Source organism: Streptomyces sp. NBC_00249 (assembly GCF_026342355.1).
Lineage (GTDB): Bacteria > Actinomycetota > Actinomycetes > Streptomycetales > Streptomycetaceae > Streptomyces.
In genome coordinates, this window is the sequence record NZ_JAPEMV010000002.1 from 458,243 (window position 1) to 515,062 (window position 56,820).

Genomic DNA, 56,820 nt, shown 5'->3' on the forward strand with positions numbered 1-56,820 from the left:
GGACGCGGAACTGGCCCGGGTGCACGGCCCGATCGGCCTCGACCTCGGTGCCAAGACCCCGGCGGAGACGGCGCTGGCCATCTGCGCCGAGATCCTCGGGGTGCTGGGCGGCAAGGAGGGCAACGGCCTGCGGGACTCCGACGGCCCCTTGAGGTGACGGGGCGGCCGCCCGCGGGCAGGGATGCGGGCGGCCATGTCGTCGTGTGCCGGGCGGGTGGGGGACGGGGGCGCGGGGAGGGTGTGCGGCTGGCTGCCGGGGGCCGGGGCCGGGCCGCTGCGGCCGGCGCCGGGGCACGGGATGCGCGTATCAGGTGAAAGTGCGCGAAACTTGGTCGTATGAACGAGACCCTGACCTACATCGCGTTGGACAGGACACTGACCAACATCGCGTGGTTCCTGGTCGTCGGGCTGGCCGTGGTCGGCGTTCTGCTCGGCGGCTTCGCGCTGGGCCGGCGGGTCCGGGACCACGAGCCCCCGCCTCCCAGCGCCGAGAGCCAGCCCCACCTGCCGGACGGCGGTGCCGTGTACGAGGTGAGCGAGGAGCGGGAGTACGTCGAGTTCCCCGAGAGCGGCCTGCGCCCGCACGAGATGCAGGGCTACGGAAACTTCGGGTCCAGGACCCACAGCCACCAGGAGGAGGCCCGGGCCGAGCGGGAGTCCGGGTACGAGCACCCCAACCCGCGGCCCAAGGAGCCCCCGACCGTGCCCCCGCTGGGCGGGGTGAAGCCCGTCTGAGCACCTGGACCGGCTGGAAGGACGACCTCTGGCTCGCGCGTCCCGCGCGGGTCAGAGGTCCGTCCGCAGCCGTAGTACCTCCGGCGGCGGGTGCCGGGCGGAGCTGTGCCGGACCTCGGCGGCCAGCGGCGGGTCGAGGAGCCGGAACGGGACCTCGCCGAAGCCGATCGCCGTGACCGTGCCGGTGCCGGTGCCACCTCCGGTACCGGAGGCTCGTGTCACCGCCGCCGCCAGTTCCGTACGCAGTCCCGCCGACAGCGGGCTCGACACGAGCGGGGCCTCGTCCTCCGCCCCCGCCAGCACCAGGACGAGCGCCAGCGGGCGGCGCGGGGAGCCGGTGTAGCCGATCACCGCCGCGTCGCGGACGTCCGTGTGGCGGAGCTTGCGCCAGGCGCGCCGCCCGGCGGGGTAGGCCTGGTCCAGCCGTTTCACCACCAGGCCCTCGATGCCGCTGGCGGGCAGGGTCTCGTACCAGGTCTCGGCCAGCTCCGGATCGGTCGTCATCGGTACCGGCTGCAGCGGCGGGCCGAGCGGGAGCAGCAGGTCGACGAGGAGGGCCCGGCGGCGTTCGTAGGGGCGCCCGCGGACGTCCACCCCGGCCAGTTCCAGCACGTCGAAGGCCGCGTACGAGGCGGGCAGGCTCTGCGCGAGCACCGCCGCCCGCGCCGCCGTGGCCGCCGCCGCCCGCCGCTGGACCAGGGCGAAGTCGGTGCGGCCGGCGTGCCAGACGACCACCTCCCCGTCCAGCACGGTCCCGGCGGGCAGCCGCCGGGCCGCCGCCGCCAGGTCGGGGAAGGCGGCGGTCACGATGCGGCCGGAGCGGGCCTGGAGCACCACGTCGGAGGCCGTGCGCAGGACGACCAGGCGGTGCCCGTCGAACTTCGGCTCGTACGCCAGACCCACTCCGCGCGGCAGGCTCCGTACGGCCGCGGCGAGGGCCACCCGGACCGGACCGGCTCCCCCGGTCACGGCAGCCTCCCGGCCCGGCCGGGATCGGTGAGCGGGCCGAACAGATCGCCGTCGCGGGCCAGCCGGGGCGGGATGTCATCGGCGAGGAACACCAGGTCGGAGGCGGTACGACAGCCCGCGACCTCCTCCCAGGAGACGGGGGCGGAGACGGTCGGCAGCTCCCGGGCGCGCAGGGTGTAGGGGGCGGCGGTGGTCTTGGCGGCGGCGTTCTGGCTGTGGTCGACGAAGACCTTGCCGGGGCGCAGCGCCTTCGCCATCCGGTGCACGACCAGCTCGGGAAGGGCGCGCTCGGCCTCCTGGGCGAGCGCCTTCGCGTACGCCGACACCCGCTCGGACGGGGTCGGCTCCAGGGCGACGGCCAGGTGCAGGCCCTTGGAGCCGGAGGTCTTGGCGTAGGCCTCCAGGCCGTCGGCGGCGAGGCGCTCGCGCAGCCACAGCGCGGCGGCGCAGCACTCGACGGCGGTGGCGGGCGGGCCGGGGTCGAGGTCGAGGACGAGCCGGTCGGCGACGGCGGGGCTGTCGGCCCGCCACTGGGGGGTGTGGAACTCGACGACCAGGTTGGCGGCCCACATCAGGGCCGGCATGTCGGAGATGATCACCTGCTGCGCGCGGGCTTCCTCGGAGCGGGGGACGGGCGTGGTCCTCACCCAGGCGGGGGTACCGGGCGGCGGGTTCTTGGTGAAGAACAGCTGGCCGTCGGGGCCGTCCGGATAGCGCAGGAAGGAGACCGGGCGGTCGTGGACGTGCGCGAGGAGGGCGGCCGCGACGGTGGCGTAGTAGTGCAGCACCTCGCCCTTGGTGAAGCCTGTCCGGGGATAGAGGACCTTGTCCAGGTTGCTGAGCGCGATGCGACGCCCCTCCACCATGGTGATCGGCGTCATACGATGAGATTGCCACGAATCAGGAGGAACCGTGCGATCCATTTGGAACGGGGCGATCTCCTTCGGCTTGGTCAGCATCCCGATCAAGCTCGTGAACGCCACCGAGAGCCACTCGATCTCCTTCCGCCAGATCCACCTGCCCGACGGCGGGCGGGTCCGCTACCGCAAGGTGTGCGAGCTGGACGGCGAGGAGGTGCCGGGCGACGAGATCGGCAAGGGGTACGAGGAGGCGGACGGGTCGATCATCCCGATCACGGACGAGGACCTGGCCCAGCTGCCGATCGCCACCGCGAAGACGATCGAGATCGTGTCCTTCGTACCCGCCGACGAGATCGATCCGCTCCAGATGGACGCCGCGTACTACCTCGCGGCGAACGGGGCCACGGCGGCCAAGCCGTACACGCTGCTCCGGGAGGCGCTCAAGCGGAGCCGGAAGGTCGCCATCGCCAAGTACGCGCTGCGGGGGCGGGAGCGGCTGGGCATGCTGCGGGTCGTCGACGACGTCATCGCCATGCACGGGCTGCTGTGGCCGGACGAGATCCGGGCGCCGGAAGGGGTGGCGCCGGAGGTGACGGTGTCCGTACGGGAGGCCGAACTCGACCTGGCGGACGCGCTGATGGCGACCCTCGGGGAGGTGGAGATGGCCTCGCTGCACGACGACTACCGCGAAGCGGTCGAAGCGATGATCGCGGCGAAGGCGGGTGGGGCGTACGAGCCGGCGGAGGCGGTCGTGGAACCCGCCGGCGGGCAGGTGATCGACCTGATGGCGGCGCTGGAGAGCAGTGTGCGGGCGGCCAGGGCTTCGCGGGGCGGGGGGGCGGGGGGTGAGGCGGAGGTTACGCCGATCCGGAGGAAGGCGGGTGCGGGTGCGGCTGCCGCTGCGCCGAAGGCGGTGGGTGGGAAGAAGTCGACTGCGGCCGCGGGGGGCGCCAAGAAGCGGGCTACGAAGTCGACTTCGGCGTCGGGGGCGGGAACGCGAGCGGGAGCGGGGGGTGCGTCCGCGAAGGCTGCCGGCGGGAAGTCGGCTGCCGCCAAGTCCACTTCGGCCGCTGCGAAGAAGGGTGCCTCGGCGGCGAAGAAGGCTGCGCCGCGCAAGCGGAGTTCGGCCTGAGGGGTGGGGTGGGGGCGGGGTGCCTGCGGCGCTGGTCCCCGCCCCGCCCTTCCTCCGTTCCCGCCTCAGACGCCGGCGCGGCTGAAAGGACCTGGGGCTCCGCCCCGGACCCCGCGCCTCAAACGCCGGCGGGGCTGGATGTGGCTGTCGTCGGCGCGGCTGAAAGGACCTGGGGCTCCGCCCCGGACCCCGCGCCTCAAACGCCGGCGGGGCTGGATGTGGCCGGCGTCAGGTCCATGTGGGGAGGGTGCGGGCCTGGGTGAAGAGGGCTTCTATGTCCGGGGGTTTGAGGGTGGAGGGTGTGGTGCGGAGGGTGGTGGTCGTCGGGGGGTGGAGGACGAGTATGTCGCGGACCGTCGGGGCCACTTCCACCCGGGAGGCGTCGTCCAGTGCCAGGACCGGGGTGACGGGGGTGGACAGGACCCGGGCGGCGTAGGCGGCCGCGCGGCGGATCCAGCGGGGGTCCGGGCGGGGTTCGGCGCGGCCCACCGTGAGCAGCAGATCGCCGATGCGGGCGCGCTGGCGGCGGCCCGGGACGGTGCGTACGGCGAACACGCCCGGCGGGCCGATCAGCAGGTGGTCGAGGAGGCCGAGCCCCGGGATCGGGACGTCGTGCAGGGTCCGCCAGTCGGCCGCCTCCAGGGCGTCCAGCTCGGCGCCCACCCGCTGCCGCGCCTGGAGGTCCAGGCGCAGCCGGTGGCGGGCCCTGCTGCCCGGTGACCCGTACGCGAGCTCGCCGAGCAGCCCCTCGCCGGGGCGGTTCGGGGCCAGGTCCTGGTCGGGCGGCAGGACGAGGCGGCGCAGGTCGGCGGCGGTGGGGACGGGGGGCGGGCCGATGGTCCAGTCGCCGGTCAGGTACGGGCGCAGGACCCCCAGTACCGCTTCGCGCTGGTCGTCCGACAGGACGCTGATCCGGTTGGCCTGCCGGTCGTACCAGGCGACCGCCTGGCCGTCGGGCCGGTTGACGTACAGCCGGCCCCGGCCGGGCCGTCCGCTCGGAAGCACCTTGAGTCCGCGCATCGGCCTCACCCCCGCCGTCCATGGGAGCAGGCGGCGCCTGCGGGGGCAATCCCCCGGTTGTGTAACGACTTCGTCGGGTCGCTGCCGCCTTGCTGTTACAAGACCACCGCTGTACCGCAACGGCCGCCGCCTACCTTGGTGCCCGTCCGGATCCGCCGGACGCCGACCAGGTCGGTGTTTTTGCAAAGGAATCCCGTGGACACCGTCAGCCGCCGCACTCTCGTTCGCGCCACCGCCGTGACCGCCTGCGCCGCCGGTCTGCTGGCGCTGCCCGCCGCCTCCGCGCTCGCCGACGGGGTGCCGGCCGCCTCCGGGACGCAGCGGACGCTGGTCAAGAGCGTCTCCCTGGCCGACGGCCGGTCGACCGCGAAGGTGTACCGGCTCGCGAAGGACGCCTACCAGGCGGACATCCTGCGCTCCGGCGCCACGGTGGCCACGCTGACCAGCCGTGACGGTTTCACCGGCTTCGGCAGCACCGGCGAGCTGCACACCGCGCTGCTGCCGGACGGCCGGCTGTCCTCGTGGGTGGGCGACACCCTGCCCGGAGACGGTTCGGGTTCGCACGTGGTGGCCGGTGACGGTCACAAGACGGGCACCCGTGGCGGCGGGCAGGTCGTGCCCGCCGCGGACAAGGGTCCGGCGGGGACCGCCGAGACGCTGCGGCTGAGCACCCTGGCCGACGGGCCCGGTGACGGGATGCTGCTGCTCGCCGCGGGGGGCGGCATCGCGGCCGTCGGGGCCGCGGGGCTGGGCTTCGCGATGCTGCGGCGCGGGCGTACGGACGGCTGACCGCGGGAGCGGGGAGACGGGCGTACGGGCAAAAGGTGCGTACCTCTGCATAAGGTTGACTGGAAGTCGACCGTCGGGACGTGTGTGGAGGGGGCTGCGGCAGCGTGCGAGGGGCCTCCGGACGTGCGGGTGCGGGTGTGGGTGTGGGTGTGGTCGCCTTGCTGGCGTCCGTGCTGAGCGCGGGGTGCGGGAGCACCGGGTCGCTGGCTTCCGCCGGGCCCACGCCGACCGCGAGCGGGCCGCTGCACCTGTGGCCCGAGCGCCAGGGGGCGCAGGTGCCGCCCGCCGGTCCGGGGGGTGCGCCCCCGCAGTACGTACAGGGGCTGCCGCCGGTCTCCCACCAGGACGTGCACGGAGTGGACCCGGTGGCGCTGGTGCAGGCGGAGCTGCGGGCGCATCCCGACATCTCCGTCGGCGCGGACGGGATGCCGCCCGAGACGGCCGCCGCGATCAGGGCGTGCGGGACCCCGGGGCAGGCGCCGGAGAAGTGCCCGGTGCTGCGTCCGTACTACCGGGACCTCACCGGGAACGGCAAGGACGACCTCGTCGTCGGCATCGAGTTCCCCGACAGGATGATGTCCGTACGGGCGTACACGGCGGACGAGGCGGGACGGCTGAACCGGATCATGGCGACCACGCAGACCGTCGTCGCGGTGGAGGTGGCCGGGCAGGACGTCATCCTGCGGGTGCCGAGCGGCAACCCCGGCTACGAGCTGATCACCGCCTGGTCCTGGGACGAGAAGCAGAAGACGATGCTGCCGACGCGCGAGCAGATCGTACGGGTACCCGCGGCGGCACCGCCGACGCCGTCGGCACCGCCGGCACCGCCGCGGGCCAGTCCCGGAGCCAGTGGCGCGGGTGCGCCGTGAGGCGGGTGCTGCCCGCGTGGACGGCGTCGCTGACCTGGAAGTCGGTGTGCTTCATCGTGGTGATGTGCTGCTCGCTGGCGGCGGTCCTGGGCGTGCTCGTGCACGCGGAGGTGACCCGGCAGACGGTGGCGACGGCCCGGGACAAGGCGCTCGGCAAGCTGCACGACGCCTCGCGCGCGTACGAGGCCGGGGAGGCCCTGCCGCCGGACTCGGGCATCGACCCGCCGGGGCTGCCGGAGGGGCTGCGGGCGCTGGCGGTGAGCGGGCAGCGCGGGACGGTCGTCGCGGAGTACCGGGGGCAGCCGCTGATGTGGGCGGCGGCCCCGGCGGACGGGCGGGCGCTGGCGACGGCCGTGGACTACGGGCAGAGCGCGCGGACCATCCGGGGGCTGGACAACGCGATCATCGGGTCCTCGGTGCTGGCCATCGGCGGGACGCTGCTGGTGGGGGCGTTCGCGGTCAGGCGGGTCACGCGGCGGCTGCACCAGACGGCGACGGTGGCCCGGCGGATCACCCAGGGCGACCTGGACGCGCGGGTCGGCGACCCGCGCACGCGGGACGCTGCGCGACACCAGGACGAGGTGTCCACGGTCGCCGGTGCGCTGGACACGATGGCGGGGACGCTGCAGCGGAAGCTGCAGAGCGAGCAGAGGTTCACGGCGGACGTCGCGCACGAGCTGCGGACGCCGCTGACGGGGTTGCAGGCGGCGTCGGAGCTCCTGCCGGAGGGGCGGCCGACGGAGCTGGTGCGGGAGCGGGTCCGGACGATGCGGCAGCTGACGGAGGACCTGCTGGAGATCTCGCGGCTGGACGCGGGGAGTGGGGTCGTGGAGACGGATCTGCACCAGCTGGAGCGGCTGGTGCGGAGGGTGGTGCGGGGGGTGGGGACCGGGGCCGGGGCCGGCCCGCTGGACACGGAGGTCGTGGTGGTGCGGGACGTGCACGTGGAGACGGACCGGCGGCGGCTGGAGCGGGTGCTGGGGAATCTCGTCGCGAACGCGCACAAGCACGGGCGGGGGCCGGTGGTGGTGACGGTGGACGGGCCGGTGGTGACGGTACGGGACCACGGCGACGGGTACCCGGAGTACCTGCTGACGCAGGGGCCGCAGCGGTTCCGGAGCGGGGGGAAGGGGCACGGGCTGGGGCTGACGATCGCGGTGGGTCAGGCGGAGGCGATCGGGGCGCGGCTGGAGTTCCGCCGGGCGGAGGGGGGCGGGGCGTTGGCGGTGCTGACGCTTCCGTAGGGCGTGGCCGTAGCCCTGGCCGGGTGGGGGTCGGGGGTGGCGGTTGCCCTGGCCTGGCGGGGCGGGGGTCGGGCGGGGTCGGGGACGGGGTGGGGTGCCGTCCGGGATAGGCATGATTTATGGCGCCCCCTCCGCAGCTTCGTCAGTACTGCGGTACCGCGCGCCAACAAATCACGTTTTACATCCCGGACGACACCCCACCCCGTCCCCGACCCCTCACGTCTCCGATCCGGTCCAGGTTCCTTGATCCCGCGTGGGCCCCTGTCCCGGCTACGCCGGCCCAATCCAGCCCCGCCGCCACATCCAGCCTCGCCGGCGATTGAGGCGCGGGGTCCGGGGCGGAGCCCAGGTCTGTGAGCCGCACCGGCCCCCATCCCGATTCAGCCCCGCCGGCGATTGAGGCGGGAACGGTGGAAGGGTGGGGAGGGGCCTGCTCCGCGCAGCGGGGCGGACCGGTACCGCCCGGCCAGGGTTAGGGCTTGGGTTTGGTCCAGGGCCAGCGGGGGCGGGGTTTTTCGGCGGTCGGGGAGAAGGTGTACTTCCAGCCCTTCTGGAGGTGCAGCCGCTTCGAGTAGCCCGCCGGGACCCGTTCGTAGAGCAGGACGGTCGGGGGGCCGCCCTCCGGGGACGGGACCGGGATCTCGTACCACTTCGGCGGGTGGCCGGTCGGGCCGACGAGGATCGGGAGGACCCGGCCGTCCATCGGGCCGCCCTCGAAGGGCGTCGGTTCGCTTCTCACCCTTCCAGTGTCACAGCAGGTGCGCCGCCTCGGAGACCACGGGGATCACACGGCGGGCGAGGATCCCGACCGGGCCGTCGGCCGGTTCGAGGGCGAGCGCCGCCCGCGCGGCGGCGGCCGTCTCGGGGTCGGTGGCGGCGGTGGCGGTGAGGAGGGCGACGAACTGGTCGAGCAGCCAGTCGCGGAGGGAGTCGACCTCCGGCTGTTTGCCCTCGTCGATCCAGATCAGGGAGGCGGCCTCGACGGCGGTGATCCAGGTGCGGACCATCATGCGCAGTCGCGGTCCGGGGGCGGGGACCCCGAGGTGGAGGAGGATCGCTTCGGCGGCGGCGCGGCGGATGCCGTCGACGGTGGCGGTGGTGCGGGAGGTCTCGACGACGCTGCCGCCCTGGAGCAGGGCGGAGAAGCCGGTGTGGTGTTCGTCGACGAAGGCCAGGTAGCGGTCCAGGGCCCGGGAGAGGCGTCGGGTGAGGGGGCCCTGCTGGGGTTCGGCGAAGCAGAGTTCGAGGACGTCGGCCGCGGAGCGCAGGGCGGCTTCGTAGAGCTGCTGTTTGCCGCCCGGGAAGTAGCGGTAGACCAGCGGGCGCGAGACCCCGGCGGCCTCCGCGACGTCGTCGAGGGAGACCTCTTCGGGGGCCCGGTGCGCGAACAGCGACAGGGCGACGTCGAGGAGTTGGGCTCGCCGCTCCTCGACGCTCAGCCTGCGGTAGGCGCGTACGGTCATGGCCGCAGCGTAGACGACGCTCCTTATGCGAGGAGGCCCGAGGCCTTCCACAGGCGGCGGCCGACGCCGCGCATGACGCCGATGTCGTCGAGGAAGTCGGTGAGCCGTTTCGCGCCGGTCTGCATGACTTCGCGGCGGTGGCCGCTCGCCCTGACCTGGGCGACGGCCTCGCGCCGGTCGAGGCCGATGTTCTCGTAGACGGCCGGGTTGACGAAGGCCAGGGAGAAGACGCGGGCGGCCTCGCCGCAGCTGATCCGGGTGAGTTCGCGCTCCCAGCGCGGGGCGGTCAGCATCTGGCGGCGCAGTTCCTCGCGGGCGTAGCGGACGTGGCGGGCCTCCTCGATGACGTGGATGCGGGTGACTCCGCGTACGAGGGGCTGGATGCGCTCGTCGGGGAAGGTCAGGCGCTGCATCCAGTCGAGGATCTCCTCGCCGAGGAGGGTGCAGGCGAAGGAACCGGGGGTGGTGGAGACCGTCTTGAGGATCCGCCCGAGGTTGTGGTGGGCGCGGGAGACGGGGTATTCGGGGGCGCCGTGTTCGCGGATCATGCGGGCGAACATCATCGAGTGGCGGCATTCGTCGGCGATCTCGGTGAGCGCGTAGCGGACGTGGTTGCTGGTCAGGGACTTGTCGTAGATGTGGCGGACCAGCAGCTGCATGAGGATGATCTCGAACCAGACGCCGAGCGAGCCGAGCGCGGCCGCCTCGTGGCGGGAGAGTTCGATGCGCTGCTCCTCGCCCATCTTCTTCCACAGGGGGGTGTCGTAGAGGGAGAGCAGCTCGGGGGGCCAGTAGTACTTGCCCTCGATCGGCGGGGTGCCCCAGTCGAGTTCGGTGTCGGGGTCGAAGGAGTGTTTGGCGGAGGCTTCGAGCAGTCGCTCGGCGACCTGCTCGCGGTCCTTGAGCGGGCCGAGGGCGTCGCTCAGCGCGGCTCGTTCGGTCGCTGTGGTCATGGCGTCGGGCACCTCGTGGTCGGGTTACCTGCGGTCACCTCTTATGAGACTGCTTGTCAGCAAGGTCGTCAATCCCTCGCGCACGACTTGTTGACCGCGCGTCTACCAACGTGTGACGCTGCCAACTGTCCAGTCCTGCACGGCAGTACGTGAGGCAAGGAGGCGTCAGTGTCGACGCACGAGCTCTACACCAAGGACCCGGGCGAGGGCGTCTGGCAGATCCCCGCCTCCAGCTCGGCCCGCTTCAGCTGGGAGTACGACGGCGGCCGCGACCGGCTCCTCGCCCTCTACCAGAAGGGCAAGGACAAGCAGTGGGACGGCGCCAAGCGCATCGACTGGGACATCGAGGTGGACCCGCACGACCCCCTCGGCACCCCCGACGAGGTGCTGACGCTGTACGGGACGCGGCACTGGGCCAAGATGACGGAGAAGGACAAGGGCGAGCTGCGCCGGCACTACAGCGCCTGGAACTTCAGCCAGTTCCTGCACGGCGAACAGGGCGCCATGGTGTGCGCGGCGCGCATCGTGGAGTCGGTGCCGGACCTGGACGCGAAGTTCTACTCCGCCACCCAGACCATGGACGAGGCCCGGCACGCCGAGATCTTCGGGCGCTTCCTGCACGAGAAGGTCGGGATGCTCTACCCGATCAACGACAACCTCCAGGCCCTGCTCGGCGACACCCTGCGCGACTCCCGCTGGGACATGCCGTACCTGGGCATGCAGGTGCTCATCGAGGGGCTGGCGCTGGCCGCGTTCGGCATGATCCGCGACACGACGGACAAGCCGCTGCCGAAGCAGATCCTGGCGTACGTGATGCAGGACGAGGCCCGCCACGTGGCCTTCGGGCGCATGGCGCTGCGCGACTACTACAAGCAGCTGACGGACGCCGAACTGCGCGAGCGCGAGGAGTTCGTGATCGAGGGCTGCTACCTGATGCGGGACCGGCTGCGCGGGGTGGAGGTGCTGGAGAACTTCGGGATCCCGCGGCGGGAGGCGGAGGAGTTCAGCGAGCAGTCGGAGTTCCTGCAACTGTTCCGGAAGCTGCTGTTCAGCCGGATCGTGCCCTGCGTGAAGGACATCGGACTGTGGGGGCCGAGGCTGCAGAAGGCGTACCTGGAGATGGGCGTCTTCGAGATGGGCGACTCCAACCTGGACCTGCTCATGCGCCAGGACGAGGAGATCGCCGAGGCCCTGGACCGGCAGCGGTTCGCCGAGGAGGAGCGGGAGCGGGTCGCGGAGGTGGCGGCCGCCATCGAGGAGGGGGCGAGGAGGGGATGATGAGTAATTTTACGATTACTCTGAGTGAGAACAGCTGTGTGGGTGGATGCCGGCGGGGCACAACACCCGTATGGAAACGGAAGAGTTCGGATGGCTGCGGCGGCTGACCCGCCGCCTCGTACCAGGGGGCGGGGGCGGCGGCCTGCCGGTGTTCACCCCGCGCCGCGCCCCCGTCTTCACCGCCGACTTCACCTCGGCCTCGCAGTGGGTGGCCGGCCGCTCGTGGGCCTATCCCGACGGCGGCCCGGTCAACCCGGGCGACAACAAGCTCGACCACCTCGTCGAGGACCCCGCCTACAGTCGCGGCGGGGTCTTCAGGGCCACCCCGCGCCCCGACGGGAACTGGGACACCGGGCTGCTCACCACCGAGGGCAGCGACGAGGGCTTCATGGTGCGCACCGGGGACCTGCTGGAGGCCCGCGTCCGGCTCCCGGCCGAGCTCGGGGCCTGGCCCGCGATCTGGACCTGGCGGGACGGCGGCCAGGAGATCGACGTCTTCGAGTACCACCCCGACAACCCCGACCTGCTGGAGCTGTCCAACCACGTCCGGGAGGCGCACCGCTACCACCGCGACCCGACGGTCCGGCCCGGCGCCTGGGTCGACCTGAAGGTCGACTTCGGCAGGAGCTCGGTCGTCTGGTGGGTCAACGGCGCCCGCGTCTTCGCGGACCGGCGGGGCGTGGGGCGCGGCTGGCGCGCGTACCTCATCGTCAACCTGTCGGTGTCCGCCGGGCGTTACCACCCGGCGCCCGGACCGGACGTCAGGGAGATGTCCTACGAGGTCACGCAGCTTCGGGTGTACCGGAGCCAGGCGTCGGCCGGGGGAAGGGGGCGCGGAGGGTGAAGGCGTACGGGGTGGGGCCGTGTTCGCGCAGGTGACGCGGGCGATCCTCGGCCTCCGCGACCGTGGGGCGGTGCCCGGCCGGCCTCGCCCGGGGAACCGCCGTTTCATCGGGCGGACAGCGCGGCCTCCATCACCGCGCGCGCGATCGGCGCCGCCGCGCTGTTGCCGCTGATGTCCCGGCGGTCGGCCGCCGCGTCCTCGACGACCACCGCGACCGCCACCGCCGGCTGCGGCACGCCCTCGGCCCTGGCCCAGGAGATGAACCAGGCGTACGGGGTACCGGCGTTGCCCACGCCGTGCTGCGCTGTGCCGGTCTTCCCGCCGACGACCGCGCCCGGGATCGCCGCGTTGCGACCCGTGCCGTCCTGCACCACCTTGACCATCAGCTCCTGCATCCGCAGCGCGGTCGCCGGGCTCATCGCCCGGCCCAGGGTGCGCCGGTCGGCGCGCCGGACCTGGGAGCCGTCGTCCTGGGTCGTACGGTCCACCAGGTAGGGCGACTTGAGCTCACCGCCGTTGGCGACGGCCGCCGCCACCAGCGCCATCTGCAGCGGGGTCGCCTTCGTGTTGAACTGGCCGATCGAGGACAGCGCCAGCTGGTCCGGGCTCATGTCGGTGTCGAAGTTCGAGCGGGACACCCAGGAGGGCACGCGCAGCCCCTCGTCGTTGAAGCCGAAGCGGTCGGCCGCCTCGGCCATGCCGCGCAGCCCGACCTGGACCCCGATCTTGGCCATCACCGTGTTGCAGGACCACTGCACGGCGTCCGCCATCGAGGCGTCCTGACAGCCCGTGCCGGCGTTCGGCAGCAGGGTGCTGGTCCCGGGCAGCGGGTACGGGTCCGGGGTGCTGGTCGGGGCGTCCACGTCGGTGACGACGCCCGCGTCGAGGGCGGCGGCGGCCGTCACGATCTTGAAGGTGGAGCCCGGCGGGTACGTCTCGCGCAGCGCCCGGTTCAGCATCGGCTTGGCGGGGTCCGCGTTCAGCCGCTCCCAGGCCGCCTTGACCTGGGAGCCGGTTCCGGAGAGCAGGCCGGGGTCGTAGGAGGGGCTGCTGACCAGGGCCAGGATCCGGCCCGTCGCCGGATCCACGGCGGCGACGGCGCCGCGCTTGCCGCCGAGCCCCCGGTACGCGGCCCGCTGCATCGCCGCCCGGACGGTGGTGGCCGCGTTGCCGCCGCCGGGGCGGCCGCGCGAGAGCTCGTACCAGAGGGGGAACGCGGAGAGCCCCGGGTCGGTGCCGGACAGCACGGCGTCCTCGGCGCGCTCGACGAAGCTCGTCCCGTACGTCTGGGAGGAGAAGCCGGTGACGGGGGCGTAGAGCGGGCCGTCGGTGTAGGTGCGCTCGTAGCGCAGCAGCTGGCCGCTGTCGCGGGAGCCGGTGACGGGCCTGCCGTCGACGAGGATGTCCCCGCGCGGTTCGGCGTACCGCTGGACGGCGGGGCGCTTGTTGGCCGGGTTCGCTCCGTAGGCGGCCGCCTCCCAGACCTGCACGCGGGCCACGTTGACGAGGAGGGCGGTCAGCAGCAGGGCGCAGAAGTACGCGCACCAGCGGATGTACCGGATCACGCGGCGGCCTCCCCGGCGGGGGCTGATGCGGGGGCGGAGCCGACGGCGGGGGTGGTGGGGGCGGGGTCCGGTCTGCGGGCGCTGTCGCTGAGCCGGACCAGCAGGGCGACGATGATCCAGTTGGTGACCACGGAGGAGCCGCCCTGGGCGAGGAAGGGCATGGCCATGCCCGTGAGCGGGATCAGCCCGGTGACTCCGCCCGCGATCACGAACACCTGGAGCGCGATGATCGAGGCCAGCCCGGTGGCGAGGAGCCGCCCGAAGGGGTCGCGCAGCGCGAGCCCGGCACGGAAGCCCCGGGAGACGAGGAGCCCGTAGAGGAGCAGGATCGCGGTGAGGCCGACGAGGCCGAGCTCCTCCCCGGCGGTGGCGAGGACGAAGTCCGACTTGGCGGCGAAGCCGATGAGGAAGGACTGGCCGTGGCCGAGACCGGAGCCGAGGAGCCCGCCGGCGGCGAAGGCGAAGAGGGACTGGGCGAGCTGGCCGGGTCCTTCGCCGCGGTCGATGGAGGCGAAAGGATTCAGCCAGTCGTCGACGCGGCTGTGCACGTGCGGTTCGAAGGTGCCGACGGCGTACGCGCCGAGGGCGGCGAGGAGCAGGCCGATGGCGATCCAGCCGATCCGCCCGGTGGCGGTGAACAGCATGATCACGAAGAGGCCGAAGAAGAGGAGGGAGGTGCCGAGGTCCCGCTCCAGGACCAGCAGGCCGACACTGAGCAGCCAGATCGCGAGGATCGGACCGAGGACCCGGCCGGGGAGCAGGCGCAGCTTCCAGAAGAGGCGGCGGCCGGTCAGGGCGAGGGCGGTGCGGTTGGCGGCCAGGTAGGCGGCGAAGAAGACCGCGAGCAGGATCTTGGCGAACTCCCCCGGCTGGAAGGAGAGTCCCGCGAAACGGATCCAGATGTGGGCGCCGTTGACGGCCGGGAAGAACACGGGGACGAGCATTAGCGCGAGCGCCGCGGTGACGGACAGGTACGCGTACTTCTGGAGCGCGCGGTGGTCGCGAAGGCCGACCACGACCAGCACGAAGAGGGCCACCCCGAGCGCCGACCAGCGCAGCTGGTCCCCGGCGCCGGCCTCGCCGGGGGTGGCGAGGTCGAGGCGCTGGATGAGGACCAGCCCGAGGCCGTTGAGCAGGACGGCGATCGGCAGGAGGAGCGGATCGGCGTACGGGGCCCGCAGCCGGACGGCGAGGTGCGCGAGCAGCGAGGCGAGGGCCAGGCCGGCTGCGTAGTGGGTGAGGGGGGTGGGGGTGAGGGTGGGGGTGGGGGTGGGGGTGGGGGTGGAGGTGGGAGTGGGGGTGAGGGTGAGAGTGGGGGTCTGGCCGGTGTCCGCGAGGCCGACGTAGAGGTGGCCCAGTACCGAGATCAGGACCGCGCCGGCGAGGAGTGTCAGCTCGATGCCGCGGCGCTTGGGGGCGCGGGCGTCGGGGGGCGGGGGCGGAGCGGGCTCCGTCACCTTCGCCGTCAGAGCGGTCATACGGGGAAACGTAGCAAGGGCGCGGCTGGTATGTCCGCTTATGTCATAGTGTGCCGAAGAGTCGTCAGAAACGGTCAGGAGTAACAGGAGTAGGGAGACCCACCGCATGGGACCTGTGGAGTTCATCGTCCTCGCCTTCCCGGAGGAGCAGCTCCGGGTGCCGGCCGTCGAGGCCGTCATGGGACTGCGCAAGGCCGGGGTGGTGCGCCTGATCGACGGGCTCGTCACGACGAAGACGGCCGGGGGTGAGGTGATGGCGGCGGAGTTCGACGAGTTCGTGGAGCTACGCGGCCTCCTGGCGGGCCGCGACGTCGCCCGGCTGATCGGCCCGGAGGACGTGCGGGAGGCGGCCGAACTGCTGGAACGGGGCAGCTGCGCACTGCTGCTGGTGGTCGAGCACGTGTGGGCACAGGACGCGGCCGTGGCCGTACGGGCGGCGGGCGGGCGGATCGTGGGCGCGGTCCGGATCCCGGCGGAGCGGGTGGAGGTGGCGTGATGTTCATCAGACCGGTGGGCGTGAGGGTCACGGCGGCGGTCCGGCCGGCGGGGCACCCGCTGCTACGGGGCCTCCTGCGGCGGGCGGCGGGGGCGGCGGAGTGGGCGCAGGGGGAGCCCGAGGAGGCTAGGGGGAGGGGGGGGGCGAGGAGTGGGGCGGCGAGGTGGAAGAGGCGGCGGAGGTGCTGGAGGCGGGGTTCGAGCCGGAGGAGTGGGGGCCGCCGGTGGAGGAGACGGTGGAGGGACCTGGGGGGCGGGTGGGGCGGGTGGCGGAGCCCCCGCACGGGGGCGGGGGTGGGGGGCTCGTGGCCGAGCTGACCCAGCTGTCGGAGCTGGCCCAGCAGGGGCTGCTGACCCCGGAGGAGTTCTCGGTGGCGAAGGGCAGGCTGCTGGGGGGTGGTTAGCCGTGCACCCTTGGGCGGTCTCAGGGAGGGGTTGGGGCTTTCCCGTCAGTCTCATCGTCCTTCCGTGTCGGGCCGGCCTGTCAAGGGCGCTCACTGCGTTCGCGTCGCTTCGCGATGGCCTTCGGCCACCCTTGACAGACCAGCCCGCCCCGGAAAAACGAAGACTGCCGGGAAACCCCCAAAAGAACGGGACGGGGCGGAGAGAGGGAGGGGCGGGTCTCTCAGGGATGCGGCGGGCTGCCTTCGGCCGCCATCCACCCGTCCAGGCATCTCAAGGTCCCTTTCCGCGCCAAGGCGCGGCCCTACCCGCACGAAATGACGACCAGACAGCCATCGGGAGCGGGGAGACGCGTCAGATCGCTACGCGCTCCTCATTTCTCAGCGGCTGCGGCCCGTCTGGGGCTGGTCTAAGCCGCCAACGATCGCTACGCGCTTCTCGTATCTCAGCGGCTGGCGGCCGTCTTGGGTGTCTTCAGCGGAAGGCTTGGGCGTGTTCTGTGGCCCACTCGTGGAAGGTTCGGGCCGGGCGGCCGGTGAGGTGGGGGACCGTGTCTCGGACCTTCAGCAGTTCGTCGTTGACGTCGCCGCCCATGACGTCGAGTACGGCGTCAGCGGCGGCGGGGCCGAAGGCCTCGGCCATCTGGGCGTGTGCCTGCCGGCGGCTGATCTCGGCGAAGGGGACCTCACGGCCCAGGGCCGTCGCGATGGACTCGGCCTGTTGCCGGGCGGTGACCGGTTCCGGGCCCGTGAGGGGGTAGGTGCGGCCCTGGTGGCCGGGCTCGGTGAGGGCGAGGCGTGCCACCGCTGCGATGTCGGCGGGGTGGATCGTCGGCAGTGCGGTGTCCGCGTACGGTGCGTGGACGGTCTCGGACGCGCGGATGGTGGGCGCCCACATCAGGGAGTTCGAGGCGAACTGCGTCGGCCGCAGGATCGTCCAGGCCATGCCGCTCTCCTTGAGGAGCTGTTCCACCGCCAAGTTCTCGCGTGCGGGCTCCAGGTGCGGATGCGTCTGGGCCGTGATCGACGAGACCAGGACCACGTGCTCCACACCTGCCTGCCTGGCGGCTTCGATGATCTCGGCGTCCGGGCCCACACGAGATACCAGGAACAGGGCGCGCACTCCCTCCAGTGCGGGCTTCAGCGTCGCCGGCTCGGCCAGGTCGCCCTGCACCGCCTCGACCCCTTCGGGGAAGGCGGCCCGTGCGGGATCACGGGTGAGCGCGCGCACAGGAGCGTTGAGCTCCTTCAGCAGCGCGCGTCCTATGTTTCCGGTAGCGCCTGTCACGAGGATCACGAGCGTGCCTTCCCTGGATGATCAACTGGGAGACACGCTACGAGCTCAATCGCACTTCAGGTCAAGGAGAACCTCGGAGACGGCGCGGTGGGCGACGCTCGCCAGGACGGGGTTCGTGACGCGGTAGTAGTGCTCGGCGGTGAGGCCGAAGGCCAGCGCCCATCCACGCCCCCGGGCCCACGTGGCGTCGTCGACCTCCGCCGCCTCGCGGAACAGGTCTCGGGTCTCGGCGGACAGCAGGGTCCAGGCGGCCATCGTGTCGCACGCGGGGTCACCGACACCCACGCAGCCGAAGTCGATGACAGCACTGAGCCGGACCTGCCGGGCCAGCAGGTTGCCCGGCAGCAGATCGCCGTGCAGCCAGACCGGAGCGTCCTCCCACTGCGGCAGCCGGAGCGTCTCCTCCCACGCGGCGGTGGCCGCCTCCCTGTCCACCGTGTCCAGGTCCCGGATGGCCGCACGGACACCTTCGTCCCGCGTACTCACCGGCCCTCCCCGGAATGACATCGGCGCATCCGCAGTGTCGATCCGCCGCAGGGCGGTGAGGAACTGGCCCAGGTCGACAGCCGCATCCCTCAAGTCCCTGAGGGGCTCGTCAAAGAGATTCTCACCCTCGAGCCAGCGGTACACCGACCAAGGGAAATCAAATCCCTCGCCCGGCACACCCTGCCCCAACGGTGCCGGCACGTCCAACGGCAGATGGGGCGCCAGATGCGGCAACCAGCGGTTCTCCCTGCCGATCTGCCCAACGGAATCAGGGATGCGCGGCAGCCTCACGGCCATGTCCTCGCCCAGCCGGTACATGGCGTTGTCCGTACCGGCCGAAGGAACGTTCGTCACGGCAAGACCGCCCCACTGCGGGAACTGCACAGCAACCAGTCGCCCGACGAGTTCCTCGTCGATGTCGACCTCGTCGGCATGCATCTTCCCGTTGGACATGTTCCCCCTCTGACGGCACGAATTCCGCACCCTATCCACGCCCTCCAACCCACCGCCAAGGCTTTTGAGTCCCCACCGACGGCCGCCAGCCGCTGAGATACGAGAAGCGCGTAGCGATCGTTGGCGGCTTCTGACCAGCCCCAGACGGCCGCCAGCCGCTGAGAAATGAGGAGCGCGTAGCGATCTGACGCGTCTCCCCGCTCCCGATGGCTGTCTGGTCGTCATTTCGTGCAGGTAGGGCCGGGCCTTGGTGCGGAAAGGGACTTTGAGATGCCCGGATGGGTGGATGGCTGCCGGAGGCAGGTCGCCTCTTCGCTGACGGGGCCGCTCCTGTCTCTTTCCGCCCCGTCCCGTTCTTTTGGGGGTTTCCCGGCAGTCTTCGTTTTTCCGGGGCGGGACGGCCTGTCAAGGGTGGCCGAAGGCCATCGCGAAGCGACGCGAACGCAGTGAGCGCCCTTGACAGGCCGGCCCGACACGGAAGGACGAAGACTGCCGGGAAACCCCCAACCCCTCCCTGAGACCGCCCCAGGGTGCACGGCTACCCCCCCCATCCGAGTGACGCCCCGGGCTCGCCGGTCGTCGGTCGGGGGTTTGTCGTACTGGGGGTGGCAGCATCGGGCGTTCTGGAGGTGATTACATGACAAAACGACTGCTTCGTGTGGCCTGCCTCGCCGCCGTTCTCGTCGCCGCAGGCCCCCCGGCCACCGTGCGGGCCGAACCCGCCCCCGGCCCCCAGTCCACCCCCGCCGCCACCCCCACCCCCGAATCCACCCCCACCGACTCCGTCGGCACCCTCCTCACCCGCCTCCAAACCCTCTACCAGCAAGCCGAGGAAGCCAGCGAGGCCTACAACGCCGCCGACGTCGCCCTCACCGCCCGCCAAGCCGAAGAGCGGCGGCTCACCGAGGACCTCGGGCGGGCGCGTGCCGCGCTCGGGGTCGAGAAGGCGGCCGCCGGGCGGCTCGCGCGGGAGCAGTACCAGGGCGCGCAGGGGTTCTCCCCGTACCTGCGGATGCTGCTCTCCCGGGATCCCCAGCAGGCCGTCGACCAGCGGCAGCTGGCCGCCCGGGAGGGTGTGCGGCGGGCCGGGGTGGTGGGGCGGCTGGAGCGGGGGGAGCAGCAGGCCGGGGTGCTCGCCACCGCGGCCCGTAAGGCCCTCGACGCCCAGCAGGGTCTGGCCGCCGAGCAGAAGCGGCGGCGGGAGGAGGTCGCGGGGCGGCTCAAGGAGGTGGAGCGGCTGCTCGCGGCGCTGACCCCGACGGAGTTGGGGCGGCTCGGTGCCCGGGAGGAGGCGGTGACCGCGGGGGCGCAGCGGGAGCTGGTCGGTTCCGGGCGGCTGCCCGCCCGTACGGGGACGCCGACGGCCGCCGGCGGGGCCGCGCTGCGTTACGCGGCGGAGCAGATCGGCAAGCCGTACGTGTGGGGGGCGGAGGGGCCGGCGTCCTTCGACTGTTCCGGGCTGACCTCGCGGGCGTGGGAGCACGCCGGGCGTTCCATCCCCCGGACCAGTCAGGAGCAGTGGGCGCGGCTGCCGCGGGTGCCGTTGGAGGGGCTGCGGCCGGGGGATCTGGTGGTGTACTTCCCGAAGGCCACGCACGTGGCCCTGTACATCGGGGACGGCAAGGTGATCCAGGCGCCCCGGCCGGGGGCCAAGGTCAAGGTCTCCCCCATCGCGGCGAACCCGCTGCTGGGGGCGGTGCGGCCGGATCCGGAGGGGACTCCGCTGGAGGAGTTCACCCCGCCGCCGCTGCCCGTGGCCGCGACGGCGGGGGACGATTCCGGCTACGCCTCGGAAGCGGAGCCCGACCCCGACACCGACACCGACTCCGACTCGGCGACCTCCGCGAGGTAGTCCGCGGTGTCCTCGGCGTCGTAGAAGTAGCCGTCGAAGTCGGCCGGGTTGTCGAAGCCGTTGGCGAAGCGGTCCGCCACCGGCTGGAGCTGTCCGGCCGCGCGGATCAGGCGCGCCACGTATTCCGGCCGGGCGCCCAGCATGGCGTTGGTCCACTGGGTGACGGGCCTGCCGGAGGTGAACCAGGACTTGTCGAAGGTGGCCTTCATCCAGGCCTCGTCGAACGGCCGGTCGCCGTGCATGAGGATCGAGGAGAGGTACGAGGCCGCGCACTTCGCCGCCGCGTTGGAGCCCTGGCTGGTGATCGGGTCGTTGGCCACGACCACGTCGGCGACGCCCAGGACCAGGCCGCCGCCGGGCAGCCGGCCGATCGGGTTGCGGACGACCGGCGCGTACCGGCCGGCGAGGGTGCCGCCCGCGTCGGTCAGTTCGACCTTGGTCGCCCGGGCGTACTCCCAGGGGGTGAACTTCTCCATGAGGCCGAGCGTCAGTTCCAGGTGTTCGGAGGGGTCGTTGACTCCCCTGAACACGTCGAGCGGGCCGCCCGGGACGCCCTCCCAGAAGAGGATGTCCGCTCGCCCGGAGGTGGTGAGGGTCGGCATGACGAACAGCTCGCCGACCTCGGGGACGAGGTTGCAGCGCACGGCCTCCGTCCCGGGGTGTTCGGGGCGCGGCGCGAGCCCGTGCACGTAGCTGACGGCGAGGGCGCGTTGCGGGGCGGCGTACGGGGAGCGCGCCGTGTTCCGCTCGAACATGGACACCAGTTCGCCCTTGCCCGCGGCGACCAGGACCAGGTCGTAGGCGCGGGAGAGGAAGTCCAGGTCGGCGACGGACGCGCCGTGGACGACGAGCTGTCCGCCGCGCTGCGTGAAGGTGTCGAGCCAGCCGGCCATCTTGACGCGCTGGTCGACGGACTGTGCGGGGCCCTTGAGGCGGCCGAGCCAGTCGACGGCGCGGGAGGTGTCGGGGGCGGCGACGGAGACGCCCAGGCCCCGGATCTTCGGGGCCTGCTGCTCCCAGAAGTTCAGCTGGAGGTCCCGCTCGTGCTGGAGCGCCGTGTCGAACATGACCTGGGTGGACATGACCCGCCCGCCCCGGATCTCGTCCGGGGTCCGGCTGGACATGAGGGTGACCTCGTACCCCTTCGCCTGGAGGCCGAGGGCGAGCTGGAGGCCGGACTGCCCGGCCCCCACGACAAGTATCTTGCGCATCTCAGGTTCTCAATCCGGGTGGCTGTACGGGTGGTACGGGCGCGCCAGGCGCTACGGGGAGGACGAGCGGGGCTACAGGAAGAACTGGGCTACAGGAAGGACGGGAGTACGGGAAGAGCGGGGTACAGGAAGAGCGGTACGCGGGCTACGCGGGCGTGCTGTCGAGCGCGTGGCCGACGAGGCTCAGCAGCGACTCGACGACCGTGTCCCGGCGCCGCGCGTCCATGATCACGACGGGCACCTCGGGCGGGATGGTGAGCGCCTCCCGCACGTCCTCGGGCTCGTAGGAGCGGGAGCCCTCGAAGTGGTTGACGGCGACGGCGTACGGGAGCCCGCAGCTCTCGAAGTAGTCCAGCGCGGGGAAGCAGTCCCGCAGCCGGCGCGTGTCGGCGAGCACGAGGCCGCCGATGGCGCCGCGCAGGAGGTCGTCCCACATGAACCAGAACCGCTCCTGGCCCGGGGTCCCGTACACGTACAGCACGAGGTCGTCGGCGAGGGTGATGCGCCCGAAGTCCATGGCGACGGTCGTCGTGCTCTTGTCCGGGGTGCCGCTCAGGTCGTCCGTGGGGACGCTGGCCTGGGTCATCACCGCTTCGGTGCGCAGCGGGGCGATCTCGGAGACGGAGGACACGAAGGTGGTCTTGCCGACGCCGAAGCCGCCGGCGACGAGGACCTTGACGGCGACGGGGGCGCGCGAGCGGTCGTACTGCCAGGGCTGGACGGGTTCGTCGTCCAGGCCGGCCGGGACGACGGCCGGGTCAGAGACGGCGAAGGTCACTGAGCACCCTTTCCAACAGTGCGCGTTCGGGGCGGCCGGTGCCGTGGCCCGTGCCGTAGACGCGGATCCGGCCCTGGTCTGCGAGGTCGCTGACGAGGACGCGGACCACGCCGAGCGGCAGTTTCAGCAGCGCGGATATCTCCGCGATGGTGCGCATCCGGCGGCACACCTCGACTATGGCCCGCATCTCGGGCATCCGGTCCGGGGTCGCGGCCGGGCCGGTGTCCAGGGCGGCGACGAAGGTCTCGACCTGGAGGACCTGGGTGATGCGGGTGCGGCCGCCCGTGAGGGAGTACGGGCGGACGCGGGCGGGGCGGCGGTCGGCGCCGCGTATCGGCAGCCGGTCGGAGGCCGTACTCCTCACGGGGTCTTCTCCATCGACTGGCGCAGCTCACTGCGGACTTCGGGGGTCAGGACGTGGCCGGCGCGGCCGACGAACAGGGCCATGTGGTAGGCGACGACGCTCATGTCGCAGTCCGGGGTGGCGTGCACGCCGAGCAGGGAACCGTCGCTGATGGCCATGACGAAGACGGAGCCGTTCTCCATCGCCACCATGGTCTGCTTGACGGAGCCGCATTCCATGAGGGCGGCGGCGCCGGTGGTGAGGCTGCCGAGGCCGGACACGATGGTGGCGAGGTCGGCGGAGGCGCCCCGGGGGCCCTTGGGGCGGCCTCCCTGTGCGGCTTCCGCTCCCGCTCCCGGTTCGGAGGAGAGCAGCAGGAGCCCGTCCGAGGACACGACGGCCACGGAGTTGACCCCGGGTACCTCCTCGACCAGGTCGGTCAGCAGCCACTGCAGGTTGCGGGCCTGGGTGCTCAGTCCGTACGTACTGGGCGCGGTCATGTGCGTGCCTCCTGTGCGGTGTCCCCCTGGTCGGTCTGCCCCGGTCCCCGGTCCTGCGCGAGTTCGGCGGCGACGACGCGCCGGCCGTCCTGGGTGCCCTGGTAGAAGCCGCCGAGGCGGCGGCGCAGTTCGTCGGCGTCGACCCGGCGGGGCTCGGGGCGTGCCGCGGCGGGGCGGCCGGCGGCGGGTCCCGCGACGGTGCGCGGGGTGCGCTTGGGGAGCCCCTTGTCGGTGACGGCCTCGGTGACGGCCTCGGTGACGGCCTCGGTGTCGTGGCCGGGGTGGCTGCCTTGACGCGGGACGAAGCTGTCGTCGGCGTCGGCCCGCCGGTGTGCGGACTGTTCGACGTCGGCTGCCGGCCCGGGGTCGGGCACGACGCGGGCGAGCAGTTCCTCGGCGGCGGTCTCGGGCCGGTCCGCTTCGGGTGCGGGCGCGGCCGCGGTGAAGATCTGTTCCGCCGGGGGCAGCGCGGTGTCCTCGAAGGCCTCGGCGAGCGGAACCACCCGGGCGGGTGCTTCGACGGCCTCGAGCTGCGCGGGCACGGGCTCGGACGCGCTCTCGGCGTCGGCGTCGGCCTCGAACGCGGCGGCGGGTTCCGCCTCGGGTTCCGCCTCCGGCCCGGACGCCGTGAACACCTCGTCCGCCGGGGGCAGGACGACGTCCTCGAAGGCTTCGGCCAGGGAGACCACCCGGGCGGGCTGCTCCTCGACGGGCGCGGGCGCCCCGGCGGCCAGGACGGCGTCGAGGTCGAACTCGGTGTCGAAGTCGAGGTCGCTGTCGAGGTCGAGCCCGGTGTCCAGCCCGCCGTCGAGCTCGATGTCCGGCCCGGCGTCCAGGTCCGCGGCCGGCTGCGGCTGCTCGGCGGGTTCGCGCTGCGGGCGGAGCCTGGGCGGGAGGGTGTTCTCGTTCGCCTCGGCGACGACCCCGGGCAGCCGGTACTCGGGCAGGCCCGGTTCGGCCAGGGTGTGCACCGGGGAGACCGGCGGCGCGGTCGGCAGCAGGGCGGCCGGGATCACGACGAGGGCTTCGGTGCCGCCGTGGCGCGCGGTGCGCAGCTCGGCGGTGACGCCGTGGCGGGCGGCGAGGCGCCCGGCGACGTACAGGCCGAGGCCCAGGCCGTGTTCGGCCTCGGGCTCCTCGTCGTAGGCCTCGGGTGTGGACAGGCGGGTGTTGAGGGAGGCGAGGCGGTCCTCGGTGACTCCGATGCCCTCGTCGACGACGGACAGGACCACTTCGCCGGAGTCCCGGAGCCGGCCGGAGACCTTCACCTTGGCCTCGGGCGGGGAGAAGGTGGTGGCGTTCTCCAGCAGTTCGGCGAGGACGTGCGAGATGTCGTCGGCGGCGTGTCCGGCGACCTGCGTGTACGAGGGGATCGCCGCGAGGTCGACGCGTTCGTAGCGCTCGATCTCGCTGACGGCGGCCCGCATGACGTCGACCAGCGGCACCGGCAGGGTCTGGCCGTGGCCGTGCTCCTGTCCGGCGAGGACGAGCAGGTTCTCGTTGTGGCGGCGCATCACGGTCGCCAGGTGGTCGAGCTTGAAGAGGGTGGCGAGCCGGTCCGGGTCGCCTTCCTTGGATTCGAGTTCCTCGATGACCGCGAGCTGGCGTTCGACCAGGCCGAGGGTGCGCAGGGAGAGCGAGACCGAGGTGGTCGACATGACGCGGCGGTGTTCTTCGAGTCCGGTGCGCAACTCGGCGAGCTCGCTCTCCAGGGCTTCGCGGCCGGAGGTGAGGGCTTCGTTGCGGCCGATGAGGCGGCGCCGGTCGGCGTCGAGTCCGGCGATCCGGGTGTGCAGGGCGACGGTCTGGTCGCGCACCGAGTTGAGGTGGCGCACGACTTCGGCGAACTCGTCGTTGCGGCCGGTGAAGCGCACGGGCTCCACGGAGCCTTCGGCGGTGCTCAGCCGTTCGGCGCCGCGCCGCAGCACCGACAGGGGCCGGGTCAGCGAGCGGGCGATGGCGGTGGAGAAGCCGACGACGAAGAGGAAGAGGACGCCGAGTCCGGCGACGAGCAGTTCCAGCCGGGTCACGTCGTCGTCGCGCAGGCCTGCGAGGGCGTTGGCGCGCTGGCCGGAGACGGTGGACTCGACGGACCGCATGCGGTCGAGGCGGGCGGTGAGGGCGGTGCCCACGGCCCCGGCGTCGACCTTGCGGTCGGCGGGGGTGAGGACGGGCCGGTCGGTGAGCCGTTTGAGGTGGTCCTCGGCGGTCTTGACCTCGGGTCCGGTGACGGTGGCGGCGAGGGTCTGCCGTACGTCGGGGCGGGCGGAGCGCGTGAAGTCGTCGAGGGCGGCCTGTTCCCGTACGCGGGCGCGCTGGGCGGCGGTGGTGAGCTCGTCCGCGATCGCCGCGTTCGGGGGCTGCTCGCCGCGGGGGACGGCCAGGGCGGCGAGCAGCAGTCCACGGGTGGCCGAGGCCTGGTCCACGGCCTGGCCCAGGGGGCTCAGGGGGCGGGTGACGGCCAGGGCGGCTTCCGCGCGGGGCGGGGTGAGTTCGGCGAGTCGGTCGCCGGGCTGGAGGAGTTCGCCTATGACGGCGGCGTAGGCCTGGTGGGCGGCGAGGGCGCTGCCCTTGCCGTCGAGGGCTTCGGTGCGGACGGCCCGGACCTTGGAGAGGGCGCGGGCGAGGTCGGCGTCGGCTTCGGCCTTGAGTTCGCCGACCTGTCGGTCGGTGCGGCCGGTGCGTTCGTCGACGGGTGCCTTGGCGGCGCCGGGCCGGCCCTTGGCCACGTATTCGACGACGGCGTCGCGCTCGTCGCCGAGGAGGTGGGCGAGGGTGAGGGCTTGTTGTGACTGCTGCGCGAGGGTGACCAGGCGCTGGGAGTCGTTCAGTTCCCTCGTGGCGGAGACGACAGCGGGGGTGCCTGCCGCGAGGACGGTGAGTCCGGCGACTGCCACCCCGACCACCAGCCGGCTGCGGACGCGTACGCGCCGTCCTGCCTTGGCGGGTCCGTCGGCGCTGGCGGTGCCGTTCTTCCGAGACCGCTTCTTCTGCACCGGTGCTCGCAATCCTGTACGTGTGCTCGTGCTCGTCTACTCGTGTGGCCGAGGTAACGGCCGGTCAACAAGTAAACGCCCCCTGCCCCCTCGTACCGCCTCAGACCTTTGCAGCGTGTTGGGGGGAGAGCCGCACATCGCCCACCCGGCCACTCGAAGGAGTGAACATCACGGAGGAGTGGCCGACCAACTCGGGCACCGCGTGTCAGGGGCGTGCGGTGGACGGGTGGTTGAAAGAACGCGCCGGGCTTTGGCAGTATGCCCGCCCACATGCCGGCGGGGGTGCGGTGGGCGGTGTCGCGGGGGCCACCCCTCCCCCTCCCCCATTGGTACGTACCTTCCTGGGCCCGCGGCCCCGCCGCAGGCAGAATGTCGGTATGCGCATCGACCTCGCCTCGGCCCCCGGCAGCCCGGAACGCCCCAACGAGGACTGGGTGTCGGCCTCGATACCTGCGGCGGGAGGCGGCGTCCTGGTCGCCCTGGACGGGGTCACCCCGCCGCGAGGCGACGACGGGTGCGTGCACGGAGTGCCCTGGTTCTCGACCCGGCTGGGCGGCCGATTGACCGAACTGTCCGGATCGCGCCGGGACATGCCCCTGGAGCGGATCCTCGCCGAGGCCATCGCCGACACCGCCGACGCCCACCGGGGCACCTGTGACCTTTCTCACGTCCGCACCCCGCAGGCGACGGTCGTCCTCGTGCGCTGGGACGAGGCCTGCGTGGAGCACCTGGTGCTCTCGGACTCCGTACTGCTGCTCCGCGGGCCCGGCGGCGAGGTCACCGCGGTGCTCGACGACCGGCTGGACCGGGTGCCGCGCGAGGTGCTCGGCTCGGCGGCGGCGACCGACGCGCTGCGCAACGCGGAGGGCGGCTTCTTCACGGCGGCCGCGGACCCGGCGGTGGCGGCCCGGGCGGTCACCGGGCGCACCCCGCGCGGTGAGGTGCGGGCGCTGGCCGCGCTCACGGACGGGGCGAGCCGGTGGACGGACACGTTCGGGGAGGGCGACTGGGCGGCCTGCCTGGACGTGCTGCGCAAGGAGGGCGCGCAGGGGCTGATCGGGAGGGTGCGGGCGCTGGAGTCCGATCCGCTGCGCCGCCCGGCGCGCGGGAAGCGCCACGACGACGCCTCGGCGGTCTACGCGGAGCTCTGAGCCCGGGCCTCCGTTCCCCTCACTCCTCGCCGGAGTTCAGCTGGTGCAGGAGCCGGGCGAGTTCCGCCACCTCGCCCCGGTCCCAGTCGGCCAGCTTGCGCATGTACTGCTCGCGCCGGGCTCCGCGTACCCGCAGGAAGCGGGCCCGGCCCTCCTCGGTGAGTCCGACGAGGAAGGCGCGGCCGTCGGCGGGGTCCGGTTCGCGGGCCACCAGGCCGAGCACCTCCAGGGCGCGCAGCTGGCGGCTCATGGTGGCCTTGCCGACGCCGAAGTAGGCGGCGAGCTCGGTGGCCCGCTGGCGGCCGGCGGCCTCCAGCCGGACGAGGAGCCCGTACGCGGCCGGCTCCAGCTCGGGGTGCAGGGCGCGGGCCATCTCGCCGGAGGAGGCCCTGGCGCGCCGGAGGAAGACCGACAGCTCCCGCTCCAGGGCAAGGAACTCCTGGTCTTCGTTCCCGTGCACGTCCCGCTCCGTTCCGTAGTGGTTGCGGGGGTCAGTATTTCGCAGCGGGCGCGCCGAGGGCCCGGGGCCCCGCCGGAGCGGGGTCCCGGGCCCTGTGGTGGCCGTGCGGTCCGGTGGGTCAGGCGGCCTTGGTGAAGGAGACCTCCGCCGGGGCGAGGGCCAGTTCCAGTACCTGGCGTACGTCCGTCACCGGGTGCACCTCCAGCCCCTCCAGCACCTCGGCGGGGACGTCGTCGAGGTCGGCCTCGTTGCGCTTGGGGATGATCACGGTGGTCAGGCCGGCCCGGTGGGCGGCGAGCAGCTTCTGCTTCACCCCGCCGATGGGCAGGACCCGTCCGGTCAGCGAGACCTCGCCGGTCATGGCGACGTCGGTGCGGACCTGGCGTCCCGAGAGCAGGGAGGCCAGTGCGGTCGTCATCGTGATGCCGGCGCTGGGGCCGTCCTTGGGCACGGCCCCGGCCGGGAAGTGGATGTGCACGCCCCGGTCCTTGAGGTCGGCGACGGGGAGCTCCAGTTCCGCGCCGTGCGAGCGCAGGAAGCTGAGGGCGATCTGGGCCGACTCCTTCATGACGTCGCCGAGCTGGCCGGTGAGGGTGAGCCCGGCGGCGCCGGTCTCGGGGTCGGCGAGGGAGGCCTCGACGAAGAGGACGTCGCCGCCGGCTCCGGTCACGGCGAGGCCGGTGGCCACGCCGGGGACGGCGGTGCGCCGCTCGGCGGGGTCCTGGGCGGACTCCGGGACGTGGTGCGGGCGTCCGATCAGGGCGCGCAGCTCGCCGGCGCCGATGGTGAAGGGCAGCTCCCGCCGGCCCAGCTCGTGCTGGGAGGCCACCTTGCGCAGCAGCCGGGCGATGGACCGCTCCAGGGTGCGCACGCCGGCCTCGCGGGTGTACTCGCCGGCGAGCTTGCGCAGTGCCTCCTCCTCCAGGACCACTTCGTCGGCTCCGAGTCCGGCGCGGTCGAGCTGGCGGGGCAGCAGGTGGTCGCGGGCGATGACGACCTTCTCGTCCTCGGTGTAGCCGTCGAGCCGGACGAGTTCCATGCGGTCGGCGAGGGCTTCGGGGATGGCTTCCAGGACGTTGGCGGTGGCGAGGAAGACCACGTCGCTGAGGTCGAGCTCCACCTCCAGGTAGTGGTCGCGGAAGGTGTGGTTCTGGGCGGGGTCGAGGACTTCGAGGAGGGCGGCGGCGGGGTCCCCGCGGAAGTCGGAGCCCACCTTGTCGATCTCGTCGAGGAGCACGACCGGGTTCATGGACCCGGCTTCCTTGATGGCGCGGACGATGCGGCCGGGCAGCGCGCCGACGTAGGTGCGGCGGTGGCCGCGGACCTCGGCCTCGTCCCGTACGCCGCCGAGGGCGACGCGGACGAACTTGCGGCCCATGGCGTGGGCCACCGATTCCCCGAGGGAGGTCTTCCCGACGCCGGGCGGGCCCACGAGGGCGAGGACGGCCCCGCCGCGGCGGCCGCCGATGACGCCGAGGCCGCGCTCGCCGCGGCGCTTGCGGACGGCGAGGTACTCGGTGATGCGGTCCTTCACGTCGCTGAGGCCCGCGTGCTCGGCGTCGAGGATGGCGCGGGCGCCCTGGATGTCGTACTGGTCCTCGGTGCGCTCGTTCCAGGGCAGTTCGAGGACGGTGTCCAGCCAGGTGCGGATCCAGGAGCCCTCGGGGCTCTGGTCGCTGGACCGCTCCAGCTTGTCGACCTCCTTGAGGGCGGCCTCCCGTACCTTCTCGGGCAGGTCGGCGGCCTCGACGCGGCTGCGGTAGTCGTCGGACTCCTCGCCCTCCTTCTCGCCGCCCAGTTCGCGCAGCTCCTTGCGCACGGCTTCCAGCTGGCGGCGCAGGAGGAACTCGCGCTGCTGCTTCTCGACGCCGTCCTGGACGTCCTTGGCGATGGACTCGGCGACGTCCTGTTCGGCGAGGTGGTCGCTGAGGGCCTTGACGGCGAGCTTGAGGCGGGCGACCGGGTCGGCGGTCTCCAGCAGCTCCACCTTCTGGGCGACCGTCAGGAAGGGCGAGTAGCCGGAGTTGTCGGCGAGGGCCGAGACCCCTTCGATCTGCTGGACGCGGTCGACGACCTGCCAGGCGCCGCGCTTCTTGAGCCAGCTGGTGGCGAGGGCCTTGTACTCCTTGACGAGCTCGGTGACCGATCCGGGGAGCGGGTCGGGCACCTGCTCGTCGACGGTCTCGCCCTCGACCCAGAGCGCCGCGCCGGGCCCGGTGGTGCCGGCGCCGATCCGGACCCGGCCGCGGCCGCGGATCAGCGCCCCCGGATCGCCGTCGGAGAGCCGCCCGACCTGCTCGACGGTGCCCAGCACTCCGGTGCCGGCGTACGTGCCGTCGACCCGCGGTACGAGCAGCACCCGGGGCTTCCCGCTCCCGGCCGCCGCCTGCGCGGCCTCGACGGCACCGCGCACCTCGGGGTCGGACAGGTCCAGCGGGACGACCATCCCGGGCAGCACGACCTCGTCGTCAAGCGGCAGCACGGGCAGGGTGAGCGTTACGGACGTCGAAGCCATGATCTTCCCTCCGGCAGTGAAGTTGAGCTATGCCGACTCAATGCATCTGCGCCCTCCAATGTTCCCCAACACCCGTTCGCCTGGGGCGAACAGCACGACGATCCGCCGTTCGGGGGGCTTTGTCCGGCACCCCTTCTGCGGGACGCGCGATGTCCGATAGCCATGGCGGCATGACCTTCCTCAGGACGAAACTCCGCACGACGGCCGCCGTCGCACTGACCATCGGCACCCTGGCCCTGCTGCCGACCTCCGCCAGCGCGGGAACGGCCGCGGCCCCGGCCTCCCTCGCGGGCTGCGGCTGGAACGAGGGCAGGGGCGGCGAACGGGCCTACTACGAGCACTGCGCCACCGATACGAACGTGTGGATCCAGGTCAAGCGGTGGCCCCGGTCCAACTACCACCGCTGCGTCGGACCCGGCCGGACCAACCTGGACGCCGACGCCACCGGCGCCTGGTACGACAGCAACTACCGGGGCGGCCTCTGTTCCCACCCGGGAGACACCGGGGACTGACCCTCAGGGCGCCGATACGCGGATGTCACCCGAGGTCGTGCGGACGGCGAGGGCGGCTCGGGCCTCCGGGGCGACCGGGACGGTGATGTCGCGGTCGCCCGAGGTGCTGGAGGCGTCCACCCGGTAGGGCCCGGCGCCGGGGACCTTGAGGGTGACGTCGCCCGAGGTGGCGGTGACCGACACCGAGTCCGGGGCCCGCGTGAAGCCCAGGGTGGCGTTGCCCGAGCCGGAGCGGACCTCGGCCTCCGGGCCGTTCAGGGCGGTGCCGGTGATGTCGCCCGAGGAGGTGCGGACCTTCAGCGGGCCCGCGATCCGCTCGGCCCGTACGTCACCGGAGTCCGAGTCCAGCTCGGCGGCGGCCACACCCGTCACCGTGATCCGGCCGCTGCTGTTGCCGACCTTGACCTTCGCCGAGGCGGGCACCTCCAGGCGGTAGTCGGTCCAGCAGGTATCGGCGCAGCCCTCGCTGAAGGTCAGCACCCCGTGGGAGACCTGCTGGCCGGGGGTGGGGGTGCGGTCGCCCCGGTAGTGCACGGTGCGGTGGACGACGACGCCCGGACCGCTGCCCGGGGTGACCTCGACGGAGCCGCGCCGCACGCCCGTGAGCTCCACGGCGGTGACCGCCCCGGCGACGGTGGCGTCGGCGGAGGCGGTCCGCATCCGGCCCTCCTCGGCGAAGGAACAGCCCGACACGAGGAGCACGCCGGCCAGGGCGGTGGCTCCGAGTGCCGTACGGACGAGTGAGGTGGTGTGGGATGCCATACCGAGAAGCCTGTCCGGGAGCGGGCCGGAACGCGCTGGTGCCGGTACCCGGATCCGGGGTGGGGCTACCCCCCGGCCGCCCCCGTCACCACCGGCCGGTGCGGCGCGGGCACGCCCCACTCGCTCCACGAGCCGTCGTACACCGCCAGGCCCTCCCCGTACCCCGCCAGCGTGGCGCCGAGCGCGAGCACGCAGGCCGTGACCCCGGAACCGCAGCTGAAGTAGAGCCGCTCCCGGTCCCCGGCCAGCTCCCGGAACGCCGCGCGGAGCTCCCCGGCGGGCCGCATCAGGCCGCCGCCCTGCTGGAGTTCACCGAACGGCAGGTTCAGCGCGCCCGGCATGTGGCCGCCGCGCAGCCCCGGCCGGGGCTCGGGGGCGGTCCCGGCGAACCGCTCCCGGGTACGGGCGTCGAGCACCGCCGCACCCGGATCGGCCAGGGCCCGCGCGACCGCGTCGGCGTCGACGAGCAGCCCGTCCCGGGGCCGGGCGGTGAAGGAGCCGCGCGGGCCCTCGTACGCCGCCGCACGCTCCTCGACGGGCAGCCCGGCAACGATCCACGCGGGCAGCCCCCCGTCGAGGACGGCGACCCGGTCGAAGCCCATGGCGCGCAGCATCCACCAGGCACGGGCGCTGGAGTAGATCCCGGCGGCGTCGTAGACGACCACGGTGTCGGTGTCCTCGACGCCGAGCGCCCGCACGGCATCGGTGAACGCGTCGGCCCCCGGCATGGTGTGCGGGGCGGCGGCCGCATGATCGGACAGGTCCCCGTCAAGGTCAAAGGGCCGCGCCCCCGGAATCCGCACACTCCCGCCCCGATACGCACCGACGGAAGCGTCGAGCACCACCACCCCCTCCACCCCGACCCGCTCGGCCACCCAGTCGACCCCGACCAGGGGCCCGGTCAGCCCCAAACCGACGGACACAGCACTCTCGAATGCGGGCACACGGACCTCCAGGGCCACAGCGGAAAACCCCATCCTCGTACACCCGCCCACCACCACAACGGGCCTGCTCGGGAACGACGGACTTGAGGGGTCGGGGGCGGGGTGGGGTGTCGTCCGGGATGTAAAACGTGATTTGTTGGCGCGCGGTACCTCGTATCCAACGAAGCACCGGACGGGGCGCCATAAATCATGCCTATCCCGGACGGCACCCCACCCCGCCCCCGACCCCGCCCCCACCTCCCCCCGGCCTCAACCGCAGCCGCCGGGCCAGGCGTAAACGACCACCCGCGCCCCCCGCACCCCCGTCACCGAGCACCGCTCGAACCCGGCGGCCAGGGCCTCGCGTTTGGCCGCCTCGCCCGGGTACGGGTCCAGCGGCTGCCCGGCCGGGTCGAGGAGCGCGATCACCCGGGGGGACCGCGACAGGCCCTCCCGGATCCGCTCCGGCGGCAGCTCGGCGCCGTGCAGGGTGCCCGAGTCGCGCGGGGACCGCTCCAGGGCCACGTCGCGCAGGCCCCCGTACACCCCGGGCGAGGACAGCAGCCACTCGCGCCGCCGGGACGGCATGAAGAGCACGGCGTCCCCCGGCCGGGCAAGTTCCCGTACGACGGCTGCGACGCCGAGCGCGTCGTCCTTGCGGCTCTCAGGGGTCCGCAGCCACCCCGACCACACCGCGGCGGGCACCAGCAGCGCCGCCACCAGCGGCCACGCCCACCGGACGCGCGCCCCGGCGAGCCGGGTCCCGGCGAGGAGGGCGAGCCCGGCCAGGGCGTAGAGGACGTACCGGTCGACGTACCAGGGGTGCACCAGCGACACGACCATCAGCAGTCCGGGCGGCAGCAGGGCCAGCGGTACGGCCACCCGTACGAGCGCCCGGTCCGCGCCCCGGGCGAGCAGCAGCACCGCCGCCACGAGCACCCCGTACGCCGCCCAGTCCTGCCAGCTCGGCCGCCCGAGCCACCCCAGCTGCGCCTGGGCCTGCCTGGCGCTGACCACGGCCAGCGGCAACACCCCGGCCACCACCGCGCCGGCGCCCCACCGCCAACCGCGCGAGCGCCACGCGGCGGGGGCGTGCGCGAGCAGGGCCAGTACGGCGAACTCGTGCAGCCAGCAGCCCAGCAGCAGCACGGCCGCGTAGCCGGCCCACCGCTCGCGCAGCATCAGGTACGTCGCCCAGACCACGGCGGCGGCGACCAGCCCGTACGAGCGTCCCTCCTGGGCGTACATCTGCACGGGCGGCAGCAGCGCGTACCCGCACCCGGAGAACAGCGCGGCCCGCGCGGGCCGCGCGGGCCGCGCGGGCTCCCCCCGCCCACGAGCGAGCCGGTGCGCGACGGCGGCCACCCCGGCCGCGGCGAGGGCCGTGCCCACGACGGAGGGCAGGCGCAGCGCCCACAGCCCCCCGTCCCAAAAACCGAAGACACCGTGCATGAACAGGTAGTACAGCCCGTGCACGGCGTCGACCCGCCCGAGCAGCTCCCACAGCGCGCCCAGCGGCCGGTGGGCGACCTGCCAGGTGGTGGATTCGTCGCGCCACATGCTGCCGCCGCCGGGCCCGCGCTCCAGCCCGGCAAGGCCGAGCACGAGCGCGAGCAACACGGGCAGCCAGCGCCAAGGGGCCAGGTGGCGGATGACGGCCTCCGGGGTGCTTTCCGTCGAGGGGCGGGGACTCCATACTCGGGGTTCGGTCCGAGACCCGCGGAGGTGGGTGTGCGAAGGTTCCGATCGGCCGGTGGCGCGGCGGTGGTCCTGGCGGTCGTGGCGGTGCTGTGCGGGTGCGGTGCGGGCTCCGCGCCGGAGCCGGGCGGGCCCGCGCAGGGCCCCGGTTCCGCGGCCCCCACCACCGCGCAGCCGCAGTCCCAGGCCCCGACCCCGACCCCGACCCCGCCGCAGCCCTCCCCCGGCGGGACCCCGCCCTCCACCCCACCCCCCTCGGCGGACCCGACGGCCGCGCTCCTGGTCTCCGTCGTCCGCAGCGGCGGCTTCGCGGGCCGCACCTCGGGCCTGCTCGTCAAGGGCGACGGCTCCTGGACCCTCGTGGACGACAAGGCGCGTACGACGGGCAGCGGCAAACTGGCCCCGGCCGCCCTGGACACCCTGCGCGGCGCGCTGCGCGACGCGGACCTCGCCCACCTGCCCCGGACCATGAAGGCCGACCCGCCGGTCTACGACGGGTTCACCTACGCGTTCACGTACGGCGGTTACTCGGTCGCCGCCGACCAGGACGCCCTCACGCCCGGCCTGGAGAACGTCCTGGCGGCCCTCCCCGGTTTCAGCCCCGCCCCGTAGCCGCCCCGCCGCGGGGAGCCGCGGGGCGGGCGTCAGCCTGCGTCCCCTGTCCGAACCCCGCATAGCCGCAGGCCGGTGCCTCCTCTACGCTGCACCCCATCACGCGGGATCTTCAGGGGCGGGACATGGAACAGACACACACCACCCACAACGGCGCCGCGGCCACCCCAGGTGCCCAGCGGCGCGTGCTCGTGGTCGAGGACGACCGCACCATCGCCGACGCCATCGCGGCCCGGCTGCGCGCCGAGGGCTTCCAGGTGCAGGCCGCGTACGACGGCCCGGCCGCCGTGGCGGCGGCCGAGAGCTGGCTGCCCGAGCTGCTGGTGCTGGACGTCATGCTGCCCGGCTTCGACGGGCTGGAGGTGTGCCGGCGGGTCCAGGCGCAGCGGCCGGTCCCGGTGCTGATGCTGACCGCCCGGGACGACGAGACCGACATGCTGGTCGGTCTCGGGGTCGGGGCGGACGACTACATGACGAAGCCGTTCTCGATGCGTGAGCTGGCCGCGCGGGTCCACGTACTGCTGCGGCGGGTGGAGCGGGCCACGCTGGCCGCGCACGCCCCGCGCGGGGCGACGCTGCGGCTGGGCGATCTGGAGATCGACCACGCGCAGCGCCGGGTCCGGGTGCAGTCGGAGGACGTGCACCTGACGCCGACCGAGTTCGACCTGCTGGTGTGCCTGGCGGGGACCCCGCGGGCGGTGCTCTCGCGGGAGCAGCTCCTCGCCGAGGTGTGGGACTGGGCCGACGCGTCGGGGACCCGTACGGTCGACAGCCACATCAAGGCCCTGCGCCGGAAGATCGGCGCGGAGCGGATCCGTACCGTCCACGGCGTCGGGTACGCCCTGGAGACACCGGCCCAGACGTGAGCGGCCGGCACCCCGGGCCGGGGTTGCGGCCCTACTCGCCGTTCTCGATCAAGACGAAGCTGGGCGTGCTCGTCGTGGTCTCGGTGTTCATCACGACGGGTCTGCTGATGGTGGCCCTGCGGACCGAGACCGAGCTGCGGTTCATCACGGTGTTCTCGGTGATCGCCTCGATGCTGATCACCCAGTTCGTGGCGCACGGTCTGACGGCGCCGCTGGACGACATGACGCGGGTGGCTCGGGCGATATCCCACGGGGACTACACGCGCCGGGTGCGCGGGGCGGGGCGCCGCGACGAGCTGGGCGACCTGGCGTCGACGATCAATTTGATGGCGGACGACCTCGAGGCGGTGGACAGGCACCGTAAAGAACTGGTCGCGAACGTCTCGCACGAGCTGCGCACGCCGATCGCGGCGCTGCGGGCGGTGCTGGAGAACGTGGTGGACGGGGTCTCGGCCGCCGATCCGGAGACCATGCGCACGATGCTGAAGCAGACGGAGCGCCTGGGCCGGCTCGTGGAGACGCTGCTGGACCTGTCGCGGGTGGACAACGGGGTGGTGCCGTTGAAGGCGCGCCGCTTCGAGGTGTGGCCGTACCTGTCGGGGGTGCTGAAGGAGTCGGGGCTGGCGGCGGCCGGCCGGCCGGGGCTGTCGACGGGCTCGGGCGGGCACACCCGCAACGACGTCCACCTGCACCTGGACGTGTTCCCGCCGGAGCTGACGGCGTACGCGGACGCGGAGCGGCTGCACCAGGTGGTGGCGAACCTCATCGACAACGCGGTCAAGCACAGTCCGCCGCACGGCCGGGTCACGGTCCGGGCGCGGGCCGGCGGCGCGCCCGGGAGCCTGGCCCTGGAGGTCGTCGACGAGGGGCCGGGGATACCGGAGGCGGAGCGCCACCGGGTGTTCGAGCGGTTCAACCGGGGGTCGGCCCGGGGCGGCGACGGGGGCACCGGGCTGGGCCTGGCGATCGCCCGTTGGGCCGTCGGCCTGCACGGAGGGGACATCGGCGTGGCCGAATCGTCACGGGGTTGCCGAATCCTTGTCACCCTTCCGGGCAGCTCACCGGCGCCGTCTTGACGTAGGCTTCGAGGTGGGAAGGACATGATCTCGGCCACATGTGCCCGGGGTCGTCAGGGGTGCGAAGCCAGGGGGCCGCAACCTGGATGTCCCCTACCCGAACCACGCGTGTTTCCCGCCATTGGACGTGGCGAAACCCGCCGTTCGGTGTGACCTGCACGACGGAAGTCCCGCCCGGCCTGCAGGACACCGCCGAGGAGGCGTAGCCTTTATTCCCGCTGTCCATACCTTGTGAAGCGGAAGAGGGCGGTTGCCGCCGTGTCGCCACAGTCCCCCAGTAACTCGAGCACCACGACCGAAGCAGCAGAGGGCGGGAAGACCCCTGCCTCAGGCTTCGGCGCGAATGAGTGGCTCGTCGACGAGATCTATCAGCAGTACCTCCAGGACCCGAATTCGGTCGATCGGGCCTGGTGGGACTTCTTCGCCGACTACAAGCCGGGGGGCGCTGCCGCTCCCGTGAAGGCGGACGGTCCCGAGAAGTCCCCGACGACGGATGGCGCCTCCGCACAGGCCGCCACCGCCGCCGCAGCCCCACAGGCCTCCGTCGCAGCCGCCACGGGGGCGGCTCCCGCCGTGCCTGCACCGGCTCCCGCGCCCACACCTGTGTCAGCTCCTGCCCCTGCTCCTGCCACCCCCTCTGGTGCCCCTGCTGTGACTGTCACCTCCCAGGCCCCGGCCGCCGCACCGGCCGCGCCCTCCTCCCAGGCCCCGGCTCCGGCCGCCGCCACCCCGGCTCAGAAGGCCGCGCCCGCCACCGAGGCCCCCCAGGGCCCCGAACTGGTGACGCTCCGCGGCCCGGCCGCCGCCGTGGCGAAGAACATGAACGCCTCGCTGGAGGTGCCGACGGCCACGTCCGTCCGCGCCGTCCCGGTGAAGCTGCTGTTCGACAACCGCATCGTCATCAACAACCACCTCAAGCGCGCCCGCGGTGGGAAGATCTCCTTCACCCACCTCATCGGCTACGCGATGGTGCAGGCCATCAAGGCCATGCCGTCGATGAACTACTCCTTCGCGGAGAAGGACGGCAAGCCGACCCTGGTCAAGCCGGAGCACATCAACTTCGGTCTCGCGATCGACCTGGTGAAGGCCAACGGCGACCGCCAGCTCGTCGTCGCCGGCATCAAGAAGGCCGAGACCCTGAACTTCTTCGAGTTCTGGCAGGCCTACGAGGACATCGTCCGCCGCGCCCGCGTCGGCAAGCTGACGATGGACGACTTCACCGGTGTGACGGTCTCCCTGACCAACCCCGGCGGCCTGGGCACCGTGCACTCCGTGCCCCGCCTGATGCCCGGACAGTCGGTCATCATGGGCGTCGGCTCCATGGACTACCCCGCCGAGTTCCAGGGCACCTCGCAGGACACCCTGAACAAGCTGGGCATCTCCAAGGTCATGACCCTGACCTCGACCTACGACCACCGGGTCATCCAGGGCGCGGCCTCCGGCGAGTTCCTGCGCGTCGTCGCGAACATGCTGCTCGGCGAGAGCGGCTTCTACGACGACGTCTTCGAGGCCCTGCGCATCCCGTACGAGCCGGTCCGCTGGCTCCGGGACATCGACGCCTCGCACGACGACGACGTCACGAAGGCCGCCCGCGTCTTCGAGCTGATCCACTCCTACCGGGTCCGCGGCCACGTCATGGCCGACACCGACCCGCTGGAGTACAAGCAGCGCAAGCACCCCGACCTCGACATCACCGAGCACGGCCTCACCCTGTGGGACCTGGAGCGCGAGTTCGCGGTCGGCGGCTTCTCCGGCAAGTCGATGATGAAGCTCCGCGACATCCTCGGCGTGCTGCGCGACTCGTACTGCCGCACCACCGGCGTCGAGTTCATGCACATCCAGGACCCGAAGCAGCGCCGCTGGATCCAGGACCGCATCGAGCGCCCGCACTCCAAGCCGGAGCGCGAGGAGCAGCTGCGCATCCTGCGCCGCCTGAACGCGGCGGAGGCCTTCGAGACCTTCCTGCAGACGAAGTACGTCGGCCAGAAGCGGTTCTCCCTGGAGGGCGGCGAGTCCGTCATCCCGCTGCTCGACGCCGTCATCGACTCGGCCGCCGAGGCCCGCCTCGAAGAGGTCGCGATCGGCATGGCCCACCGCGGCCGCCTGAACGTCCTGGCGAACATCGTCGGCAAGTCGTACGCGCAGATCTTCCGCGAGTTCGAGGGCAACCTCGACCCGAAGTCCATGCACGGCTCCGGCGACGTCAAGTACCACCTGGGCGCCGAGGGCACCTTCACGGGCCTGGACGGCGAGCAGATCAAGGTCTCGCTCGTCGCGAACCCCTCGCACCTGGAGGCGGTGGACCCGGTCCTGGAGGGCGTGGTCCGCGCCAAGCAGGACATCATCAACAAGGGCGGCACGGACTTCACGGTCCTGCCCGTCGCCCTGCACGGTGACGCGGCCTTCGCGGGCCAGGGTGTGGTCGCCGAGACGCTGAACATGTCGCAGCTGCGCGGCTACCGCACCGGCGGCACCGTCCACGTCGTGATCAACAACCAGGTCGGCTTCACCGCCGCCCCGGAGTCCTCGCGTTCGTCGATGTACGCCACCGACGTGGCCCGCATGATCGAGGCGCCGATCTTCCACGTGAACGGTGACGACCCGGAGGCCGTGGTCCGCATCGCGCGGCTCGCCTTCGAGTTCCGCCAGGCGTTCAACAAGGACGTGGTCATCGACCTCATCTGCTACCGCCGCCGCGGTCACAACGAGTCGGACAACCCGGCGTTCACGCAGCCGCTGATGTACGACCTGATCGACAAGAAGCGCTCGGTGCGCAAGCTGTACACCGAGTCCCTCATCGGTCGCGGCGACATCACCCTGGAAGAGGCCGAGCAGGCGCTCCAGGACTTCCAGGGCCAGCTGGAGAAGGTCTTCGCGGAGGTCCGCGAGGCCGCCACGCAGCCCGCGATCGCCGCGCCGGCCCCGGTCGCACAGGCCGACTTCCCGGTCGCCGTGAACACGGCGGTCTCCCCGGAGGTCGTCAAGCGGATCGCCGAGTCGCAGGTCAACGTCCCCGAGACGGTCACCGTGCACCCGCGTCTGCTGCCGCAGCTCCAGCGCCGTGCCGCGATGATCGACGACGGCACCATCGACTGGGGCATGGGCGAGACCCTGGCCTTCGGTTCGCTGCTGATGGAGGGCACCCCGGTCCGCCTGTCGGGCCAGGACTCCCGCCGCGGCACCTTCGGCCAGCGCCACGCGGTCCTCATCGACCGGGAGACGGGCGAGGACTACACCCCGCTGCAGTACCTCGCGGACGACCAGGCCCGCTACAACGTCTACGACTCGCTGCTCTCCGAGTACGCGGCCATGGGCTTCGAGTACGGCTACTCGCTGGCCCGCCCGGACGCGCTGGTCCTCTGGGAGGCCCAGTTCGGTGACTTCGTCAACGGGGCGCAGACCGTCGTCGACGAGTTCATCTCCTCGGCGGAGCAGAAGTGGGGCCAGACCTCCGGCGTCACCCTGCTCCTCCCGCACGGCTACGAGGGCCAGGGCCCGGACCACTCGTCCGCCCGCCCGGAGCGCTTCCTCCAGATGTGCGCGCAGGACAACATGACGGTCGCGATGCCGACCCTGCCGTCGAACTACTTCCACCTGCTGCGCTGGCAGGTCCACAACCCGCACCACAAGCCGCTCATCGTCTTCACCCCGAAGTCGATGCTGCGTCTGAAGGCGGCGGCGTCGAAGGCGGAGGAGTTCACGAACGGCTCGTTCCGTCCGGTCATCGGCGACTCGACCGTGGACCCGAGCGCGGTCCGCAAGGTCGTCTTCTGCGCGGGCAAGGTCTACTACGACCTGGAGGCCGAGCGGGAGAAGCGCGGCATCACCGACACCGCGATCATCCGCATCGAGCGGCTGTACCCGCTGCCGGGCGCGGAACTCCAGGCGGAGATCGCCAAGTTCCCGAACGCGGCGAAGTACATCTGGGCGCAGGAGGAGCCGGCGAACCAGGGTGCGTGGCCGTTCATCGCGCTGAACCTGATCGACCACCTCGACCTGGCGGTCGGCGCGGAGGTCCCGGCCGGTGAGCGTCTGCGGCGCATCTCTCGTCCGCACGGCTCGTCCCCGGCGGTGGGCTCCGCGAAGCGCCACCAGGCGGAGCAGCAGCTCCTGCTGAGCGAGGTCTTCGAGGCGTAGTCGCTGACGCGACCTGCACATGACGGAAGGCCCGGCCCCTCTACGGGGGGCCGGGCCTTCCGGCTTCGCCGACGGTGGCGGCATCAGCCAAAATCCAGGCTGGATGTGGCTACGGCTGGGGCTCGAAGTCCCAGTACGGGCGGGACTGTTGGCGGGCCGAGACGGTGTGGACGTGTTGGGGGCCCAGGGTGCGGGTCAGGGCTCTGAGGGCGGTGTCCTCGTGCTTGGCCGCCTCCGCGTCCTCCCGTACCGACCGGAGGTCCGCGGCCAGGGCGATCTGGGCGCTGAGCGCCATGGGGTGGTCGGGCCCGAGGACCTGTTCCGCGCCGCGCAGCGTCTCGCGGCCGAGGGCGAGCGCGTCGTCGAGGCGGCCGGTGATGTTGCGGTGTCCGGTGGCGTTGAGGGCGCAGCCCAGGGTCCAGGGGTGGCGGTCCCCGAGGGCGCCGCGCATGCCGACGAGGGCCTGTTCGGCGAGGTTGAGCGCTTCGGCGCGTTCGCCCTGGGCGCGCAGCACGAGGGCGAGGTTGCCGACGGTGCCGATGCTGTACGGGTGGGCGAGGCCCAGCTGCGACTGGTAGCCGCGGACGACTTCCTCGGAGATCCGGCGGGCCTCCTCGATGTCCCCGTACTCGCGCAGGTAGGTGGCGTAGTCGGAGGCGACCATCAGCGTCCAGGGGAATTCGGCGCCGAAGACGCGGGTGGAGCGTTCCAGTACGCCGCGCAGCCGGGCGCCCGCGCCGGGGATGTCGCCGGAGCGGCGCAGGCACATGCCGAGGTTGTGTTCGGCGCGCAGGGTCTGGGGGTGGTTGGGGCCGAGGACCTGGGTGTTGAGTTTGAGGCCCTGTTCCTGGCGGGCGAGGGCTTCGCGGTAGCGGCCCATGAGGCGCAGTCCCATGGCGCAGCCGATGCCGGAGGAGAGGGTGGCGATGTGCCGGACCCGCAGGACGCGTTCGCGGCGGCGCAGGGTGTCGAGGTCGGTGTCGTAGGCCTCCTGGTAGCGGCCGAGGAGGCGCAGGGCGACGGCGACGTTGTTCTGGGCGCCGAGGGTGGTGGAGTCGTCCTCGCCGAGGAGTTCGCGGTAGGTGGCGAAGGCGTGTTCCAGCAGGTCGCGGGCCTTTTCGAATTTGGCGGTGGCGAGGAGGACGCCGGCGTAGGTGCTGGTGGCGCGCAGGGTCTCCAGGTCGCGGTCGCCGCGTTCGGCGAGGAGCCGGTCGGCGACGGAGCGGGCGAGGACCTCGGCCTGCCGGAAGTGGCCGAGCATGCGCAGGGCGCCGCCGTGGTGGTAGCTGAGTTCGCGGACCTGGTCGTGGTCGTCGCCGAGCATGGCCCGCCAGACCCCGTCGGTCTGTTCGGACAGGCGCAGGCAGGTGCGGTACTCGCCGGCGAGGATCAGGTAGCGCAGGCAGTGCAGCAGGAAGGCCTGGATGCGGGGGTTGCTGCTGGTCAGGACGCCCGCGGAGTCGAGGTGCGGGATGAGTTCGGCGTAGCGGGGCCAGAGCCGGGAGTCGGTGGGGCGGCCGGGGTCGGCGGCGGCGAGGACCTGGCGGACGGCGCGGGAGAGCTGGTCGGCCTCTTCCTCGGCGAGGTTCTCGCGGACGATGTTGTGGACCATGCGGTGCAGTTGCACGGTTTCCAGGCCGCCGCCCTCCTCGACGGACAGGTCGGAGTACTCGAGGCGGACGACGGAGAACTGGACGAGTTTGTTGAGGGCGGCGTTCCAGCGGATCTGGTCGTTAATCAGGCCGGCGAGGTGTTCGGGGACGTCGTCGGCGGGGAATTCGCGCAGCAGCCGCAGCGGGACCCGGCCGGGGGCGAAGAACACGAACAGCCGGAGCAGGGCGAGGGCGTCGGGGAAGTTCTCGCGGACGTTGTTGAGGAGTATGGCCAGGGCGGTCGGGAAGGGCAGCGGGTAGTCGTCGGAGAGGGTGACGGCCTCGTGGGAGTCGAGGCGGCGCTGGAGGAGTCCGAGGTACTCGCCGACGCCGATCGGGGAGTCGGCGAGCCAGCCGGCGGTCTGGTCGAGGGCGAGGGGGTAGTCCTCCAGGGCCTCGGCGAGCTGGTCGGCCTCCTCGCCGGTGAGGCGGCGGGCGCGGCGGCGGATGAAGGTGACCGATTCGGGGCGGGCGTAGAGGGGGACCTCGACGAGGCTGCTGTGGCGGGTGGCCCATTCGCGGTTGCGGGAGGTGATGATGACGTCGCCGGCGCCGGAGGGCAGCAGGTCGGTGAGGTCGTCGGGGTTGTCGCAGCCGTCGAAGACGAGCAGCCAGCGGTGGTAGGGGGAGCCGCGGCGCAGGGCTTCGAGGACGGAGCGGATCTGCTCGCCGTAGCTGCCGGCGCCGCGCGGCAGGCCGAGGGCGGGGGCGAGGTCGGCGAGGCGTTCGCGCAGGGTGGGCCGGTCCTCGGCGGGGACCCACCAGACGACGTCGTACTCGGAGGCGAAGCGGTAGGCGTACTCGGTGGCGACCTGGGTCTTGCCGACCCCCGACAGGCCGAGGAGGGTCACGGTGGAGGCGCCGGGCGGGGCTTCGGTGAGGGCGGCGCGCAGTCGGCCGATGACGTCGTTGCGGCCGGTGAAGCGCGGGTTGCGGCGCGGGACCCGGCCCCAGATCTCGGGCGGGTCGTTGGGGAAGCGGGGGCCTCGGCGGCCGGACTCGGTGCCGATGCGGTCGGTGGGGAGTTCCAGGCGGCGCAGGACCCGGTACTCGGCCTCGTAGGCGTCCAGGCCCCACAGGTCGGTCTTCTCCAGGGCGGCGACGGCGCTGGGCAGCGGGGAGTCGGTGAGGCAGACGGCGGCGAAGCGGCCGGGGTGGGACTCGGTGACGGTGCGCAGGGCGGTGTTCCACTCGTCGTCGGCGTGGGCGGCGAGGGAGAAGTAGCGCTCGCTGAGGACGAGGAGGATCCGGCCGCCGGCGCGGGCCAGGTCGTCGAGGGCCTCGGTCAGTCCGGGGCTGGTCTGGGGGTCCCAGCGCTGGAGGACGACGCGGTGGCCGTGTTCCTCCAGGCGGTGGGCGATCCACGCGGCCCAGGGGCGGTTGAAGCCCGCGAAGCTGATGACGAAGCGCTGCGGCTGGGCGGCTCCGTCGCGGTCGTGACGCGTACCGGTAACGGTCATGGCGGCCGTCTCCCTGGAATCCGGCGGTGGACGGGAAGGGGAGGGGTGGAGCGGGATTGAAAGGTACCGCAGCGGACGGGGCGTCAGGGGGTGTCAGGCGTGGGCGAACGCGGCGAGTTCGGGGTGTGCCTCGCACCAGGCGCGACGTTCGCGGTCGACGGCGCGGCGGGCGGTGGCGTGCTGGTCGCCGGGCGGTGGCAGTTCGTCCATGGCGTGTTCGGCTCCGGCCATTCCTTCGACGAACTCGCGTCCGGTGACGGTGAGTTGCTGGTTGCCGCGCAGGGCCGGGAGGACGGCGGCGACCTGGGCGCGGACCCGGGCGTGCTGGGCCCAGGCGCCGCGGGCGCCGTAGAGGGCGGCGCGCTGCCAGTACCCGGCCAGGGCGAGGTGGGCGTAGGTGCCGTGGAGGAGGCCCTCCAGGGGGCGGGGGTCCTCGCGCCAGGGGGCCCAGTGGCGGGGGGTGCGGTCGGCGGTGTGCAGGGTGAGGACGTCGGTGAGGGCGGCGAGTTTGCCGTGCTGCACCTCGTGGACCAGGGTCGCGGCGAGGGCGGGCGGGGCCTGGGCGCGGGCCAGGACCGAGCCGGCGGCGGCGGGGAGGGTGGCGCCGCTGGAGCGGGAGCCTCCGGCGAGGGGGACCACGGAGCGCAGCAGCCGGCCGATCTCGTCGGCGCGGGTGGAGTCGTAGCGTTCCAGCAGGGTGAGGGCGCCGGACCACTGGATGTCCCAGCGTTTGTGGCCCTTGGGGGTGAGGCGGCGGGCGGGGCGTACGGGGGTCGGGCGGCCGGTGGTGGGTCCGGCGGCGGGGACGCGGTAGGGGTCGAGGTCGTCGAGGGCGGTGCGGCCGCCGGGCAGGGGGTGCAGGGGGAGGGTGTCGTGGGTGTCCCAGGAGCGTTCGGTCAGGGCGAGCGGGCCGGGGCGGTCGGGGCGGAGCAGGCCGAGGGTGGGCAGGACGAGGCGGCCTTGCACGGGCCGCAGGGTGGTCTTGAAGCTGATCCCGGCGCGCAGGGCGGCGGCGACGGCGAGGGCCCCGAGGTGGCCGAGGTCGGGGGCGGGCCCGTTCGGGGCGTGCAGCCGGCGCAGGGTCTCCTCGGCCCAGACGCCGGTGGCGGGGTAGTGCAGGACGTCGCGGACGGCGTCGGGGTCCTGGCGTTCGGCCTCCTCCAGGAGCGCCCAGCGTTCGGCGCTCTCGCCGCCGGGGGCGGCGTCGAGTACGGCGCGCAGCAGGACGAGGCGTTTGGAGCGGCGTACGTCGTGCACGAGGCGGGTGCCCTCCGCCGAGGGTTCGGTGGAGGCGAGGGCGCGCAGGGTGTGGGAGCTGACGGCGAAGGGCGCCAGGGCGGCGGGGGCGGCCGGGCCCGGGGGGCGGGGGCCGTCGGGGCGGTTGCCGTCGGGGCCGGTGTGCTGGGCGGGGAGGGCCGCGCGGGTGGCCGGCGCGCCGGTGGTTGCGGTGCGACGCGTGGCTTCGGCTCGGTGGGTCATGACGCGGCCCGTCCCGTCGTGGCGGCCGCGTGCAGTGCGCGGGCGATGTGCCGGATGAGGATCTGGAGGTCGGCGCAGTACACGGACGGCTGCCGGAAGCCCTCGCCCGCGCGGTAGCGGTGCGGGTAGTGCCCGCCGCCGCACACCTCGACGAGCGCGCAGGCCCGGCAGCCGTCCGCGAGGGCCTCCCGGCCGAGCTGGCGGGCGGCGAAGCCGGGGTGGTCGAGGAGCTGGTCGAAGCTGTGGGTGTCGAGGGTCATGCCGGTCGCGGCGGCCCCTTCGTACGCGGATTTCAGCGAGTCGGCCTGTTCGATGCTGCCGTCGGTCTCGACGACGGCGGTGGTGGCGGGCGCCAGGCCCAGGGTCTCGGTGGCGGCGGGCAGGCCGAGGAGCAGGGCGACGACCTCTTCGAAGACGCGGATCCGGGTCCGCCGTGCCGTGTCGTGCCACCAGCGGTCGAAGACGGCGACGAGCCAGTCCCCGTACGGGGTCCCGGATCCGCCGTGGCCGGGCGGCGGGGTGTTCCAGTTGGCGAGGGGCAGCAGCAGGCCGAGGGTGGGCGGCGCGAAGGCGAGGAGGGACTCGTACGTCTCCACCGGGTCCTGGGCCACGTCGACCACGCACAGCAGTCCGGCGTAGCTCGCGGGGTGCCGGACGAGCAGCCGCAGTCCCCGGGCGGCGGCGGCGAAGCCGGGCCGCCCGGTGTGGTCGATGCGGCGGGAGTTGTGCGCGGGCAGCCCGCCGTCGAGGCTGACGCCGACCCGGATCCCGGCGGCGGCGAGGGCGGCGAGCCGGCCCCGGGTGAGCAGGGTGCCGTTGGTCTGCACGCTCGCGGTGACCCGGGTGCGGGGCGAGCGGCGGGCCAGGGCGGCCCGTACGGCCTCGACGGGGGCGGCCAGGTGGTCGGGCGCGGCGAGGAGGGGTTCCCCGCCGTGCAGGACCAGGTCGACGCGGGTCAGTCCGTGGGCGGCGGCGTGCTCGGCGATCCGCTGGGCGGCGCGCAGGGCGGTCGCGGGGGTCATGGTGGCGGGGCGGGTGCGCCAGCTGCGGTCGGCCATCTCGTAGACGTAGCAGTAGGTGCAGGCGAGGTTGCAGCGGCTGTGGGTCTTGAGCACGAACTGCCGTATCGGCTCCGCCCGGTGCCCGGCGGCCCGCAGCGCGGGCACGTCGAGCCGCGCGTAGGGCCAGGGGGCGTGGCGCAGGTGCTGCACACCGGGGACGCCGGGGTCGGGTGTGTGCGGCGGGATCATCGCCCGTGCCTCCCTCCCCGGCCGTCGCCGCCGGGGGTGGCCCCGGCGGACTGCCCATCCCTGCCCCTCGGACGGGCCCCGCTAACGGCGGAAAGTGGTCAACTCCCGGCGGAGGCGGCCTAGACGACGCCGGAGTCGAAGGCGTTGAGGATCTCGGCGGGGTGGGTGACCCGTTCCACCATGCCCTCGATGACCTCGGCGAGCACCGGGTGGTCGATCCCGCGCAGCGCGGCCAGGTCGAGGCCGGAGAGGTCGGGGAGCTGGCCGGGGCAGGGGCGGGGGGCCGCCCGGGGCGGCGCGGGCAGCGGGGTGGTCGCGGGTGCTGGGGTGGTCGCGGGTGCTGTCACGTCCTGACGTCCGGTCACCATGGGCGGCCCGTCCCCCTGTCGTGTGCGGTGGTCACTGCGCTGGTCGTTCGGCTCTTCCCGCCGTCCGGCGGGCGGAAACGGCTCAGGTGGCGGCCTCCAGGGCGTGGATGCGTGCCTGGACGGCCCGGGCGCGCTCGCCGGCGGGCGCGCCGAGGCCCTGCCACAGCTCCAGGGCGGCACGGTAGGCGTCCAGGGCGGCGCGGGGGCGGGCCAGCCGTTCCAGGACCTCGCCGCGCAGTTCCTGGGCGCGGGCGGCGAGGTGGAGGGCGGCGGTGTCGGTGCGGGGGGCGGCGCGGTCGGCCTCCAGGGCGGCGCGCCAGGCCCGGCGGTAGGAGTCGGCGGCGCGGTCGAGGCGGTCGGCGGTGCGGGTGTGGGCGTGGATCTCCTGCTGGACGTCGCCGTGTTCCCGCCAGGCGCGGGCCCGGTCCAGGGGGCCGTGGGCCTGCCGGGCGGCCAGCTCCAGCAGGTACTCCGCCTCCCGGAGGTCGACGAGGTCCCCCTCGTAGGCGTGCCGCAGCCGCAGCCCGGTGGCGAGGCGCAGCAGCCGGTACGCGGATCCGGGGTCGGACTGGGGCACGGCCGCCCGGCTCTCGCGCAGGACCCGTACGGCGAGGGAGGCGAAGCGGCGGCCGTCGGCGGCGCGGGCCCGGTCCAGGAGTACGTCGCCCCACTCGGGCAGCAGCTCCGCGAAGGCGTCGGCGTCGCGGGGGATCAGGGCGCGGGCCCGCCCGTACGCCTCGGCGGCCTGCTCCAGGGCGGCCGGGTCCGCGTCGCGGGCGTGGCGGGCGCGGTGCACGCGGGCCAGGCACAGCAGGGCGGCGAGCCGCAGTTCGGGTTCCCGTACGGCTTCCTCCAGGGCCCGCGCCAGCTGTCCGGCGGCCTCCTCCAGCCGCCCGGGCAGGTGGCGCAGGGCTTCGGCGAGTTCCACCCTCACGCGGGCCCGGGCGGCCCGTCCGGGGGTGCCGTCCGGCTGGGCGGCGAGGCCGGGCGTCAGGTGGGCTGCGGCCTGTTCGGCGAGGGCGGTGCGTTCGGCGGGGTCCGGGGTGCGGGGCAGGAGGGCCAGCAGGACCCGGCCGAGGGCCAGGAGGAGTTCTGGGTGCGTGGGGGTGGGGCCGGGTTCCAGGAGGGCTTCCAGCGCGGCCCGTGCCTCGCGCAGCGGCCCGGCGTCCTCGCGCAGTTCGCCGAGCCGGATCAGGGTCCGGGCGCGGCGCACGGCGCAGTCCCGGCGCAGTTCCGTGTCGGGGCCGGCGGCGGCTCCGGCGGCGGCGAACTCCCGGTCGGCGGCGGCGAGCAGCTCGGCGTCGGGGCCGCCCGCGAGGGCCCGCTCGTACAGGACGCGGCCGAGCACCGCCCAGGCGGCGGCCGTGCGGAGCCCGGTCAGGGCCCGTTCGGCTTCGTCGAGGAGGTCCGGGTCGCGTTGTTCGGCCCACAGCCGGAGCAGGACGGCGGCGAGTTCGGTCTCGGCCTCCTCGGGCGGGTCCCCGGGTCCGGGCGGGGCGGCCACGGCCCGTCTCAGCAGGGCGGCGGCCTCGTGGAGGGCGCGGGCGTCGGCGTCGGCGAGGCGGGCGCGGGCGGCGCGCACCGACCGGGTGCGGCCGGGCGCGGGGGGTGCGGGGGGTGCGGTGGGCGGGGCCGGTTCTTCCGGGGGGCCGGGCAGGTAGCGGCGTACGACTTTGGCGGAGACGTGCGCGAAGGCCTGCGGGGGGCCGGCCGGGGGGACCCGGCCCGGTTCGGTCGCGGGGTCGGCGGCGGGGACTCCGGTCAGCTGGGAGACGGCGAGGGCGGGGAAGTTGCGTACGCCCCGGCCGAAGTGGGCCAGGACGTACTCCGAGCAGTGCTTGAGGACCAGTGCGGCTTCGTCCCGGCCCAGGGGCCCGAGCAGTACGTCCTGGACGCCGGGGACGAACTCGTACCAGAGGCCGGGGGCTTCGCCGCTGCGCCGCAGCAGCCCGCTGAGCAGGACCTCGGCCAGGTCGGAGGGTTCGGAGTCGGGCAGCATCGTGCGCTGTACGAGCCGCATGACGGGCAGGGTGAGCGGTGCCGCCGACAGGTACACGGCGAGCTGTACGGCGCCGGGGGCGGCGGTGGAGCGGAAGCGGCGGACCAGTTCGTGCGGCGGCCGGGCGGCCCGGGGCGGGGGCAGGGGTGAGGCGGGGTGGCGGGCGAGGACCCGGCCGACCTCGGCCGGTACGGGGCCGGTGCCCAGTCCGGCGACGAGCCGCGCCCAGGCGCCGAGCGCGGTGGCGCTGGGCGGGAGGACGGGCACGGTGAGTCCGCCGGCGGGCCGGCCCGGCCGGGGTGCCCGGTCCGCGCGGAACCTCAGCTTCGGTCCGGCGCCGGGGTCTCCCGTACCGCCCGTGGCGCGCTCCAGCACTCCGCGTTCGGTGGGCAGCCAGCTGCGGTTCCACAGCCGCTGCGGCAGTGGCTGGACGACCACGCAGGGGGTGCACTGTGCCCAGCGGTGGAGCAGCCGCTGGGCCTCGCCCTCCCGCCAGACGGGTCCGGCGCAGTCGGAGACGAGCATGGTGAGGGTCCGGCCGGTGGGGTCGCGCAGCTGGTCGGCGGAGCGCAGCCCGCCCCGGGCGGAGTCCCGCGAGCCGCTGCCGTCGCCGGTGCAGGGTGCGCCGCCGGGGGCGGGGCCGCGTCCGACGGCGGGCATGCCGTCGGCGAGCCGGTGCAGGTAGTGGACCTGGACGTCGCGGAAGGCGCCCAGGCGTTCGCAGACGGCGCGCAGTTCCTCGAACATCTCCTGCCAGACGGCCATGGACGGGGAGGCGTCCATCACCAGCCGTACGGTCGCCTCGCGCCGGGTCTCCGGCCGGAAGACGGGGATGACCAGGCCGAGGGCGCGGGCGCTGGCCTCGGCGGTGGCGGCCTCGTCGAGGACGTGGCGGGTGGGCGGGCCGGGCGGGCGGTGGCGCTGGAGGGCGCGCAGGGCCCGCTGGATGTCGAGGATCCGGGGCAGCGCGGCCGCGCCGGGCACCCGTACGGGCATTCCGGCGGCGCCGGCGGGCCCGGCCGCGGCCGGTCCTCCCCCGCTGACGGGGATGCCGGGATCCGGTCCGGGGCCGGGGCGCTGCCCGGCACCGTCGGGGTAGAGCGTGACCGGGTCCTCGGGTTCCGGCCCGTCTCCCCTGCGTACGGGCGGCCCGGCGCCCTCCTCGGGCACCGCCTCCTGGCTGCCGGACCCGGCCCGCCGGTCCCCGGCCCGCGCGCCCTCCCGCTGCACGTCCGGCGTGCCGCCCCGCGCGGCCTCCCGCGTCCTGGCGGCCAGCCACAGGGCGTCGGCGAGCTCCTCGGCGGACGGATCGAGCCCGGCGGCCCGCAGCAGCCCGGCGAGGACGCGGATGCCCGGATCACGGGAGGCGGCGGAGGCGGAAGCTGCGGCCATGCCCCTTCACCTCGGCCGGTCGAGCCGTTGGATGAGCAGGTCGGCGAGGTCCTCCCGGGTGGGCGGGGCGGCGTAGTGGGTGAGGTAGATGGCGTTGAGCAGCTGGTCGGCGGCGACCAGCTCGGAGCGGGAGCGGCTGAGGAACTCGCGGATCAGGTCGGCCCCGAGCTGCGCGGCCTCCTCCCCCAGGTGGGCCCGGACCATGGTGGCGAGGCGTTTCTCCCCCGGCTGGCCCAGTTTGAGCTGGATGCACCGGCGCAGCAGGGCGGCGGGGAAGTCCCGTTCGCCGTTGCTGGTGAGGATGATGAAGGGGAACGCCCGGCAGCGCACCCGCCCGTCCCGGACCGTCACCTTGGCCCCGTCGTCGGTGAGGACCTGCACCTCGGGCTCGGAGTCGGCGACCCGTTCCAGCTCGGGCAGGGTGAACTCACCCTCCTCCAGGACGTTCAGCAGGTCGTTGGGCAGGTCGATGTCGCTCTTGTCGAGTTCGTCGACGAGCAGGACGCGCGGCCGTTCCGTGGGCAGCAGGGCCGTCCCGAGCGGGCCGAGCCGGATGTACTTGCCGATGCCGTGCGCCCCGGCGGGGCTGCCGCCGCCCGCGGAGATCTGCACGTCCTGGAGGCGGGCGAGGGCGTCGTAGCGGTAGAGGCCCTCCTGGAGCACGGTCCGCGAGACCACCGGCCAGCGCAGCACCCGGCCCAGTTTCAGTTCGTGCGCGACGGCGTGCGCGAGGGTGGACTTGCCGGTGCCCGGGTAGCCGGTGACGAGCAGGGGCCGGCGCAGGTAGAGGGCCGCGTTGACGGCCTCCAGCTCCTCCGGCTCGGGCCGGTGCAGTTCGGCGGCCTGCCGGTGGGCGCCGAGGCGGCGCGCCACGTTCCCGTCGGGGGCGGCGGCCGCCCCGCCCGGCTCGGCGACGGGTCCGCCGTCGAAGTCCCGCCAGGGCGGCGGATCGGGCAGTGCCGCGATCCCGTCGTGGGGTTCGCCCACGCCCCGGTAGATCAGCCATTCCTCGTTCACTCCCGGCCCCTCCCGTGAAGTACGCCCCGCCCGCCCGTTCCCCGGACCGGCGGGCCCGTCCGCCCCACCGCTCCCCCGGCCCCCGCCGTGGCGGCCCGCGCGCTCACAGGTCCCCCTGGAGCGGCTCGTCCTCCGGCAGCGCCCGCGCCGGGTCGTCCCATACGAGGGCCAGCCCGGCCGCCCAGTAGGCGTCGGGGTCCGCGCCGTGGGCCCGGCCGCGCAGCGCCTGGAAGCGCAGCGGCAGCACCGCGCCCCGGCCCGCCCCGGCCAGTTCCTCCCGCAGCCCCCGGTGGAAGGGGGCGCAGGACACCTCCGGGCCGGGCGGGGGCCGCCGGCCCACGAGCACCCCGTAGCCGACGTCCCGTACGGAGTGCAGCGCGCCCAGCGTCGGTTCGGCGGCCGCCGCCCGGCAGAGCACCGGCACGGTGTTGCCCGCCAGCCCGGCCAGCCAGCCCGGCGAGGGGCTGCGCGGGCGGCCCCGCGCGCAGTCGGCCCGCTGGTCCAGCAGGGGGCCCGCCTGCACCCGCGCCCACCGTCCGGCGGCGGCCGGGCCCCCGGCCCCGTCGGGGTGGCGCAGCACCACGGGCCGCTGCACCCCGACCGGGACCCCGCCCGACACCGTCCATTCGTCGACGGGGAGCCCGAACAGCTCCGGCTGGACGGCCACTTCGAGGAGTGCGGCCGCCTCGTGGGTGTCGCACCGCCGGAAGCCTTCGGCGAGCGGGGCCCGCAGCGCCTCGGGGAGGGCCGCCGGGGCGACCCGTACGCCCGCGGCGACCGGGGTGACGCGCTCGGGGCGGGCGGGGCCGGCCAGGACCGAGACCCGCCAGTCGTAGACGTCCTCCCAGCCGTGCGCCCACACCTCCAGGAGCACCGAGGGCCCCGTCGGGAGCCCCCCGGCGCCCCTGCCGCGGCCGCGCGCGCCCTGCCCGGTGTGGGTGCGGCGGCGGCGTTCGCGCTCCGCGAGGCCCTGGTCGCGGAGCTCGCCCAGCTCCCGGCGCAGCGGGCGCCAGAGCCGCTCCGCGGTGCTGCGTACCCAGTCCCACAGCTCGTCGTCGGCGCCGGGCGCGGGCGGCTCGCGGTGGTCGGCGACGCTGACTCCGGTCGCGTAGCGGAGCATCGCGGCGGCCTCGCCGCCCGCGCCCGGGGCGTCGTGCAGCAGGCCGAGGCCGTCGCGCCAGCTGAGGGGGGCGGGCAGGGCGCTGTCCGGTTCCTCGCCGCGGGCCTGTTCGGCGAGGTCCCGGACGGCCTCCGAGGAGCCGGGGGGCGGCAGTTCGGCGAGCAGCCCGCACAGGGTGGTGCGTTCGCCGGGGGTGAGGCGGACCCGGCCGCCGTAGGCGGGGCGGCCGCCGTACCCGGACCGGTCGGCGGCGGCGAGTTCCTCGTGGACGTCGGTCCAGGTGCGGCGGCTGTCGAGGTCGCTCAGGTGGCGGTCGTAGTGGTAGAGGTCGTGGGCCTGCATGACCCTGCGGTAGAGCCCGGTCTGCCCGGTCGCGGCCAGCGGCAGGGTGCGCAGCTGGGCCACGGACACGGCGAGCCCTCCCCCGCCGCCGGGCCGCCGGGCCTTGACCACGCCGACGACCTCTCCGCGGGCCAGGTCCACGACGGGCCCGCCGGACATGCCGGCCTCGATCTCGTCGTCGTCGCCGAGGCGGATGGCTGCGCCGTTCGCGGCGATGCCGCGCAGCCGGGTGGTGCGGCCGGTGATCTCGCGGATGCCGAGTTCCTCGGTGCAGCCGAAGTACGCGGCCTCCTCCAGCCGGGGCCCGGGGCGGTCGGTGAGCCACACGCAGGCGTGCGAGACGGGTGCCAGGACCCGGACCAGGGCGAGGTCGGGCAGGTCCCACAGCGCGCGCCGGCCGGGCCGGCGTTCCTCCAGCCGCTCGGGCAGCACGCATTCCACCCGCCCGGCGACCGTCCCGGCGGTGCCGTCGGGCCCGGCCTGGAAGGTGATGCCGATCTCACGCCCTGCCAGACGCATCGCGGCACCCCCTTCGCCGACCACGTGCGCACACGTCAGGACCCAGCCGGGGGCGATGAAGAAGCCGCTGCCCCAGGTGGGTCCGGACCAGTCGTTGCCGGGGTTGTCATACCCGCCCCGGGGCGCGTGGACGCGTACCGTGGCGGCCCGGACCAGGGGCTCCAGGAGCTCGAAGGCGCGCGAGGAGCCGGCCGTGCGCCCATCAGGCATCCCGTGCCCCCCGCCCACCGTCAGGCCCGCTCACCCCATCGAGGGCGTCCAGGCTAGCCCCGGGGCGCAGGTGAAGGGAGGGTGGCGGCGGGACCCGGATTATCCTGGCGGGAAACACCCCCATCACGACACGGCACGGAGCCCGACTTGTACTTCACCGATCGCGGCATCGAGGAGCTGGAGAAGCGGCGCGGCGAGGAGGAGGTCACCTTCGAGTGGCTCGCCGAGCAGCTGCGCACGTTCGTCGACCTGAACCCGGACTTCGAGGTCCCGGTGGAGCGCCTGGCCACCTGGCTGGCCCGCCTCGACGACGAGGACGAGGACGACGAGTAGCCCCCACCCCGCACGGACCAGCAGGGTCCGCGCGGCGCGTACGACAGAGGGGCCCGACCGTTTCCGTGGTCGGGCCCCTCTGTCGTGCCGCGCTGCTGGCCGGAAGAGGTGGGTACGCCCCGGCCGGAGGAGGGCCGACCGGGGCCACGGTGCTGCGGCTCAGCAGACCGGGTGCTGCCAGCGCAGCTCTGGGGAGTTCGCGAGACAGTACGTGTGACCCCGCTCGGTCACGCGGAGGCGGACCTCAGTGATGCCCGGCCGTCCCATGTCGTCCCATCCGAGGAGGGCCCGTTCGATGTCGTCCCACAGGCGGACCGGGCCACCCTGCCGTACGCCCCACTCGTCGCCGTCCTGGACGAGCTCGGCGAAGCTCTCACGGCTCGGGTCGAAGAGGTAGACCCGGGCCCTGCCATCAGTGGCCCGGACCCGCACGACCTGCGCCGCCGGAGCTGCCAGCTGCGCCAGGAAGGCCGGCATCGGCTCGTCGAGGTCGGTCGGGGGGACGAGGGCCCGCCGCTCGCTGTCGGCGTACGCCACGCGGGAGGACAGGTCTCCGGCGACCGGCGTGACGGCCTGAGAGCGCGCCTGCATGAAGCTGGCGTGCGAGACGAAGCGCCCTTCGGCCGTGCCGTCCTCGCGCACACTGACCTTGGCGAGGCCGGTCCCGGTGGTCAGCGACCCGATGGTGGCCAGGATGATGCCGCCGGGGCGGGTCTGCCGGACCCACGTGTAGGGGATGCGCCGGACGCCGCAGGTGGCAATCGTCCGGTCGTACGGCGCGCGGCGGGGCAGGCCGAGGAGTCCGTCCCCCGTGACGGTCCAGGTGGAGAAGCCGACAGCCTCCAGGGCCGCGTCGGCGCGGGCGGCGACTCCCGGGTCGACTTCGATCGTGGTGACGTTGTCCTCGCCCAGGCGGTGGCACATCAGGGCCGTGGAGTAGCCGGTCCCGGTGCCGATCTCCTTCACCTTGTGCCCGTCCTCGACCTCCAGCTCCTCGTTCATCTCCAGCACCAGCCGCGGATCCGTGGAGGACGACGTCGGGATGCCGGGAACCGGGCCCGGGGCCTGGTCGGCGGTGAGGTGATTGTCGAGCTGCGTGACGAGGGACTCGTCGGAGTACGCGATCTCGGTCCACTCCGCCGGTTCCGTGCCGGCCGCGGTCACGGGCTGCCAGAGCCCGTTTCCCGCGGGCAGGAAGACGCCCGGGTTCAGGAACAGTTCGCGGGGGACAGCTTCGACGGCCTTCCGCCACGCAAGGGTACGGATGGATCCTGCGGCTTCGAGGCGGTCGGCGAGGGCCTGCCGCTCGGCACTGGTGTCGGTCAAGGGGTTCCTCCTTGGGCGAGCAGGTCAGCGAAGGCGGCCGCCATGGGGAGCTCGGTCTGCTCCGCCAGCCAGCCCCATTGACCGTTGGGGTTCAGTTCCAGGAGCCAGTGCGCTCCGTCGCGGTCGACCGCGAGGTCAAAGCTTCCGGAGGCGAGGCCGAAGGCGTCGAGGAAGGCCAGTAACGCCGCTTCCAAGGAGGTCGGCAGAGTGACGGCCGAGTACGTCAGGGCAGAGTAGTCCCGCCGCCAGTCCAGGAGATCGGACTCGATGCGTACGGCGAAGACTCGGCGACCGACGATCAGGACACGGACGTCACACACCTTGTCGACGCGGACTTGGAAGAGGTGCGGGACGACTCGAACCCGGTCGTCGATCTCGTCTGCGGTCACCGGCTCCGCCCACGACACCACCGGCACGCCGTCCCGCTGGTAGGGCGTTGCCCGCAACGTCTTGTGGATCACCACGGGCTGGGCTGCGACGAACTCGCGCGCCTCGGTGGGGTCATTGGTGATGAGGGTGGGCGGCACAGCGAGGCCGAGACGTTGGGCGAGGGCCAGCTGATGGGGCTTGTAGTCGGCTTCGGCACTCCGCAGGGGGTGGTTCACCCACAGCGGGTCATCGAGGGCGTGCAGGACGCCGCCGAGTCCGTATCGCGTCTGTGCGGCGGCGAACCGGGCGTCGTCGGGGCTCAGGTGGGGGAAGGCCGGCCAGGTCGGCCGGCGCCAGTACACGGCTCGCACGTCATCCAAACGGGCAGTTCTCGACGGGGTGAGCAGCCGCCCGGCCGCGTGGGCCGGGCGGATGCCGTACCGAGCCGAGACCGTCAGGCCGTCGCCGATGTCGGCGGGGTTGAACCTGACCACCGGCACACCTCGCCGGTTGAGTTCGGTGATGACCATGTCGGCGGTGACGTCGTCCGCCTCGGTGGCCACCAGGACGGGCCTCTCCTCGGTCGTACGCATCAGTCCTGCTGGTCGTCCTGGTCGCTGCCCTGGTCGCTGGTTCCCGGCCCTCCGTCGGGGCTGGTCTGAGTCGTGGTTCCCGTGGCGCTGCTGGTGCCGTGCTGGCCCATCTCGACCACCTGGCCGTTCCGGTCGCGGAAGACCCCGAGCTGGGTGACGGGGTCGACGGTGACGGAGGCGTGCGGGACCTGGACGATGGTGGCGTAGGGGGCGAGGCGGCTGCTTCCCCACGGGGGGACGGGCGCAAGAGACGTGATGGACATGGGAATCCGATCGGTAGGTGAACCCGGGCCCGGACGGGACCGGGGAGCAGGCAGGCCACACCCGGCGCACGGGGTGTACGCACGCGCACAGAGCCCGTCCGGGTGGACCCCGGACACCTTGATCGGCATGGCCGGGTGGCCCGTCATCGGGCGGCCTCGGCGGCCTCGGCGAGCCGCGCCTCGCCGACGCGGACCAGCAGCCGGACGGCAGCGGTACGGCAGAAGTAGGCACCGGGAGCCGGGGACGAGGCCCAATAGAGGTGCCGGTGCGCGGCGGCCCGTTCCCGGCCGAGGTCGGGCACCCCGAGGTGCGTGCCGTGACCGAGGCACTCCACGGTGCTCCGGGGGCTCCAGCGCTGCGCCGTTCCGTGCTCGACGAGGGCGTAACGGTTGCGCCCGCGCGCG

General features: G+C 73.6%; 49 protein-coding genes and 1 pseudogene (2 of these 50 only partly in view). 18 read left to right on the forward strand and 32 right to left on the reverse strand.

The genetic code is table 11. From position 1 onward, the window contains the following. Together OOK31_RS10860 and OOK31_RS10865 are read left to right on the forward strand one after the other, a co-directional pair. Positions 1–157 carry the final stretch of an XdhC family protein gene (locus OOK31_RS10860; RefSeq protein ID WP_267012223.1) on the forward strand. Its footprint begins 824 nt before the window's first position, so only the last 157 of its 981 coding nucleotides appear in the window; its start codon lies off the left edge, out of view; it ends in the stop codon at positions 155–157. A 179-nt stretch (positions 158–336) separates the two neighbouring features. Then, a complete protein-coding gene (locus OOK31_RS10865) occupies positions 337–735 on the forward strand; it encodes a DUF6479 family protein (RefSeq protein WP_267012224.1) in 399 nt (132 codons plus the stop codon). Between the two features lie 51 nt (positions 736–786). Here the strand turns inward: OOK31_RS10865 and OOK31_RS10870 are convergent, their stop codons facing one another. Together OOK31_RS10870 and ligD are read right to left on the reverse strand one after the other, a co-directional pair. Next, entirely contained in the window at positions 787–1,704 is a 918-nt protein-coding gene (locus OOK31_RS10870) for an ATP-dependent DNA ligase (protein ID WP_267012225.1), read from the reverse strand. Beyond that, complete coding sequence (gene ligD / locus OOK31_RS10875) at positions 1,701–2,585, reverse strand: non-homologous end-joining DNA ligase (protein WP_267012226.1); 885 nt, start codon at positions 2,583–2,585, stop codon at positions 1,701–1,703. Before ligD ends, OOK31_RS10870 begins: the two co-directional genes overlap by 4 nt. A gap of 31 nt (positions 2,586–2,616) precedes the next feature. Here ligD and OOK31_RS10880 point away from each other — a divergent pair, with 31 nt between their 5' ends. Next, a complete protein-coding gene (locus tag OOK31_RS10880; protein WP_267012227.1) occupies positions 2,617–3,696 on the forward strand; it encodes a Ku protein in 1,080 nt (359 codons plus the stop codon). Between the two features lie 228 nt (positions 3,697–3,924). On the opposite strand, the gene OOK31_RS10885 is transcribed toward OOK31_RS10880, so the two are convergent. Next, positions 3,925–4,716, reverse strand: a complete 792-nt coding sequence (locus tag OOK31_RS10885; protein WP_267012228.1) for a nuclease-related domain-containing protein — start codon at positions 4,714–4,716, stop codon at positions 3,925–3,927. Between the two features lie 195 nt (positions 4,717–4,911). Between OOK31_RS10885 and OOK31_RS10890 the strand changes: the two genes are divergently transcribed. The 3 genes from OOK31_RS10890 to OOK31_RS10900 all read left to right on the forward strand — a co-directional run bounded on the left by OOK31_RS10890 (position 4,912) and on the right by OOK31_RS10900 (position 7,618). Beyond that, a complete protein-coding gene (locus tag OOK31_RS10890; protein WP_267012229.1) occupies positions 4,912–5,505 on the forward strand; it encodes a hypothetical protein in 594 nt (197 codons plus the stop codon). 149 nt (positions 5,506–5,654) lie between these two features. Continuing rightward, positions 5,655–6,374 (forward strand): hypothetical protein, encoded by a 720-nt coding sequence (locus OOK31_RS10895; protein ID WP_267012230.1) that lies wholly within the window; start codon positions 5,655–5,657, stop codon positions 6,372–6,374. Then, positions 6,371–7,618, forward strand: coding sequence for a HAMP domain-containing sensor histidine kinase (locus tag OOK31_RS10900; protein WP_267012231.1), 1,248 nt, complete (start codon positions 6,371–6,373; stop codon positions 7,616–7,618). Before OOK31_RS10895 ends, OOK31_RS10900 begins: the two co-directional genes overlap by 4 nt. A 472-nt stretch (positions 7,619–8,090) precedes the next feature. Here OOK31_RS10900 and OOK31_RS10905 read toward each other — a convergent pair whose 3' ends face one another. Genes OOK31_RS10905 through OOK31_RS10915 form a run of 3 tightly spaced genes read right to left on the reverse strand, consistent with a single transcriptional unit; the run spans position 8,091 to position 10,034 of the window. Further along, positions 8,091–8,357: a hypothetical protein gene (locus tag OOK31_RS10905; protein WP_267012232.1), complete on the reverse strand. Its 267-nt coding sequence runs from the start codon at positions 8,355–8,357 to the stop codon at positions 8,091–8,093. Between the two features lie 10 nt (positions 8,358–8,367). Further along, entirely contained in the window at positions 8,368–9,081 is a 714-nt protein-coding gene (locus tag OOK31_RS10910) for a TetR/AcrR family transcriptional regulator (RefSeq protein ID WP_267012234.1), read from the reverse strand. A 23-nt stretch (positions 9,082–9,104) separates the two neighbouring features. Continuing rightward, the gene (locus OOK31_RS10915; protein ID WP_267012235.1) at positions 9,105–10,034 is read right to left on the reverse strand and encodes a diiron oxygenase; all 930 of its coding nucleotides are present in this window, start codon (positions 10,032–10,034) and stop codon (positions 9,105–9,107) included. 168 nt (positions 10,035–10,202) lie between these two features. Between OOK31_RS10915 and OOK31_RS10920 the strand changes: the two genes are divergently transcribed. Both OOK31_RS10920 and OOK31_RS10925 read left to right on the forward strand, forming a co-directional pair. After that, a complete protein-coding gene (locus OOK31_RS10920) occupies positions 10,203–11,312 on the forward strand; it encodes a ferritin-like domain-containing protein (RefSeq protein WP_267012236.1) in 1,110 nt (369 codons plus the stop codon). 70 nt (positions 11,313–11,382) lie between these two features. Beyond that, positions 11,383–12,156 (forward strand): beta-glucanase, encoded by a 774-nt coding sequence (locus OOK31_RS10925; protein WP_267012237.1) that lies wholly within the window; start codon positions 11,383–11,385, stop codon positions 12,154–12,156. Here the strand turns inward: OOK31_RS10925 and OOK31_RS10930 are convergent. The 3 genes and pseudogenes from OOK31_RS10930 to OOK31_RS10940 all read right to left on the reverse strand — a co-directional run. Next, positions 12,095–12,238: pseudogene (locus tag OOK31_RS10930) on the reverse strand (DUF3291 domain-containing protein); the annotation flags it as partial. The gene OOK31_RS10925 and the pseudogene OOK31_RS10930 overlap by 62 nt on opposite strands. A 22-nt stretch (positions 12,239–12,260) precedes the next feature. Continuing rightward, on the reverse strand, positions 12,261–13,721 hold the full coding sequence (locus OOK31_RS10935; protein WP_267012238.1) for a penicillin-binding transpeptidase domain-containing protein: 1,461 nt from the start codon (positions 13,719–13,721) through the stop codon (positions 12,261–12,263). Further along, positions 13,718–15,199 carry an FtsW/RodA/SpoVE family cell cycle protein gene (locus OOK31_RS10940; protein ID WP_267012239.1) on the reverse strand — a complete coding sequence of 494 codons (1,482 nt, stop codon included), beginning with the start codon at positions 15,197–15,199 and terminating at the stop codon, positions 13,718–13,720. The genes OOK31_RS10935 and OOK31_RS10940 overlap by 4 nt, the downstream gene beginning before the upstream one ends. Positions 15,200–15,305: 106 nt before the next feature. Between OOK31_RS10940 and OOK31_RS10945 the strand changes: the two genes are divergently transcribed. Together OOK31_RS10945 and OOK31_RS10950 are read left to right on the forward strand one after the other, a co-directional pair. Further along, entirely contained in the window at positions 15,306–15,695 is a 390-nt protein-coding gene (locus OOK31_RS10945; protein ID WP_267012240.1) for a DUF6325 family protein, read from the forward strand. Positions 15,696–15,858: 163 nt separating this feature from the next. Beyond that, positions 15,859–16,098 (forward strand): hypothetical protein, encoded by a 240-nt coding sequence (locus OOK31_RS10950; protein ID WP_267012241.1) that lies wholly within the window; start codon positions 15,859–15,861, stop codon positions 16,096–16,098. A 472-nt stretch (positions 16,099–16,570) separates the two neighbouring features. On the opposite strand, the gene OOK31_RS10955 is transcribed toward OOK31_RS10950, so the two are convergent. Further along, complete coding sequence (locus tag OOK31_RS10955) at positions 16,571–17,392, reverse strand: NAD(P)H-binding protein (protein WP_267012242.1); 822 nt, start codon at positions 17,390–17,392, stop codon at positions 16,571–16,573. A 45-nt stretch (positions 17,393–17,437) separates the two neighbouring features. After that, positions 17,438–18,331, reverse strand: a complete 894-nt coding sequence (locus OOK31_RS10960; protein WP_267012243.1) for an aminoglycoside phosphotransferase family protein — start codon at positions 18,329–18,331, stop codon at positions 17,438–17,440. A gap of 637 nt (positions 18,332–18,968) precedes the next feature. On the opposite strand from OOK31_RS10960, the gene OOK31_RS10965 reads away from it, so the two are divergent. Continuing rightward, positions 18,969–20,183 carry a C40 family peptidase gene (locus OOK31_RS10965; RefSeq protein WP_267012244.1) on the forward strand — a complete coding sequence of 405 codons (1,215 nt, stop codon included), beginning with the start codon at positions 18,969–18,971 and terminating at the stop codon, positions 20,181–20,183. Here the strand turns inward: OOK31_RS10965 and OOK31_RS10970 are convergent. The 5 genes from OOK31_RS10970 to OOK31_RS10990 form a co-directional block, all read right to left on the reverse strand. Beyond that, positions 20,114–21,394, reverse strand: coding sequence for a styrene monooxygenase/indole monooxygenase family protein (locus OOK31_RS10970; protein ID WP_267012245.1), 1,281 nt, complete (start codon positions 21,392–21,394; stop codon positions 20,114–20,116). The two genes, OOK31_RS10965 and OOK31_RS10970, sit on opposite strands and share 70 nt — an antisense overlap. A 145-nt stretch (positions 21,395–21,539) precedes the next feature. Beyond that, a complete protein-coding gene (locus OOK31_RS10975; RefSeq protein ID WP_267012246.1) occupies positions 21,540–22,172 on the reverse strand; it encodes an ATP/GTP-binding protein in 633 nt (210 codons plus the stop codon). Beyond that, positions 22,153–22,536, reverse strand: a complete 384-nt coding sequence (locus tag OOK31_RS10980) for a DUF742 domain-containing protein (RefSeq protein WP_267012247.1) — start codon at positions 22,534–22,536, stop codon at positions 22,153–22,155. Before OOK31_RS10980 ends, OOK31_RS10975 begins: the two co-directional genes overlap by 20 nt. Then, positions 22,533–23,015: a roadblock/LC7 domain-containing protein gene (locus OOK31_RS10985; protein ID WP_267012248.1), complete on the reverse strand. Its 483-nt coding sequence runs from the start codon at positions 23,013–23,015 to the stop codon at positions 22,533–22,535. The genes OOK31_RS10980 and OOK31_RS10985 overlap by 4 nt, the downstream gene beginning before the upstream one ends. Further along, positions 23,012–26,011, reverse strand: a complete 3,000-nt coding sequence (locus OOK31_RS10990) for a nitrate- and nitrite sensing domain-containing protein (RefSeq protein ID WP_267012249.1) — start codon at positions 26,009–26,011, stop codon at positions 23,012–23,014. Before OOK31_RS10990 ends, OOK31_RS10985 begins: the two co-directional genes overlap by 4 nt. A 377-nt stretch (positions 26,012–26,388) precedes the next feature. Between OOK31_RS10990 and OOK31_RS10995 the strand changes: the two genes are divergently transcribed. Next, complete coding sequence (locus tag OOK31_RS10995) at positions 26,389–27,162, forward strand: protein phosphatase 2C domain-containing protein (protein WP_267012250.1); 774 nt, start codon at positions 26,389–26,391, stop codon at positions 27,160–27,162. Positions 27,163–27,181: 19 nt separating this feature from the next. Here the strand turns inward: OOK31_RS10995 and OOK31_RS11000 are convergent, their stop codons facing one another. Both OOK31_RS11000 and lon read right to left on the reverse strand, forming a co-directional pair. Then, positions 27,182–27,622 carry a MarR family winged helix-turn-helix transcriptional regulator gene (locus OOK31_RS11000; RefSeq protein ID WP_267012251.1) on the reverse strand — a complete coding sequence of 147 codons (441 nt, stop codon included), beginning with the start codon at positions 27,620–27,622 and terminating at the stop codon, positions 27,182–27,184. A gap of 118 nt (positions 27,623–27,740) precedes the next feature. Then, positions 27,741–30,137: an endopeptidase La gene (gene lon, locus OOK31_RS11005; protein ID WP_267012252.1), complete on the reverse strand. Its 2,397-nt coding sequence runs from the start codon at positions 30,135–30,137 to the stop codon at positions 27,741–27,743. 170 nt (positions 30,138–30,307) lie between these two features. Between lon and OOK31_RS11010 the strand changes: the two genes are divergently transcribed. Next, positions 30,308–30,649: a DUF6355 family natural product biosynthesis protein gene (locus tag OOK31_RS11010; RefSeq protein WP_267012253.1), complete on the forward strand. Its 342-nt coding sequence runs from the start codon at positions 30,308–30,310 to the stop codon at positions 30,647–30,649. Positions 30,650–30,652: 3 nt separating this feature from the next. Here OOK31_RS11010 and OOK31_RS11015 read toward each other — a convergent pair whose 3' ends face one another. From OOK31_RS11015 to OOK31_RS11025, 3 genes are all read right to left on the reverse strand, one after another. After that, positions 30,653–31,411: a DUF4097 family beta strand repeat-containing protein gene (locus tag OOK31_RS11015; RefSeq protein WP_267012254.1), complete on the reverse strand. Its 759-nt coding sequence runs from the start codon at positions 31,409–31,411 to the stop codon at positions 30,653–30,655. A gap of 65 nt (positions 31,412–31,476) precedes the next feature. Next, on the reverse strand, positions 31,477–32,355 hold the full coding sequence (locus tag OOK31_RS11020; RefSeq protein WP_267012255.1) for a sulfurtransferase: 879 nt from the start codon (positions 32,353–32,355) through the stop codon (positions 31,477–31,479). A 249-nt stretch (positions 32,356–32,604) separates the two neighbouring features. Further along, positions 32,605–33,954, reverse strand: a complete 1,350-nt coding sequence (locus OOK31_RS11025) for a hypothetical protein (protein WP_267012256.1) — start codon at positions 33,952–33,954, stop codon at positions 32,605–32,607. Positions 33,955–34,065: 111 nt separating this feature from the next. Here OOK31_RS11025 and OOK31_RS11030 point away from each other — a divergent pair, with 111 nt between their 5' ends. The 4 genes from OOK31_RS11030 to OOK31_RS11045 all read left to right on the forward strand — a co-directional run bounded on the left by OOK31_RS11030 (position 34,066) and on the right by OOK31_RS11045 (position 40,723). Continuing rightward, the gene (locus OOK31_RS11030) at positions 34,066–34,644 is read left to right on the forward strand and encodes a hypothetical protein (RefSeq protein WP_267012257.1); all 579 of its coding nucleotides are present in this window, start codon (positions 34,066–34,068) and stop codon (positions 34,642–34,644) included. A gap of 125 nt (positions 34,645–34,769) precedes the next feature. Next, positions 34,770–35,510 carry a response regulator transcription factor gene (locus OOK31_RS11035; protein ID WP_267012258.1) on the forward strand — a complete coding sequence of 247 codons (741 nt, stop codon included), beginning with the start codon at positions 34,770–34,772 and terminating at the stop codon, positions 35,508–35,510. Next, complete coding sequence (locus OOK31_RS11040) at positions 35,507–36,586, forward strand: HAMP domain-containing sensor histidine kinase (protein WP_267012259.1); 1,080 nt, start codon at positions 35,507–35,509, stop codon at positions 36,584–36,586. The genes OOK31_RS11035 and OOK31_RS11040 overlap by 4 nt, the downstream gene beginning before the upstream one ends. Before the next feature lie 258 nt (positions 36,587–36,844). After that, positions 36,845–40,723, forward strand: coding sequence for a multifunctional oxoglutarate decarboxylase/oxoglutarate dehydrogenase thiamine pyrophosphate-binding subunit/dihydrolipoyllysine-residue succinyltransferase subunit (locus OOK31_RS11045; protein WP_267012260.1), 3,879 nt, complete (start codon positions 36,845–36,847; stop codon positions 40,721–40,723). A 109-nt stretch (positions 40,724–40,832) separates the two neighbouring features. Here the strand turns inward: OOK31_RS11045 and fxsT are convergent, their stop codons facing one another. The 7 genes from fxsT to OOK31_RS11080 form a co-directional block, all read right to left on the reverse strand. Then, positions 40,833–43,835, reverse strand: coding sequence for an FxSxx-COOH system tetratricopeptide repeat protein (fxsT, locus tag OOK31_RS11050; protein WP_267012261.1), 3,003 nt, complete (start codon positions 43,833–43,835; stop codon positions 40,833–40,835). 93 nt (positions 43,836–43,928) lie between these two features. Next, positions 43,929–45,314: an HEXXH motif domain-containing protein gene (locus OOK31_RS11055; protein WP_267012262.1), complete on the reverse strand. Its 1,386-nt coding sequence runs from the start codon at positions 45,312–45,314 to the stop codon at positions 43,929–43,931. Continuing rightward, the gene (locus tag OOK31_RS11060) at positions 45,311–46,564 is read right to left on the reverse strand and encodes an FxsB family cyclophane-forming radical SAM/SPASM peptide maturase (RefSeq protein ID WP_267012263.1); all 1,254 of its coding nucleotides are present in this window, start codon (positions 46,562–46,564) and stop codon (positions 45,311–45,313) included. Before OOK31_RS11060 ends, OOK31_RS11055 begins: the two co-directional genes overlap by 4 nt. Before the next feature lie 119 nt (positions 46,565–46,683). Further along, positions 46,684–46,932 carry an FxSxx-COOH cyclophane-containing RiPP peptide gene (gene fxsA / locus OOK31_RS11065; RefSeq protein WP_267012264.1) on the reverse strand — a complete coding sequence of 83 codons (249 nt, stop codon included), beginning with the start codon at positions 46,930–46,932 and terminating at the stop codon, positions 46,684–46,686. An 82-nt stretch (positions 46,933–47,014) separates the two neighbouring features. Further along, a complete protein-coding gene (locus OOK31_RS11070) occupies positions 47,015–50,323 on the reverse strand; it encodes an SAV_2336 N-terminal domain-related protein (RefSeq protein WP_267012265.1) in 3,309 nt (1,102 codons plus the stop codon). 6 nt (positions 50,324–50,329) lie between these two features. Next, positions 50,330–51,340, reverse strand: a complete 1,011-nt coding sequence (locus OOK31_RS11075) for a MoxR family ATPase (protein WP_267012266.1) — start codon at positions 51,338–51,340, stop codon at positions 50,330–50,332. A 103-nt stretch (positions 51,341–51,443) separates the two neighbouring features. Next, positions 51,444–53,531: a trypsin-like peptidase domain-containing protein gene (locus tag OOK31_RS11080; RefSeq protein ID WP_267012267.1), complete on the reverse strand. Its 2,088-nt coding sequence runs from the start codon at positions 53,529–53,531 to the stop codon at positions 51,444–51,446. Between the two features lie 147 nt (positions 53,532–53,678). Between OOK31_RS11080 and OOK31_RS11085 the strand changes: the two genes are divergently transcribed. After that, the gene (locus OOK31_RS11085; protein WP_007266501.1) at positions 53,679–53,864 is read left to right on the forward strand and encodes a DUF6104 family protein; all 186 of its coding nucleotides are present in this window, start codon (positions 53,679–53,681) and stop codon (positions 53,862–53,864) included. Between the two features lie 159 nt (positions 53,865–54,023). On the opposite strand, the gene tgmC is transcribed toward OOK31_RS11085, so the two are convergent. From tgmC to OOK31_RS11105, 4 genes are all read right to left on the reverse strand, one after another. Then, complete coding sequence (gene tgmC, locus OOK31_RS11090; protein WP_267012268.1) at positions 54,024–55,190, reverse strand: ATP-grasp peptide maturase system methyltransferase; 1,167 nt, start codon at positions 55,188–55,190, stop codon at positions 54,024–54,026. Further along, positions 55,187–56,152: an ATP-grasp ribosomal peptide maturase gene (gene tgmB / locus OOK31_RS11095; RefSeq protein ID WP_267012269.1), complete on the reverse strand. Its 966-nt coding sequence runs from the start codon at positions 56,150–56,152 to the stop codon at positions 55,187–55,189. Before tgmB ends, tgmC begins: the two co-directional genes overlap by 4 nt. Continuing rightward, on the reverse strand, positions 56,152–56,415 hold the full coding sequence (tgmA, locus tag OOK31_RS11100) for a putative ATP-grasp-modified RiPP (protein ID WP_267012270.1): 264 nt from the start codon (positions 56,413–56,415) through the stop codon (positions 56,152–56,154). The genes tgmB and tgmA overlap by 1 nt, the downstream gene beginning before the upstream one ends. Before the next feature lie 143 nt (positions 56,416–56,558). Further along, positions 56,559–56,820, reverse strand: partial view of a hypothetical protein gene (locus OOK31_RS11105; protein ID WP_267012271.1) — the 3' portion only. The gene runs 224 nt beyond the window's last position; only the last 262 of its 486 coding nucleotides appear in the window; its start codon lies beyond the right edge, outside the window — the gene reads right to left on this strand; it ends in the stop codon at positions 56,559–56,561.

What these genes read in the sequence shown, in the direction of transcription:
- OOK31_RS10865 (WP_267012224.1), top strand. Translation starts at nt 337, where the DNA reads ATGAACGAGACCCTGACCTACATCGCGTTGGACAGGACACTGACCAAC.
- ligD (WP_267012226.1), bottom strand. Translation starts at nt 2,585, where the DNA reads ATGACGCCGATCACCATGGTGGAGGGGCGTCGCATCGCGCTCAGCAAC.
- OOK31_RS10885 (WP_267012228.1), bottom strand. Translation starts at nt 4,716, where the DNA reads ATGCGCGGACTCAAGGTGCTTCCGAGCGGACGGCCCGGCCGGGGCCGG.
- OOK31_RS10910 (WP_267012234.1), bottom strand. Translation starts at nt 9,081, where the DNA reads ATGACCGTACGCGCCTACCGCAGGCTGAGCGTCGAGGAGCGGCGAGCC.
- OOK31_RS10915 (WP_267012235.1), bottom strand. Translation starts at nt 10,034, where the DNA reads ATGACCACAGCGACCGAACGAGCCGCGCTGAGCGACGCCCTCGGCCCG.
- OOK31_RS10925 (WP_267012237.1), top strand. Translation starts at nt 11,383, where the DNA reads ATGGAAACGGAAGAGTTCGGATGGCTGCGGCGGCTGACCCGCCGCCTC.
- OOK31_RS10940 (WP_267012239.1), bottom strand. Translation starts at nt 15,199, where the DNA reads ATGACCGCTCTGACGGCGAAGGTGACGGAGCCCGCTCCGCCCCCGCCC.
- OOK31_RS10945 (WP_267012240.1), top strand. Translation starts at nt 15,306, where the DNA reads ATGGGACCTGTGGAGTTCATCGTCCTCGCCTTCCCGGAGGAGCAGCTC.
- OOK31_RS10960 (WP_267012243.1), bottom strand. Translation starts at nt 18,331, where the DNA reads ATGTCCAACGGGAAGATGCATGCCGACGAGGTCGACATCGACGAGGAA.
- OOK31_RS10965 (WP_267012244.1), top strand. Translation starts at nt 18,969, where the DNA reads ATGACAAAACGACTGCTTCGTGTGGCCTGCCTCGCCGCCGTTCTCGTC.
- OOK31_RS10970 (WP_267012245.1), bottom strand. Translation starts at nt 21,394, where the DNA reads ATGCGCAAGATACTTGTCGTGGGGGCCGGGCAGTCCGGCCTCCAGCTC.
- OOK31_RS10985 (WP_267012248.1), bottom strand. Translation starts at nt 23,015, where the DNA reads ATGACCGCGCCCAGTACGTACGGACTGAGCACCCAGGCCCGCAACCTG.
- OOK31_RS10995 (WP_267012250.1), top strand. Translation starts at nt 26,389, where the DNA reads ATGCGCATCGACCTCGCCTCGGCCCCCGGCAGCCCGGAACGCCCCAAC.
- lon (WP_267012252.1), bottom strand. Translation starts at nt 30,137, where the DNA reads ATGGCTTCGACGTCCGTAACGCTCACCCTGCCCGTGCTGCCGCTTGAC.
- OOK31_RS11010 (WP_267012253.1), top strand. Translation starts at nt 30,308, where the DNA reads ATGACCTTCCTCAGGACGAAACTCCGCACGACGGCCGCCGTCGCACTG.
- OOK31_RS11015 (WP_267012254.1), bottom strand. Translation starts at nt 31,411, where the DNA reads ATGGCATCCCACACCACCTCACTCGTCCGTACGGCACTCGGAGCCACC.
- OOK31_RS11035 (WP_267012258.1), top strand. Translation starts at nt 34,770, where the DNA reads ATGGAACAGACACACACCACCCACAACGGCGCCGCGGCCACCCCAGGT.
- fxsT (WP_267012261.1), bottom strand. Translation starts at nt 43,835, where the DNA reads ATGACCGTTACCGGTACGCGTCACGACCGCGACGGAGCCGCCCAGCCG.
- OOK31_RS11055 (WP_267012262.1), bottom strand. Translation starts at nt 45,314, where the DNA reads ATGACCCACCGAGCCGAAGCCACGCGTCGCACCGCAACCACCGGCGCG.
- OOK31_RS11060 (WP_267012263.1), bottom strand. Translation starts at nt 46,564, where the DNA reads ATGATCCCGCCGCACACACCCGACCCCGGCGTCCCCGGTGTGCAGCAC.
- fxsA (WP_267012264.1), bottom strand. Translation starts at nt 46,932, where the DNA reads ATGGTGACCGGACGTCAGGACGTGACAGCACCCGCGACCACCCCAGCA.
- OOK31_RS11070 (WP_267012265.1), bottom strand. Translation starts at nt 50,323, where the DNA reads ATGGCCGCAGCTTCCGCCTCCGCCGCCTCCCGTGATCCGGGCATCCGC.
- OOK31_RS11080 (WP_267012267.1), bottom strand. Translation starts at nt 53,531, where the DNA reads ATGCCTGATGGGCGCACGGCCGGCTCCTCGCGCGCCTTCGAGCTCCTG.
- tgmB (WP_267012269.1), bottom strand. Translation starts at nt 56,152, where the DNA reads ATGCGTACGACCGAGGAGAGGCCCGTCCTGGTGGCCACCGAGGCGGAC.
- tgmA (WP_267012270.1), bottom strand. Translation starts at nt 56,415, where the DNA reads ATGTCCATCACGTCTCTTGCGCCCGTCCCCCCGTGGGGAAGCAGCCGC.